The sequence below is a fragment of the Pseudomonas sp. MWU13-3659 genome (assembly GCF_023757525.1).
GTDB lineage: Bacteria > Pseudomonadota > Gammaproteobacteria > Pseudomonadales > Pseudomonadaceae > Aquipseudomonas > Aquipseudomonas entomophila_E.
This window is the reverse complement of the sequence record NZ_JAMSHW010000006.1, coordinates 113,488-170,763: the sequence shown is the minus strand read 5'-3', so window position 1 is coordinate 170,763 and position 57,276 is coordinate 113,488. Positions and strand designations below refer to the sequence as shown.

The following is a 57,276-nucleotide window of genomic DNA, read 5'->3' as shown; positions in this document are numbered from 1 at the left end:
CAGCTCGCCCTTGTCGCTCAGCGACACGCGCTCCAGCGCCGAATCCACGCGCTTGGCGATCTCGGCCTTGGATAGCCCGAGGATCTGCAGAGGCAGGGCGATGTTGTTGAACACGGTGCGGTCGAACAGCAACTGGTGGTTCTGGAACACCACGCCGATCTGCCGACGCAGGAATGGGATCTGCGCGTTGCTGATCTGCCCCAGGTCCTGCCCGGCCAGCAACAGCTTGCCGCTGGTCGGGCGCTCCATTGCCAGCAGCAGGCGCAGCAGGGTGCTCTTGCCGGCGCCGGAGTGGCCGGTGACGAACAGGAACTCGCCACGGCGCGCCCGAAAGCTCAGCTCGTGCAGGCCGACGTGGCCATTGGGGTAGCGCTTGGCAACCTGTTCGAATCGGATCATGAAGGTTCCCGCTCGGCGAACAGCGCCTTGACGAAGGGTTCGGCCTCGAAGGTGCGCAGGTCGTCGATACCTTCGCCCACACCGATGAAGCGGATCGGAATGTTGAACTGCTTGGCCAGGGCGAAGATGACGCCGCCCTTGGCGGTGCCGTCGAGCTTGGTCAGGGCCAGGCCGGTCAGCTCGACGCTCTGGTTGAAGTACTTGGCCTGGCTGATGGCGTTCTGGCCGGTGCCGGCGTCGAGCACCAGCAGCACTTCGTGCGGCGCGTCGGCGTCGAGCTTGCCGATCACCCGACGGACCTTCTTCAGCTCTTCCATCAGGTTGTCCTTGGTGTGCAGGCGACCGGCGGTATCGGCGATCAGCACATCGACGCCACGGGCCTTGGCGGCCTGCACGGCGTCGAAGATCACCGAGGCCGAGTCGGCGCCGGTGTGCTGGGCGATGACCGGGATCTGGTTACGCTCGCCCCACACCTGCAACTGCTCCACCGCCGCGGCGCGGAAGGTGTCGCCGGCGGCGAGCATGACCTTCTTGCCTTCGAGCTGGAGCTTTTTCGCCAGCTTGCCGATGGTGGTGGTCTTGCCGGCGCCGTTCACGCCCACGACCAGGATCACGTAAGGCTTGTTCTGCGCTTCGATCTTCAGCGGCTGCTCGACCGGACGCAGCAGGGCGGCCAGTTCTTCCTGCAGCGATTTGTACAGCGCGTCGGCGTCGGCCAACTGCTTGCGGGCGACCTTCTGCGTCAGGTTCTGGACGATGGTCGAGGTGGCCTCGACGCCGACGTCGGCGGTCAGCAGGCGGGTTTCGATTTCGTCGAGCAGGTCGTCGTCGATGACCTTCTTGCCCAGGAACAGGCTGGCCATGCCTTCGCCGATACTGGCGCTGGTCTTCGACAGGCCCTGCTTGAGGCGGGCGAAAAAGCCTGGTTTGGCGGGTTCGGCGGCGGCAGACGCGGGCTCTGCGGCAACCGGAGTGGACGCGACAGGCGCGACCGGCTCAGGCTCGACCACAGGAACGACAACCACGGGGGCGGGTTCGGCAACCACCACCTCAGGCACCTCTGGGGCCGGGCGCTCTGGGATGGCAGGCGGGGCCTTGGGTTCGAGATCAGGCACCAGCGCAACCGGTTCCTCGGCGACCGGCAGTACCAGGTTGCTCACTGGCGCAGGGGGCTGTGGCACCGGGGCCGGATCGAACGCAACGTGCACCGGCTCGGGCCGGGGTGCTTCGACCTGCTCAACAGGCTGCGATGCCTGAGGAACAGCAGGCTCAGGCGCGACCGGCGTGGCTACCGGTGCCGGTTGGGGCACCTCGGCCACCGGCACGGGTTGCGCCACCTCAGGGGCGACGGCAGGCTCAGGCTCGACCGGCGCGATTACCGGTACCGGCTGGGGCGCCTCGGCCACCGGAGCAGGCTGCTCGACGGGTGGCTGCTCGAGCGCTGCCTCGACCGGCGGTTGTGGGGCGTGCGGCTGTTCGGCGACAGGTTGCTCCGGCTTCTTGCGGAACCAGCTGAACAGGCCTTTCTTCTCGCCGGCCGCGGCCGGCGCTTTTTTGTCGTCGTTGGAACCAAACATGGAAGACGGCTATCTCAGGGTAGCGATGGGCCATCAATGGCGCATCGGGAATTCTTACTCACGCAGAACAGACTACTGTGAAGCCAGCGGGTTCATGCGCAACGTTTTGTCGTAAGGGCCTGCGGGCCAGAACGGCGACAGGCATGGTCGCCAGGCAACCGGATCAGTATCCTAGCACCTCCTGGCCCGCCGACGCTAAACCCAAGCGGGCCGCCGAACAGGTTGAACACCGTATGAATGCTCTAGCCCGCCGCGCCGCTGGCCTGTTGCTCGGCACGCTGTGCCTGCCGCTGGTGGCCTTCGCCGCCGATGTGCAACCCACTCACGAATTCATCCTCGACAACGGCCTGAAGGTCGTCGTGCGCGAGGACCACCGCGCGCCGGTGGTGGTTTCGCAGATCTGGTACAAGGTCGGCTCCAGCTATGAGACGCCGGGCCAGACCGGCCTTTCACATGCCCTGGAACACATGATGTTCAAGGGCAGCGCCAAGGTTGGCCCCGGCGAAGCCTCGCGCATCCTGCGTGACATCGGCGCCGAGGAAAACGCCTTCACCAGCGACGACTACACCGCCTACTATCAAGAACTGGCCCGCGACCGCCTGCCGGTGGCCTTCGAGCTGGAGGCCGACCGCCTGGCCAGCCTGCGCCTGCCGGCCGACGAGTTCAGCCGCGAGATCGAGGTGATCAAGGAAGAGCGCCGCCTGCGCACCGACGACCAGCCCAACGCGAAAGCCTTCGAGCTGTTCCGCGCCATGGCCTACCCAGCCAGCGGCTACCACACCCCGACCATCGGCTGGATGGCCGACCTCGAACGCATGAAGGTCGAGGAGCTGCGCCATTGGTACGAGTCCTGGTACGCACCGAACAACGCAACCCTGGTGGTGGTCGGTGATGTCACCCCTGACGAGGTGAAGAGCCTCGCGCAGAAGTACTTCGGCCCGATCCCCAAGCGCGCCGTGCCACCGAGCAAACTGCCGTTGGAGCTGGCCGAACCGGGCCAGCGCCAGCTGACCCTGCATGTGCGCACGCAACTGCCCAGCCTGATCTACGGGTTCAACGTCCCGAGCCTGGCCACAACCAAGGAACCACGCACCGTCAACGCCCTGCGCCTGATTTCCGCCCTGCTCGACGGCGGCTACAGCGCGCGCATGCCGGCACGCCTGGAGCGCGGCCAGGAGCTGGTGGCTGGCGCTTCGTCCAGCTACAACGCCTTCACCCGGGGCGACAGCCTGTTCCTGGTTTCGGCCACGCCCAACGTGCAAAAGCACAAGACCCTCGCCGACGTCGAGAAAGGCGTCTGGCAACTGCTCGACGAGCTCAAGACCACCCCACCGACCACTGAAGAGCTCGAGCGCGTGCGCGCCCAGGTGATCGCCGGCCTGGTCTACGACCGCGACTCGATCAGCAGCCAGGCCACTACCATCGGCATGCTGGAGACCGTCGGCCTGTCGTGGAAGCTGATCGACAGCGAGTTGGACGACCTCAAGCGCGTGACGCCGCAGGACATCCAGGACGCCGCCCGCACCTACTTCACCCGCGAACGCCTGAGCGTTGCCCACGTACTGCCCGAGGAGCCCGCACATGAGTGATCGCAGCGCACCCCGCTACACCCTGTTCGGCCTGGCGATCATCGTGCTGGTGGTGGCCATCGCCCTGCTGCTGGCGCGCCCGGCCCAGTCAGAGAATACCGGCAAGCCCGCCACCGCCGCCCGCCCGGCCAATGCATTGCAGTCGCTGGCCGAGCTGGACGGCAAGGCCCCGAGCCGCCGTCAGTTGAACATCCAGAACTGGACCACCGCCGAAGGCGCCCGCGTGCTGTTCGTCGAGGCCCGCGAGCTGCCGATGTTCGACCTGCGCGTCACCTTCGCCGCCGGCAGCAGCCAGGACGGCGGCACCCCCGGCCTGGCCGCGCTGACCAACGCCATGCTCAACGAGGGCGTGGCCGGCAAGGACGTCACTGCCATCGCCGAGGGCTTCGAAGGCCTCGGCGCGGACTTCGGCAATGGCTCCTACCGCGACATGGCCGTGGCCTCGCTGCGCAGCCTGAGCGCCGTGGACAAACGTGAGCCGGCACTGAAGCTGTTTACCGAAGTAGCCGGCAAACCGACCTTCCCCGAGGACGCCCTCAAACGCATCAAGAACCAGATACTTGCCGGTTTCGAGTATGAGAAACAGAATCCCGGCAAGCTCGCGGGCAAGGCGCTGTTCGCCAACCTCTACGGCGATCACCCCTACGCTCACCCCAGCGACGGCACCGCCGAAACCATCACCGGCATTACCTTGGAGCAGTTGCGCGACTTCCACAAGAAGGCCTACAGCGCCGGCAACGCAGTGATCGCCCTGGTCGGCAACCTCGACCGCGGCGAAGCCGAGGCCATCGCCGCCCAGGTGTCCGCTGGTCTGCCCAAAGGGCCGGCACTGGCCAAACCCGAGCAACCGAACGCACCCAAGCCGGGCATGACCCACATCGACTTCCCGTCCAAGCAGACCCACCTGATGCTGGCCGAACTCGGCATCGACCGTAACGACCCGGACTGGCCCGCCCTGTCGCTGGGCAACCAGATCCTCGGCGGTGGCGCATTCGGTACCCGCCTGATGAGCGAAGTCCGCGAAAAGCGCGGCCTCACCTATGGCGTGTACTCGGTGTTCAGCCCGATGCAGGTGCGCGGCCCGTTCATGATCAACCTGCAAACCCGCGCCGAGCTGAGCGAAGGTACTCTCAAGCTGGTCCAGGACATCCTCGCCGACTACTTGAAGAATGGCCCGACCCAGCAAGAGTTGGACGACGCCAAGCGTGAACTGGCCGGCAGCTTCCCGCTGTCCAACGCCAGCAACGCGAGCATCGTCGGCCAACTGGGCGCGATCGGTTTCTACAACCTGCCGCTGAGCTGGCTGGAGGACTTCATGCAGCAGTCCCAGGCACTGACAGTCGAGCAGGTCAAGGCCGCCATGGCCAAGCACCTGGCCGCCGACCAGTTGGTGATCGTCACCGCTGGCCCGACCGTGCCGCAGAAGCCACTGCCGGCCCCCACTGACAAACCCGTCGAGCAACCGCTCGGCGTACCGGAGCATTAATGGCAAGACCCACCTCCCCAGCGCGCCCGGCACCGGGCGCCAGCAAGGGCCCCGGCCAGCTGCGCATCATCGCCGGCGAGTGGCGCAGCCGCCGCCTGGCAGTGCCGGAAGGCGAAGGCCTGCGCCCCACGCCTGACCGCGTGCGCGAAACCCTGTTCAACTGGCTGGCGCCCTACATCGAAGGCGCCCATGTGCTTGACGCTTTCACCGGCAGCGGCGCCCTGGTGCTCGAGGCGCTGTCCCGTGGTGCCGACAACGCAGTGGCGCTGGACAGCAACCCGGCCGCCATCGCCAACCTCAAGCACAACCTCGAACTGTTGCGCTGCCCCCGCGGGCAGATCTTGCAGACGGACGCCCTGCGTTACCTGCAAGGCCCGACCAAGCAGCAGTTCGACCTGGTATTCCTCGACCCGCCTTTCCACCAGGACCTGCTGGCCAACACCTGCAACCTGCTGGAGCAAGGCCAGTGGCTGCGCGAGCAGGCGTGGATCTACACCGAGAGCGAGGCGGCTCCGTCCACGCTACCGATGCCAGGCAACTGGCGCCTGCACCGCGAGAAGAAGACCGGCCAGGTGCACTATGCGCTGTGGCAGCGCGTGGCAGCCGACCAATAGCGCAGATACAGTGGCGGTGTTTCATGGCACTCTAGACGGGCACATCACGAGTCGCCCAGCATGCCCAGCCTCACCGCCACGTTCCGCCCGGCCACCGGCCTGTCCAACCCGCACCTGCAGACACTGTGGGGTCCCCTCTGGCGCAAGCTGCCCGATCTGTCACGCAACCGCGAACGCCTGTGGCTGGCCGACGGCGACTTCCTCGACCTCGACTGGCATGGTCCGCACCAGCCCGATGCCCCCTTGGTGCTGGTGCTGCACGGGCTGACCGGCTCTTCCAACTCCCCGTACGTCAAAGGTTTGCAGCAAGCGCTGCAGGCCCGAGGCTGGGCCAGTGTCGCGGTGAACTGGCGCGGTTGCTCGGGCGAGCCCAACCTGCTGGCGCGCAGCTACCACTCCGGGGCAAGCGAAGACCTGGCCGAGACCATCCGCCACCTGCGCGCCCAACGGCCGCTGGCGCCGCTGTACGCCGTGGGCTATTCGCTCGGGGGCAACGTGTTGCTCAAGTACCTGGGTGAGAGTGGTTCGGCCAGCCAACTGGAAGCGGCGGTAGCGGTGTCGGTGCCGTTTCGCCTGGACCAGTGCGCCGATCGCATCGGGCTGGGCTTCTCGAAGCTGTACCAGGCGCATTTCATGCGCGAGATGCTGGCCTATGTGCAGGACAAGCAGCGGCATTTTCGCGACAAAGGGCATCAACAAGGGCTGGACGAGATCGAGCGCCTGGGGCCTTTGCGCAACCTGCGCACCTTCTGGGATTTCGATGGCCGGGTAACCGCGCCGCTCAACGGTTTCAGCGATGCCCACGACTATTACCGGCGTGCTTCAAGCCGCTACTACCTGGGCGAGAACCGTACACCGACACTGATCATCCACTCCAGCGACGATCCGTTCGTGTTCGACCACAGCCTGCCAAGCGCCAGCGAGCTGGCAGCGCAAACGCATTTCGAACTGCACAGCCGGGGTGGGCACGTGGGGTTTGTCGACGGCAGCCTGCGTAATCCGGGGTATTACCTGGAGCGGCGGATTCCGCAGTGGCTGCTGGAAGGTCGTTAGCGTTAAGTTCTGTAGGAGCCAGCCTTGCTGGCGAAAGGGCGTTCAGGCAAGGTGCGCCTTGCATCGCCAGCAAGGCCGGCTCCTACGGTAAAAATCAGTCGCCGGTTGCCACCGCATGTTGCGGGTCGTTGATCCACTCGCTCCAGGAACCTGCGTACAACCGCCCCAGTGGATATCCCGCCAGCGCCAGGGCGAACAGGTTGTGGCAGGCCGTCACGCCCGATCCGCAGTAGGCCACCAGGTGCTCAGGCGAGCGGTCGCCCAATTTCTCGGCAAAACGCTGCTTGAGCTGCGCCGCCGGCAGGAACCGCCCGTCGGCACCTAGGTTGTCGGTAAACGCCGCACATTGTGCGCCCGGGATGTGCCCGGCCACCGGGTCGATCGGCTCGACCTCGCCTCGGAAGCGCGGCAACGCACGGGCATCGATCAGGGTCAGGTCCGCTTCGCCCAGGCGCTTGGCCAAGTGCCCGGCATCGATCAGCAGCTTCATGTCCGGCTCGCCGCTGAAGATGCCCTCGCGCCGCGCAGGTGGGTCCAGGCTCAGGGGCAGGTGTGCCGCGTGCCAGGCCTTGAGGCCACCGTCGAGGATAGACACCCCGTCGCGCTTGCCCAGCCAGGCCAGCAGCCACCAGGCTCGGGCAGCAAACGCGCCGGGGCCGTCGTCGTAGAGCACCACCTCGCTGTCGTCGTCCAGACCCCATTCGCGCAGGCGCTCGACCAGGCGCTGCGCATCGGGCAACGGATGCCGCCCGGTGCGCCCCTTGACCACCGGCCCGCTCAGGTCACGCTCCAGGTCGGCGAAATGCGCCCCGGCGATATGCCCCTGGGCGTAGCTGCGCTGGCCGTAGTCGACATCTTCCAGGGCGAAACGACAGTCGAGGATCACCAGCCCGGGCGAGTCCAGGCGCTCGGCCAGTTGCTGCGGGGTGATCAGTTGCGCAAGGGGCATGACAATCTCCTGTTGAATGGCTCGAAAACCCCGGTTCAATGCTCCAGGGCCTGGTTGAACGGAACGTGATACTCATCGCACAAGGCCTGCACGGCAGCCCGCGAGGCCGGGGTGACATAGCCCAGTTCCAGCACCACCACCTGATAGACGCCGCGCTTGAAGGCTTCTTCACCCAGATGGGCGGTGTGCTCGCGGGTGGTGCTGAGGAAACGGACCCAGGACGTCAGGACGATCCAGGCATTGATGGTCAGCGACTCGATCTGCGTCGCATCCATGGCCAGGATCCCGGCGTCGACAAAACCACGGTAGATGGCCTGGCCATGCTGCAGGCAGCGCCGGGAAAACCGCCGGTAGCGCGCGGCCAGCTCCGGGTCGCTGTCGAGCAGGTGCTCCAGGTCGCGGTGGAGGAAGCGGTAGTTCCACATCGCCTCCAGCAAGGCCTTGAGGTAGAAGCGTTTGTCCTCGACCGTGGCGGCCCGCCCCTGGGGCGCGCGCAGGAAGCTGTCGACCAGTTCTTCGTACTGGTTGAACAGCACGGCGATGATCGCCTGCTTGTTGGGGAAGTGGTAGTACAGGTTGCCGGGCGAGATTTCCATGTGCGCGGCAATGTGGTTGGTGCTGACGCTACGCTCGCCCTGCTGGTTGAACAGCTCCAGGCTGTTCTGCACGATGCGCTCTCGGGTCTTCATGCGCGGGGCCATGCTCAGCTCCGGTCTCCAGGGTGAATGATCAGGGCCATCTTACGGCCTCCAGCCGGTCGGGTGCACCGCCAAGGTCATGAAAAAAGATGCACCATCGTACCAATTAGAGTATATGCTCTAGCCATTCGCCACCCCCTCGGAGCCGCCATGACCTCGCCTGCCGTTCTCCCTCCCGTGCAATCCGACCTCGACCTGCAAGCGACGTTCGACGCCCAGCGCCAGGCATTCGCCAGCAACCCCATGCCCCCGGCCGCCCAGCGCAGGCAGTGGCTCAAGAGCCTGCGCGAGGCGCTGCTGGCGGACCAGGAAACCCTGATTGCCAGCATCGATGCCGACTTCAGCGGGCGCAGCCGCGATGAAACCCTGATCGCTGAGTTGATGCCCTCGGTGCTGGGGCTGCGCGATGCCGAGCGCCATCTGCAACGCTGGATGCGCGCGTCACGGCGCAAGGTCGGCCTGGCCTTCCAGCCCGCCAGTGCGCGGGTGCAGTACCAGCCACTGGGGGTGGTGGGGATCATCGTGCCATGGAACTACCCGCTGTTCCTCGCCATCGGCCCGCTGACCGGCGCCCTGGCCGCCGGCAACCGGGTGATGCTCAAGCTCAGCGAGTCCACCCCCGCCAGCGGCCAGGCACTCAAGGCCCTGCTGGAGCGGGTGTTCCCCAGTGACCTGGTCAGCGTCGTGCTGGGTGAAGTGGAAGTCGGCCAGGCCTTTGCCCGCCTGCCGTTCGACCACCTGCTGTTCACCGGCGCCACCAGTGTCGGCCGCCACGTGATGCTGGCGGCCGCGCAGAACCTGACCCCCGTGACCCTCGAGCTGGGCGGTAAATCGCCGGCCATCGTCTCGGCGGATGTGCCGCTGGACACCGCCGCCGAGCGCATTGCCTTCGGCAAGACCCTCAATGCCGGGCAAACCTGCGTCGCCCCGGACTATGTGCTGGTGCCCCGCGAGCGCCTGGGCGCCTTCGCCGAGGCCTACCAGCGCGCAGTGCGCCGTGCCTACCCACGCATCATTGACAACCCCGATTACAGCGCGATCATCAACGAGCGCCAGCTCGGCCGCCTGAATCACTTGCTGGACGACGCCCGCGCCAAGGGCGCCAAGGTACTCGACGTCTATTCGGATGAACCCCGCCAGGGTCGGCGCCTGCCGCCCCACCTGTTGCTGGAAGTGAACGACGGCATGCAGGTGATGCAGGACGAGATCTTCGGCCCGCTGCTGCCGCTGGTGCCCTACGACCGGCTCGATGACGCCCTGGCCTACATCAATCAGCGGCCACGGCCCCTGGCGCTCTACTACTTCGGCTACGACCGCAGCGAGCAGGCACGGGTGCTGCGCGACACCCACTCCGGTGGCGTGTGCCTTAACGACACCCTGCTGCACGTGGCCCAGGACGACTTGCCCTTCGGTGGCATCGGCCCGTCCGGCATGGGGCACTACCACGGCCACGAAGGTTTCCTCACCTTCAGCAAGGCCAAGGCCGTGCTGGCCAAGCAGCGCATCAACGCCGCCAAGGTGATCTACCCACCTTATGGCAAAGCTTTGCAGCGCCTGGTTTACAAGCTGTTCATCCGCTGAGCGGGGGCAGGCCATGCAGCGTCGTGATCTACTCAGGTTCAGCCTGGGCGCCAGCCTGTTCCTCGGTACCGCGAGCCTGGTCGGCTGCTCGAAAGAGACACCCTCCTCTGGCTACCAGGTGCTGCGCGAGGATGATCTGCCGCTGTTGCAGGCCTTGATCCCGATCGTGCTGGCGGGAACCCAGGCCTCCAGCAACATCGTGCTCGCGAGCCTCGACCAAAAGCTGGCGGCGCTTTCCCCGGCCATGCTCAAGCTGACCCGGCAGTTGTTCGATGTACTTAGCCTGCCCCTGACCCGTGGGCCGTTGACTGGCGTCTGGGGCAGCTGGGACAACGCGACAGGGGCGGATGTGGAACGGTTCCTGGATCGTTGGCGCCTTAGCGCGTTGAACCTGTTGCGCCAAGGGCATGCCTCGCTGCTACAACTGTTGCAGATGGCCTGGTACGAGCGTCCGGAGGCCTGGGCGGCCTGTGGTTATCCGGGGCCGCCGAAGATCTGAACGACCAAACATGCACCGCCTGATGCAGGAACCCAGAATGTGCGTTGGCTGTACCGGCCCTTTCGCCGGCAACGCCGGCTCCTACAGGGTTCGCCGCTGCCTTGTTCGGAAGGAATCACTCCATGCCCGTCCCTGACCCGTTTCGCCAAGGCCTTGAACGAGGCTGGACCACCCACGATGGCTCACGCCTGGACCAGGACCTGGCGCTCGACGCCGATGTCGCCGTGATCGGCAGCGGTGCCGGTGGCGCCACCACGGCCGAGCTGCTCAGCGCCGCCGGCCTGAAGGTGCTGCTGATCGAAGAAGGCCCACTCAAGACCAGCAGCGATTTCCATTTGCTGGAACACGAAGCCTACGCCGACCTCTACCAGGAGGGGCTGGGGCGCCTGAGCAAGGAGGGCGCCATCACCATCCTCCAAGGCCGCGCGGTGGGCGGCACCACGCTGGTCAACTGGACATCGAGCTTCCGCACCCCGCCGCAGACACTGGAGCACTGGGCCCGCGAGAATGGGGTGAAGGGCCTGGACGGCGAAACCCTGCGGCCCTGGTTCGAACGCATGGAGCAGCGCCTGGGCATCGCCCCGTGGGCAATGCCACCGAACGCCAACAACGACGTGCTGCGCCGGGGCTGCGAGGCCCTGGGCCATCGCTGGGCGGTCATCCCGCGCAACGTGCGCGGTTGCTGGAACCTGGGCTACTGCGGCATGGGCTGCCCGGTCAACGCCAAGCAATCGATGCTGGTCACCAGCATCCCCGCCACCTTGGAAAAGGGCGGCGAACTGCTCTACCTGGCCCGGGCCGAGCGTTTCAACCACGACGGCCAGCGCATCGACCACCTGCAGTGCCAGGCCTTGGACGCCAAAGGTATCCAACCGACAGGGCGACAGGTCCGCGTGCGTGCCCGTCACTACGTGCTGGCGGGGGGCGGCATCAACAGCCCGGCCCTGTTGCTGCGCTCGCAGGCGCCCGACCCGCACCAGCGCCTGGGCAAGCGTACTTTCCTGCACCTGGTCAACTTCAGCGCCGCGCAGTTCGCCGACAGGATCGACCCGTACTACGGCGCGCCGCAGTCGATCTACAGTGATCAGTTCCAGTGGCAGGACGGCGTTGCCGGCCCGATCGGCTTCAAGCTCGAGGTCCCGCCGCTGCACCCGGCCCTGGCCAGCACCCTGCTGGGCGGGCACGGCCAGGACAATGCCCTGCGCATGGCCGAACTGCCCCACACCCATGTGATGTTGGCGCTGCTGCGCGATGGTTTCCACCCGGAAAGCCCGGGCGGGCAGGTGGAACTGCGCGGCGATGGCTCGCCGGTGCTCGACTACCCCGTTACCGACTACCTGCGCGATGGCCTGCGCCGGGCCTGGCACAGCATGGCGCAGATCCAGTTTGCCGCCGGTGCCCGCCAGGTGCTGCCGGTGCATGGCGATGCCCGCTACGTCGAGACGCCGGACCAGGCCAAGGCACTGGTCGACAGCCTGCCCCTGGAGCTGTTCCGCATGCGCCTGGGCAGCGCCCATGTCATGGGCGGCTGCGCCCTGGGCGAAGACCCGCGCCAGGCGGTGTGCGACAGCCTGGGCCGGCATCACCAGCTGGAGAACCTGTCGATCCACGACGGCTCGCTGTTCCCCACCAGCATCGGCGCCAACCCGCAGTTGTCGGTCTATGCCCTGGCCGCGCGGCTCAGCGATGCGCTGATCGGCCGCCTGGCAAACGGCGCATGACAGCCAATACACGCCCTGTCTATAGTGCCATCAGCCAGCCACGCGACTTGGCCGAGCGCAATCGCTGCGCTACCATCCGACTCCCCAACGCACTCCAGCCAGGATGACGCGATGAACCGAGTGTTGTACCCGGGTACTTTCGACCCCATTACCAAAGGCCATGGCGACTTGGTCGAGCGCGCCTCCCGGCTGTTCGACCACGTGATCATCGCCGTGGCGGCCAGCCCCAAGAAAAACCCCCTGTTCCCGCTGGAACAACGGGTCGAGCTGGCCCGCGAGGTCACCAAGCACCTGCCCAATGTCGAAGTCATCGGCTTCTCCTCGCTGCTGGCGCATTTCGCCAAGGAACAGGGCGCCAACGTGTTCCTGCGCGGCCTGCGCGCGGTCTCCGACTTCGAATACGAGTTCCAGCTGGCCAACATGAACCGCCAGTTGGCGCCGGACGTCGAGAGCCTGTTCCTCACCCCGTCCGAGCGCTATTCGTTCATTTCCTCGACGCTGGTCCGGGAAATCGCCGCGCTGGGCGGTGATATCAGCAAGTTCGTCCACCCCACCGTGGCCGACGCGTTGACCGAGCGCTTCCGCAAGTAACCCTCGCGGTCAGGATGTCGCGCCCGCGTGCACTGCGGGCGCGAATCCGGCACAATTGCGCTTGTCGCTTTGAAACATGCCCGGGCCCGACGCCCCGGCCGGAGTCTCCATGTCCCTGATCATCACCGACGATTGCATCAACTGCGACGTCTGCGAACCCGAGTGCCCGAACGCCGCCATCTCGCAAGGCGAGGAGATCTACGTGATCGACCCGAACCTGTGCACCCAGTGCGTGGGCCACTACGACGAGCCACAGTGCCAGCAAGTCTGCCCGGTCGACTGCATCCCCCTGGATGAAGCCCACCCGGAAACCGAAGACGAACTGATGGCCAAGTACCGCCGGATCACCGGCAAGGCCTGATGCCGTTCGTCGCCGCAGTCCGACGCTCACTCCTCGGCGCCGCCCTGGCGCTGCTGGCCACCGCCGCCCAGGCTGATGGCCCGGGCCGTGCGGCCATCGCCAGCCCGCACGGCGAAGCCACTGCGGCGGCCCAGCAGATTCTCGCCCAGGGCGGCAACGCCTTCGACGCCGCCGTGGCCATCAGCGCCGCGCTGGCGGTGGTCGAGCCCTATGGCTCGGGCCTGGGCGGTGGCGGTTTCTTCCTGCTGCGCGAAAGCGGCGACACGCCACGCTATGCCTTCCTCGATGCCCGTGAGCGTGCGCCGGCCGCCGCCCGGGCGGACATGTACCTGAAAGACGGCAAGGTGCAGCCGGGGCTGTCAATCAACGGCCCGTTGGCCGCCGCCATCCCCGGCCTGCCCCAGGCCCTGGCCGACCTGGCCGCGACCCACGGCAAGCTGCCCTTGAAGGACACCCTGGCCCCGGCCATCCGCCTGGCCAACCAGGGCTTTGCCGTCGACCGCATCTACCGCGACAGGGCGACCATGCGCCTGAGTGCCCTGCGCGACGACGCCGAGAGCGCCCGCCTGTTCCTCAGCGCCAACGACGTGCCAGCGCTGGGTGCGCAGATCCGCCAGCCGGAGCTGGCCGCCACCCTGCAGCGCATGGCCGACCACGGCCGCGACGGGTTTTACCGGGGCCCGATGGCCCAACGCCTGGTCGACGGTGTGCGCCAGGCCGGTGGCGTCTGGACCCTCGACGACCTCGCCAGCTACCACTCCGCCTGGCGCGAGCCCCTGCGCTACCCGTTGGCCGACCAGCGCGAGCTGATCAGCAGCCCGCCGCCGTCGGCCGGTGGCGTGGCCCTGGCCCAGAGCCTGGCCATGCTCCAGCGTCTGCCCTGGCAGAGCGCCGAGCCGGTGCAGCGCAGCCACTACGTGATCGAAGTGTTGCGCCGGGCCTACCGCGACCGCGGCCTGCTCGGCGACCCGGACTACGTCGCCAACCCGATCAATCGCCTGCTGGGGCGCCAATACCTCACCGGGCTGGCCGACGGCATCGATGTGCATCAAGCCACGCCCAGCAGCGCCCTGCCGCCCTCGCCGGCCTGGCGCGAGGGCGACCACACCACCCACTTCACGGTGATCGACGCCGACGGCAACGCGGTGTCCGCCACGCTGTCGGTCAACCTGCCGTTCGGCGCGGCGTTCAGCGTGCCGGGCACCGGCGTGGTGCTGAACAACGAGATGGACGATTTTGCCGCCGACCCCAGCGGCAGCAACAGCTACGGCCTGGCGGGCAGCCAGGCCAACGCGGTGGCGGCGGGCAAGCGGCCGCTGTCGAGCATGAGCCCGACGTTCATCGAGAGCCCCAGCCAGTTCGCCAGCTTCGGCACGCCGGGCGGCAGCCGGATCCCAAGCATGGTGCTGCTGTCGGTGATGGGCTTCCTGGAAGGTCGGCCAGTGGCCGAATGGCCGGCGACGGCGCGCTATCACCATCAGTACCTGCCAGATGTGGTCGAGCATGAGCCGGGAGCGTTCAGCGACGTACAAGAAGCCGAGCTGAAGGCGCGCGGGTATCGGCTGAAGGATGTGGGGCGTAACTACGGCAACCAACAGGTGCTGTATTGGGACAAGGCTGGCGGGACTGTCGAGGCGGCCAGTGATCCGCGGGGTGTGGGCGAGGCGGTGGTTCTCGGCAAGGCAACACGGCCCTGAGGGCTGCTACGCAGCCCATCGCGGCGCAAGGCCGCTCCTACAGGGGATCGCGTTCCGTTTGTAGGAGCGGCCTTGTGCCGCGAAAGGGCCGCAAAGCGGCCCCAGTGGATCAGCGCTGGCATTTCGGGCAGAACACGCTTGCCCGCTGCCCCAGCTTCACCTCACGCAACTCGGTGCCACACACCTTGCACGGCTGCCCACCCCGCCCATAGACGAACAGCTCCTGCTGAAAATACCCCGGCTGGCCGTCGCCACCGATGAAGTCTCGCAGCGTGGTCCCGCCCTGCTCGATGGCCGCCGCCAGCACCCGCTTGATCTCGATTGCCAGCTTCAGGTAACGCGCCCGGGAGATTCCCCCCGCCTCGCGCCGTGGGTCGATACCCGCGGCGAACAATGCCTCGGTGGCGTAGATATTGCCCACACCCACCACCACGGCGTTGTCCATGATGAACGGTTTTACCGCCATCGAGCGGCCACGGGACAGCTGGAACAGCCGCTCGCCATCGAACAGGTCGGTCAACGGCTCCGGCCCGAGGCGTATAAGCAATTCGTGGTTGAGCGGGTCGAGGCTCCAGAGCATGGCCCCGAAGCGCCGCGGGTCGGTGTAACGCAGCATCAACCCTGATTCCAGCTCGATATCCACATGCTCGTGCTTGGCCGCCGGCAACCCCAGCTCGACCAGGCGCAGGTTGCCGGACATGCCCAGGTGGCTGATCAAGGTGCCGACCTCGGCGTTGATCAGCAGGTACTTGGCGCGGCGCTCGACGCTGACGATGCGCTGCCCCGACAGGCGCACGTCGAGGTCTTCCGGGATCGGCCAGCGCAGCCGCCGGTCACGCACCACCACGCGGCTGACCCGCCGGCCCACCAGATGCGGGGCGATACCGCGCCGCGTCGTCTCGACCTCTGGCAATTCCGGCATGGCTCAGTGCCCGCCCAGTTCGCGGATGTTCTGCTTGAGCTGCTCGAAGTCGTACTCGGTCAGGCCGATGTAGTCCAGCACCAGCGGCCCGACCATCTCCCACTCGTGGTCCACGCTCTGGTTGCCCAGCACGCGGTAGGACGCGCAGATGTGCTCGGACATCTTCAGCACCGCCAGCAGGTTCTTCAGCTGGGTCTGCGTGTTGCGCGAGGATTCGTCGCGGAACACCGCCAGGGCGTTGTGGTGGTTGGCGATGGCGGCGCTGATGTGCTCCGGCAGGCGCCAGGACTTGGCGGTGAAGTAGCCGACCACCGAATGGTTGGTGTTGAACACGCGGTTCTCGGTGTCCACCACGCGGATTTCGTCATTGGCCTTGGCGTAGGACTCTTCCAGCACTTCCATGTAGTTGGGGAAGCGCTTGTGCATCAGCGGCACGCCGCAGTCGTGGAACAGGCCCAGCGTGTAGGCCTCGTCGACCGCCTGGATGCCAGTGCGCTTGGCCAGGGTGAGGCAGGTCATGGCCACGTCCTGGGCGGTGTCCCAGAACGGGTTGAGGGTGACGATGGTCTCGTCGCTCATCTCGCCCTTGATCGACTGGGCGTTGATCAGGTTGATGATCGAACGGCTGCCCAGCAGGTTCACCGCGCGCTGGATCGAGCCGATCTTGTTCGCCAGGCCGAACTGCGCCGAGTTGACCAGCTTGAGCAGGGCGCCGGACAGGCCCGGGTCCTGGCTGATCAGCTTGGCGATGGTCTCAAGATCAGGGTCGGGCATGTACTGCTCGAACTGCAGGTCGACCATGATCTGCGGCTGTGGCGGGATGGTGATGCCTTGCAAGGCTTGCTGGATCTGTTCGGCGGAAAGTTCCTGGGACATAAGTACACACTCGCGGGGGACGGGGGATTCTAACCCTGTACGCCGGCAGGGCAACCTATCAGTGAATCGTTGGATCCAGGAATTTCTTTAGCGGGGGGTGCCCTGTAGGAGCCAGCCTTGCTGGCGAACACCGGCGTAGCCGGTGCCATGCACCACGACGGGTGATTCGCCAGCAAGGATGAAGCGACAAACCCACGCTTGGTCGCGCCCCACAGCGAATCCGGGGCCAACACGGTATACTCCCGCTCTTTTTTTCCGGAGCGACGTCATGTCCCTGCCCAGCCTTCGCCTCAAAGCCAATGCCGACCGCCGCCTGCGCGCCGGCCACCTGTGGGTCTACAGCAACGAAGTCGACGTCGCCGCGACCCCGCTGCAGGGCCTGAAGGCCGGTCAGCAGGCCATCCTCGAAGCCGCCAACGGCAAGCCCCTGGGCGTGGTGGCCATGAGCCCGAACAACCTGATCTGCGCCCGCCTGCTGTCACGCGACGCCAAGCTGCCGCTGGACAAGTCGCTGCTGGTGCACCGCCTGAACGTGGCCCTGTCGCTGCGCGAGCGCCTGTTCGACAAGCCGTGCTACCGCCTGGTCTACGGTGACTCCGACCTGCTCCCGGGGCTGGTGGTCGACCGCTTCTTCGACATCCTGGTGGTGCAACTGGCCTCGGCCACCATGGAAGCCCACAAGGACGACGTGATCGCCGCCCTGGTCCAGGTGCTCAAACCCAGCGGCATCCTGTTCAAGAACGACTCCGCCGCCCGCGACGCCGAAGGCCTCGAGCGCTATGTCGACACCGTCTACGGCGAAGTGCCGGACTGGGTGGCGCTGGAAGAGAACGGCGTGAAGTTCGAAGCCCCGGTGCGTGAAGGGCAGAAGACCGGCTGGTTCTACGACCACCGCATGAACCGCGCGCGCCTGGCCCCCTACGTCAAGGGCAAGCGTGTGCTCGACCTGTTCAGCTACATCGGTGGCTGGGGCGTGCAGGCCGGCGCGTTCGGCGCCAGCGAAGTGTTCTGCGTGGACGCGTCCGGCTTCGCCCTCGATGGTGTGGAGCGCAACGCCGCACTGAACGGCATCAGCGAGAAGCTGACCTGCATCGAAGGCGACGTGTTCGAGGCCCTGCGTGAACTCAAGGCCGCCGAAGAGCGCTTCGACGTGATCATCGCCGACCCGCCCGCCTTCATCAAACGCAAGAAGGACCTGAAGAACGGCGAGGCCGCCTATCGCCGCCTCAACGAACAAGCCATGCGTATGCTGAACAAGGACGGCATCCTGGTCAGCGCCTCGTGCTCGATGCACCTGCCAGAGGATGACCTGAACAACATCCTGTTGACCAGCGCCCGCCACCTGGACCGCAACCTGCAGCTGCTCGAGCGCGGCGGCCAGGGCCCGGACCACCCAGTGCACCCGGCGATCGCCGAGACCCGCTACATCAAGAGCATCACCTGCCGGTTGCTGCCCAACAGCTAAGGCGTCCGCAACAAGAAAATCCCGGCCAGGCGCCGGGATTTTTCATGCCTGTGAATGGCTACTTCTCCAACCGCAGGGACAACTCCTCGCCATTGAGGCTCAGGGTCTTGTATTTCGGCGTGACCGGTTTCATCGCCCCTTGGCGTATCTGCCTGACCAGTTCCTCGGTGTTCTCGAAATCACCGTACAGGGTGCCAATCTGGTGCCACCCGCCTTCACTGGCGAAGACGAACACGTTGGACGCGTAGACATGGCGCGGGATCATCAACACTTCGTCGCGCCCATCGCCGTCCATGTCCACCGCCCACAGGAAACAACCTTTTCCGCCGCACTGGCTCTCGGTCAAGACCTGTGTGTCGAATGCCTGGCTGTTGCGCACCGCGGCGCCCAGCCATTCGAGCTGCGGGCCACGGGGTTCTTCGACAGGCGGCTCATGCACCTTGGCCATGTTGAGCAAAAGCCGTTCGCGGCCGGCCTGGTCGAACAACTCCGGCCCTTGCAGCTGCGCCTGCAATTCATTGAATGCCGCACGCCCCGGGTCGCCCAGGCGGTAGTACAAGTGGCTGGCATCGAACTCGTCGATTGGCGTGCGTCCGCTGACCAGACGTTCGACCTGATTCTTCGCGCTCAGCGTCATCGGGTCCAGCACCGGTGTATAGAACAGCACCACCAGCAGCGCGCTGAGCAAGGCAATCCACGGGTTGCTCAGCCGCAGGCTGTTCAGCCAGGCCTGCCGTGAGCTCACCACCGCCCACACCGCCGCCAGGCTGTGCGCCACCATCACGCCCACCAACAGCATGGCCATGATGCGCGACGGGGTCAGCCCGTACTGGTCGATGCGCAACCAGCTGGCATAGGCCGCCAGGCCCACCAGCACCGGCAGGCACAACAGGCTGGCCTCGACCAGGCGCTTGAGCGGCGCAGGGTAGACATTGCCTTGATGGCCATCCTGGAACACACCATTGGTCAGGAACAGGTTGATGCCTGCCAGCACCAACAGCAGAGCGGTGGAATAGCCAGTGTCCCACACGGGTTGCAGGCCGCTGAAAGGCAGCGTCAGGGTGAACACCACGGCGATCACCGCACTCAATGGCAACAGGAAGCGGCACAGTGTCAGCAGGATACCGCGCAGCAGCCCGATGACCTTTTCGTTTTCCCGGCCCATGCGCATCCCCAGGGAGAACACCACCGGCAACAGCAGGCAGAGGAACTCGGGGGCCTCCACCACATGCTTGACCTGCGGGATGCCCAGCATGGCGAACAACAGCGCGCACAGCCAAAGCAGCTGCCAGAACAGGCCCATCAGCAACTGCGCCAGGAACAGGATGAACACGTTGTTCCAGGCATGCTTGAACAGGTCCTCATAGCGTGGCCGCAGCCCTTCGCGGGTTGGCCAGGCGAGGATGAATGCAGTGCCGATGTAGCCCAGCACGATGGCGGCCAGGCACCAGGTCTGCTGCAGCCACCCCAGGTGCTCGAAGCGGGCGAGCCAGCCACTGATACCGCTGATCAGCACGGTCAGGCCCAGTACCAGCCAGCCTGTGCCACGTTGCAGCACCGCGCGGCCCAACAATTGCAGGTTCAGGCCCGCCACGGCCACCGCGACGCACAGGGCCACCGACAGGCTGAACCCCAGCAGTTCACCCTCCCCTTTCACGGTGGTGAGCACCACCAAGCCCTGGATCAGACCGATGACGATGTAGAACAGTAAAGAGCGACTTGGCGCTGGCATTGCAAATCCTTTTGGCCAGTGAGGTAGAAGGCGCGCAAGTCTACCGAAACCTGCCCGAATCACGCCAAGGCCTTTACCTTGCGGGCTGGCGACAGCCAATTATCACAACGCCATTCCCTCGCGGGCGCGGCGGTGTAGAATCGAGCCATTCATCGCCAGACATCCCCGGCGGGTTTATGAGCTCTGGTCGAGCCTGCGGCGATCCCGCGCGGTCCTTCGACCCCCATCCGTGCCAGTGGCAACCGGCCTTCGGCGTATTTAGGACAAGAGAAGCTCACTCCCTCATTAGTGACCTGATTAAGCCGCCAGGAGTGCTTTATGCCTGATTATCGTTCCAAGACTTCCACCCAAGGCCGCAACATGGCCGGCGCCCGTGCCCTGTGGCGCGCCACCGGGATGAAGGACGAAGATTTCAAGAAACCGATCATCGCCATCGCCAACTCGTTCACCCAGTTCGTCCCGGGGCACGTGCACCTGAAGGACCTGGGCCAGCTGGTCGCCCGCGAGATCGAACGCGCCGGTGGCGTGGCGAAAGAGTTCAACACCATCGCCGTGGACGACGGCATCGCCATGGGCCATGACGGCATGCTGTACTCGCTGCCCAGCCGCGAGATCATCGCCGACGCCGTCGAGTACATGGTCAACGCCCACTGCGCCGATGCCATCGTCTGCATCTCCAACTGCGACAAGATCACCCCCGGCATGCTGATGGCCGCCCTGCGCCTGAACATCCCGGTGATCTTCGTTTCCGGCGGCCCGATGGAAGCCGGCAAGACCAAGCTGGCCAGCCATGGCCTGGACCTGGTCGACGCCATGGTCATCGCCGCCGACTCCAGCGCCTCCGACGAGAAGGTCGCCGAGTACGAGCGCAGCGCCTGCCCGACCTGCGGTTCGTGCTCCGGCATGTTCACCGCCAACTCGATGAACTGCCTGACCGAGGCCTTAGGTCTCGCCCTGCCGGGCAACGGCTCGACCCTGGCCACCCACTCGGACCGCGAGCAGCTGTTCCTCACCGCCGGCCGCACCATCGTCGAGCTGTGCAAGCGCTACTATGGCGAAAACGACGCGTCGGTACTGCCGCGCAGCATCGCCAACTTCAAGGCGTTCGAGAACGCCATGATGCTCGACATCGCCATGGGCGGCTCGACCAACACCATCCTGCACCTGCTGGCCGCGGCCCAGGAAGCGGAAGTGGACTTCGACCTGCGCGACATCGATCGCCTGTCGCGCAAGGTGCCGCAGCTGTGCAAGGTGGCGCCGAACATCCAGAAGTACCACATGGAAGACGTGCACCGCGCCGGCGGCATCTTCAGCATCCTCGGCTCGCTGGCCCGTGGCGGCCTGCTGCACACCGACCTCCCCACCGTGCACAGCCGCAGCATGGAAGAAGCCATCGCCAAGTGGGACATTACCCAGACCGATGACGAAGCCGTGCACACCTTCTTCAAGGCAGGCCCGGCCGGTATCCCGACGCAGACCGCGTTCAGCCAGTCGACCCGCTGGGACACACTGGACGATGACCGCGCCGAAGGCTGCATCCGCAGCGTCGAGCACGCTTATTCGCAGGAAGGCGGCCTGGCCGTGCTGTACGGCAACATCGCGCAAGATGGTTGCGTGGTGAAGACCGCCGGCGTGGATGACTCGATCCTGGTGTTCGAAGGCAACGCGAAGATCTTCGAGAGCCAGGACAGCGCCGTGCGCGGCATCCTCGCCGACGAAGTGAAGGCCGGCGATATCGTCATCATCCGCTACGAAGGCCCGAAAGGCGGCCCGGGCATGCAGGAAATGCTCTACCCGACCTCGTACCTGAAGTCGAAAGGCTTGGGCAAGGCCTGCGCCCTGCTCACCGACGGCCGCTTCTCCGGCGGCACCTCGGGCCTGTCCATCGGCCACGCTTCGCCGGAAGCGGCGGCGGGCGGCGCGATCGGCCTGGTGCGCGATGGCGACAAGGTGCTGATCGACATCCCCAACCGTTCGATCAACCTGCTGGTCAGCGATGACGAACTGGCCGCGCGTCGCATCGAGCAGGACAAGAAGGGCTGGAAGCCGGTTGAAGTGCGGCCACGTAAAGTGACCACCGCGCTGAAGGCCTACGCCCTGCTGGCCACCAGCGCCGACAAGGGCGCGGTGCGCAACAAGGCGATGCTCGACGGGCTCTGAAGCTCCGAAGGCAATAAAAAACCGGCGCCCTGTGCGCCGGTTTTTTATTGCCTGCTTTGCGCAACACACACCCCTCCTGTAGGAGCGGCCTTGTGCCGCGAAAGGGCTGCGTAGCGGCCCCAAGAATTCAGCCAAGATGCAAAATTGCCGGGGCCGCTCTGCGGCCCTTTCGCGGCACAAGTCCGCTCCTACAGGTGAACGCGGTGTCAGTTACTGGATCTGCTCCGGCGTCACGATCACCCAGTTCTTGTCCGCCGTCACCGGCAACCCTTCCTTGGCCTGGGCCGTCGCATGCTTGGCGATCATGCCGTTCAACTGGTCCATGTACTTGGCCTTGCGGTTTATCCACAGGTGGATGCCGCCCTTGCCCACATCGACGCTGTGGAACTGCATGTAGCCATCGCTGGTCGGGGTGTCGCCGCCCACCAGTACCGGTTTCTTCCACTCATCGATATAGGTCAGGATCGCCGCTTGCTTGCCGGCCATCCAGGTTGCAGGTGTCCACAGGTAAGGGGTCAACTCCAGGCCTTCGTTGGCCTTGGGGTCATAATGCCCGGCGGTAATCTGCTTGCGCGCGGTGGTCAGCTGGCCATTGGCGCGGTCCTTGAGCAACAGGCTCACACCGATCACGTTCTCGGGCTTGACGTTGTAGCCGTACTTCGGATCGGCGGCGACCATGCGCACCAGTTCTTCCGAGGCGGCGGAAATCACGTACACCTCGATGCCGTTCTCCATCAGCTTGTTGTAGAGCTCGGCCTGGCCGGTGAACACCTTGGGCGGCTGCACCTCGATGGTCTTGACCTGGTCACCCTCGAAATAGGTGCTGGGGATCGGCTTGCCCGAGGCCATCAGCTCGTCGACCTGCTGCTTCAGCTCCTTGAGGGTGAACCCCGAGAACACCTGGGCCACCCAGGGGTAGCAGACCATGTCGTCGATCTCGCACAGGCGGTAGTAGTAGCTGAACAGGCTCTCCTTGTGCTCGGCGGTATCCTTGAACGGGATCAGCTTGAGCGAGGGGTCGAGCTTGTCGCGGGTCAGCAGGCCCTTGTTCTCCATGAACGGCAGCAGCGCCTCCTCGAGGTCGAAGCGGTAGCTGGTGTTGTCCATGTCGAACACCGCGTAGTTACCCTTGTTGGCATTGGCGGCAATCATCGCGTCGAGCTTCTGGGCGGCCTCGGCCGGCCAGTGCTTGAGCTCGGTGGCCGCCCAGCTGCTGGCACTCAGCAACAGGGCCAGGCCGCCGGCAAGGATTCTCGGAGCAGACATCATGTGCGGTTCTCCCAAAGACGTGGCCGCTCAACCCTATGCCTGATTTGTGACAGGCAGGCACTCGCGACCGACGTCGAGGCAACCGCAAACGCCATGTTCATTGCCAATTGCGACAAGGCGTTATTCCATAAACGACTATGCAAATTACTTTTAGGTATAAATTCGTTTGTTTTCAGGCTGTTAGCATTTCCGTTCGTAATCGCTCACAGAGGCGATGCCTCTTCCGCCTTTTCCTGGAGCTTCAATGAACCTGCCGCTGTCACTCAACCTGCTGGCATTCCTGGCCCTGTTGCTGGGCCTGGCGCAAACCCGCCGCACCGACTGGAGCCTGGCCAAGAAAGTGCTGCTGGGCCTGGTGCTGGGCGTGGTGTTCGGCCTGGCCCTGCACACGATCTATGGCGCCGGCCACCCGGTGTTGAAAGCCACCCTGGCCTGGCTCGACCTGGTCGGCAACGGCTATGTCGGCTTGCTGCAGATGATCGTCATGCCGCTGATCTTCGCCTCGATCCTCAGCGCCGTGGCACGCCTGCACAACGCCTCCTCGCTGGGCCGCATCAGCGTGCTGAGCATCGGCACCTTGCTGCTGACCACCGCCATCGCCGCGCTGATCGGCATCGCCCTGACCAACCTGTTCGGCCTGAGCGCCGAGGGGCTGGTGGCCGGCGCCCAGGAAAGCGCCCGCCTGCAAGCCATCAACAGCGACTACGCAGGCAAGGTCGCCGACCTCAACATCCCGCAACTGCTGCTGTCGTTCGTGCCGACCAACCCTGTGGGCGACCTGGCCCGGGCCAAGCCGACCTCGATCATCAGCGTGGTGATCTTCGCCGTGTTCCTGGGCCTGGCGGCCTTGCAACTGATCAAGGACGACAAGGACAAGGGCGCGCGTGCGCTGTCGGCCATCGACGTGCTGCAGGCCTGGGTGATGCGCCTGGTGCGCCTGGTGATGAAGCTCACCCCCTATGGCGTGCTGGCATTGATGACCAAGGTGGTCGCCAGCTCCAACCTCGAGGACATCCTCAAGCTGGGCAGCTTCGTGGTGGTGTCGTATATCGGCCTGGGCCTGATGTTCGTGGTCCACGGGGTGATCCTGGCGCTGACCGGCGTCAGCCCGCTGCGCTTCTTCCGCAAGGTGTGGCCGGTGCTGACCTTCGCCTTCACCAGCCGCTCCAGCGCTGCCAGCATCCCGCTGAACATCGAGGCGCAGACCCTGCGCCTGGGCGTGCCGCAGTCGATCGCCAGCTTCAGCGCCTCGTTCGGCGCGACCATCGGCCAGAACGGCTGCGCCGGCCTGTACCCGGCGATGCTTGCGGTGATGGTCGCTCCGGCGGTGGGCATCGATACCTTCGACCCGCTGTGGATCGCCACCCTGGTAGCCATTGTCACCCTGAGTTCGGCCGGGGTGGCCGGGGTGGGCGGTGGCGCGACCTTCGCCGCGTTGATCGTGCTGCCGGCCATGGGCTTGCCGGTCGAGCTGGTGGCCTTGCTGATCTCGGTGGAGCCGCTGATCGACATGGGCCGCACGGCGTTGAACGTGAACGGCTCGATGACTGCGGGCGTGGTCACCAGCCAGTTGCTCAAGCAGACCGACCAGCAGGTGCTGGGCGGGGATGAGCATGCCGAGTTGAGTCATTCCTGATAAATCGCCGGGGGCGCCTTGCGCCCCTTTCGCGGCACAAGGCCGCTCCTACAAAAGAATCGCGACCCTCTGTAGGAGCGGCCTTGTGCCGCGAAAGGGCTGCAAAGCAGCCCCAGCGATCCCGCCTCAGTACGTCGCCCGCAACGACAACGTCAGGTTGCGCGGCTCGCCATAGAAGTTCGACCCCCAGGCACTGTCCACCCGCTCGTAGTACGTGCGATCGAACAGATTGTTGGCCGTGAGCGTGGTCGACAGGTGCTTGTTGAAGCGATAGCCCACCTGCGCCGTGGCCACGCTGTAGCCACCCTGCACGAAGTCCACTTCGTTGCGCGTGTAGTAGGTGGCACTGACCACCCGCACACCCCCACCCACACTGAACCCTTCCAACGGACCATCAGCGAACGCATAGCGCGTCCACACGTTGAAGTTGTGCTTGGGCGTGATGCTGATGCCCTGGTAGTCACCTTGGCGCCCCGACTCCAGCCGGGTGAAGGCATAACCGGTGCTGATGCTCCAGTTGTCGGTCAGGTTGCCGGACAGCTCGGTCTCCCAACCTTGGCTGCGCACCTTGGCCTGGGCCTCGTAGTACGGCGTCTGGCCGATCTGCTGGGCGCGATTCTCATCGTAGATGCGGAACACCGACACGCTGCCGTTCAGCCGGCCATCGAAGAACTCGCGCTTGAGCCCCAGCTCGTACTGCTTGCCCTCACGCGGCGCGACCGTGCTGTTGCCACCCGCCATCTGCGTCTGCGGCTTGTACACGGTGGTGTAGCTGGCGTAGGCCGACAGCTCGGGCGTCAGCTTGGCGACCAGCGCGCCATAGGGGATGACCTTGCGGCGGACGCTGGTGTGGGGGTCGGAGAACTCGTTGAAGAACGGGTTGGCGTTATGACCGTCGCTGTCGAACCAGATCACCCGGCTGCCGAGGATCACGTCCAGCCGGTCGGTGGCGCTGACCTTGGTGCGCGCGTACAGCCCGTACTGGTTCGACTTGGACGAATTGCCGTTGTCCATCGCGTAGTCGATCTTGGGGATGTTGATGCTGCCCGGGTCGAACACGTTGATGTCGAACCACTCCCGGCCGCCGTAGCGGAAATCCTTGTCCACGTGCTGGTAGTCGGCGCCCACGGTGAGCTCGTGGGTGCGCCCGAAGGCCTCGAACGGCCGCGTGACGAAGCTGTCCAGGCCGAGGGTCTTGATGTGGGTGTAGTAGTTGTAGGCCACGGCGGAACTGGCGCCGGTGGCCGGGTCCACGGCGCCGTCGGTCCAGGTGAAGTTGCGGGTCGGGGCTTCTGCGTCGCGGTAGGTCAGCGAAGTCTTGAACTGGCCGCCGTCGTCCAGCGCGTGATCGACCTCGAAGAAGCTTTCCCAGACGCGTTCGTCCAGTTCGTTCCACTTGGCGTCGACGAAGGTCGAGCGCTTGATGTCGAGCAACTTGCCGCTGTCATAGGCCGGCAGGCCGAAGGCAGGCACGGACTTGTTGCGCTGGTAGGCGCCACCCAGGGTCAGCGTGGTGGCCGGCGACAGGTCGTACTCGAGGCGGCCGTACATCATCGGGCGCTCGTTCTGCGCGTAGTCGACGAAGGCCTGGTTGTTCTCGTAGGCGGTTACAAAACGGCCACGCAGGCTGCCATCGCTGTTCAGCGGCCCGGTGACATCCACCGTGGAGTGGTAGCGGTCATAGCTGCCGGCCGACAGTTCGCCTGACAGGGCGAATTGCCCGAGGGCGCGCTTGCGCACCAGGTTGATGGTGCCGCCCGGTTCCCCTGCGCCCTGGTAAAGGCCCGAGGGGCCACGCAGCACTTCGACGCGGTCGTACATGGCCAGGTCGAACGCCGTGGCCATGTCGCCCTGCCCGGTCGGCTGGGTGACGCCATCGACCTGCACCAGGTCGACCGGGAAGCCGCGCATGTATACGTCGTTGAGGTTGGAGCCGGTGTTGTAGCTCTTGATCGTGGTGCCGGTCACCTGGCGCATGGCGTCTTGCAGGCTGTTCATGTTCTGGTCGTCCAGCCGTTGGCGGGTGACCACCGAGACCGACTGGGGGATATCCTTGAGCTTCTGCTCACCCTTGCCAATGGTCAGCGCGCCGGTGGTGTAGGAGCCGCTGCCTTCGGTGGTGGCGCCAAGCTGGGTGCTGCCGATGGTTACCGCGCCCAACTGCACCGATTGGTCGCCCGCCGCGCGCTGGCGCTCCAGGGTGACGCTGTCGCCATCGATGTAGGTGGCGCTCAGGCCGGTCCCCTGCAGCAGGCGGGCCAGCGCCTGGTCCTGTGTATAACTGCCGCTAAGGCCCGGCGAGCGCAGCCCCTGGGTGAACTCGCCCGGCACCAGCACCTGGACCCGGGTCACGGCGCTGAACGCGGCCAGTGCCGAATCCAGCGACTGCGCCGGTATCTCGAAACGGTAAACCTGCGCCTGCGCGGCGGCGGTGGCGTGCAGTGGCGCGGCCAGGCTCGCACAGCCAAGCGCGATAGCCAGGCCGAGTGCGGTCCGGGTGGCGGTCATCTTCATCGGTGGAGCTCCCCAAAATCGTCCAAGTCGTCGACTGGCGCCGCACTATCTGAGAGTGCTTATTATTTGCGCCTTCCCACACAAGGACGTCGGCTCCGCGAAAATCCCCGAAACTTTTTCTGCTTCAACTTTCGCGAAGGATCCGCAGGTAGGGGGTGTACTGCTCGGCGCGCACGCCCAGGGTGTGGGTCAGGGCCTTGAGCACGGCCTCCGGCTTGTCGATCTCGAACACCCCGGAGACTTTGCGCCCGCGCAGCGCATCGCCCAGCACCAGGGTCTGGCCGGGCCAGTAGCGGTTCAACTCCTCGACCACTTCAGCCAGAGGCTGCTGGCTGAACACCAGTTGGCGCTGGCGCCAGGCAAAGGCGCGAGTCGGCTCGAACGGGTGGACGGCACCGACGCCGCTGGCCGTGTACTCCAGCGCCTGCCCGGGCTGCAGGAACACGCTCGGCGCCTGGCCAGCACGCACCTCCACCTTGCCTCGGTCCAACTGGACACGGGTCTGGCGATCGTCCCGGGCGACGCTGAACTGGGTGCCGAGCACCCGCACCCAACCGTCGCCCGAGCGCACCAGGAACGGCCGGGCGCTATCGTGCGTCACCTCGAACCAGGCTTCGCCCCGCAGCAGCCGAACGCGTCGCTCGCCTTCGCTCAGCTCGACCTGCAGGGCGCTGTCGGTGTTCAGCTGGATGCGCGAACCATCCTCGAGCTGGATGCTGCGCGACTCCCCGGTGGCGGTGGCGTAGTCGGCGCGCCAGCGGTCGGGCCAGGAGGTCTGGCCGACCAGCAAGCCCAACAACAGCATGGCCGCCGCGGCGCCCGCCACTTTGAGCCAGGCCCGCCGCGCAGGCCGGCGCCACTGCTGGCGCTGCTGTTCACGCAGGTGCCTGGCCGGTGCCTGCAACGCGCCCAGCAAGGCGAGCACCTCGTCCCAGGCCTGCGCCTGCTCCGGCCCCTGCCCCCGCCAAGCGGCGAACGCCTGCTGCTCGGCCGATGTGACATCGTCGGCTTGCAGGCGGTAGTACCAGGCCGTGGCTTCGGCAAACAGATGCTCGCTGTCGGGCATTTCGCTCATCGGGTCGACCGCATTCTCAAGGCTCATGGACGTTGCCCCCGCGCCGCCAGGCGCGCCCTGATGAAGGCACGGCAGTCGAGCAGCGCCCGGCGCAGCTGGTATTCGACGCTGCGCGGCGTGACGCCCAGGCGCTCGCCGATCTCGCGGTAGGTGCAACCGTCGACATGATAGAGCAGGAAGATATTCCGGGTCGCCTCAGGCAGGGCCTGGATCGCCGCCTGCATCAGTGCCTGCTCCTGCTGCGAGGCAAGCTGCTCGTCGGCGCCGGGGGCCTCGCTGGCGATCTCCTCGCTTGGCTCACCCGCGTCCAGGCGCTCACGGCGGATGACCTGGCGCTGGTGATCGCGGACCAGGTTGCTGGCGATGGTGAAGAGGAAGGCTGGCAGGTTGTCGATCTGCTTGTCGGCCGGCAGCCGGGCCAGGCGCAGAAAGGATTCCTGGGTCAGGTCGGCGGCCACCTGGGCATTACCGGTGCGCCGGGCGACGAAGGCTTCGAGGGCCTTCTTGTGCTCGGTGAAAAGGCGGGCGATCTGCTTGTTCCACGAAGACACGGCACATCCTGGCTCAGAGTCTCAAGAGGTGCGCACGCTAGCAGAAGATGAGATAAATTCGCAATTGCTGCGACAAGCGCCGGCTGCCTTCTGTAGGAGCCGGCTTGCCGGCGAGCGGGCTGCAAAGCAGCCCCGCAACCTCAAGCCTTGTCCCAAACCTCGAAGTGATAGACCGGCTTGCCCTCTTCAGCCTGAGGCGCGCTGGACGACAATTGCCACTGCCCCTTGTCGAACTCGGGGAACCAGGCATCCCCCTCCGGCGACAACTCAACCCGGGTCAGGTACATCCGGCTCACCAGCCCCTTCTCCAACGCCTGCCCATACAGCTGCGCACCCCCGATCAGCATCAGCTCATCGACACCCTGCTCCCGCGCCCACTGCTCGGCGCGCACCAGCGCCGCTTCCAGCGAAGCGAACACCTCGGCGCCGGCCAGCTCCAGGCCAGGCTGGCGGCTGACGACGATATTCAACCGCCCCGGCAGTGGCCGCCCCAGCGAGTCCCAGGTCTTGCGCCCCATGATGATCGGCTTGCCCAGGGTGGTGGCCTTGAAGTACTTGAAGTCCCCCGGCAGGTGCCAGGGCATGGTGTTGTCGATGCCTATCACACGGTTCTCGGCGAGCGCCGCGATCAGGCTGAGGGGGAGTGATGTATTCATGCCGGCGAGGATAGCACCGGGCACGTGGGTTATGCTTCTGCCCTGACCTGTGCAATGGAAGACCTCGTGACCGCACCGACTCCACTCGACAAACGCTGGCTCACCGAAGCGGTGCGCCTGCGCGAAGAGCACGCCGGCCCCCTGGAGGACCAGGAAGCCAACCGCCGCGCCCGCCAGCAGGGCGGCGACCTGGCGGTACGCATCGAAACCCGCGCCCTGTGGCTGGCCGAACGCGACGGCATGGCCACCGCGCTGCGCCACTGGAAACAGGGCGCGCGCCTGGCCCTGCTGGCGTTGATGTTGCTGGCCGTGTTCAGCGGCGCCGGGCTGGGCCTGGCAGCCCTGGGCGATGGCCAACGTCCGGTGAACGTGTTCTGGGCCTTGGGCAGCCTGCTCGGGCTCGACCTTGTGCTGCTGCTCGGCTGGGCCCTGGGTTTCTTCTTCGGCGGCGAACACGGTGCCGCCTTGGGGCGATTGTGGCTGTGGCTCAGCGAACGCTTGGCCCGCGACGCCCAGGCCGCGCAACTGGCCCCGGCACTGCTGGTGCTGTTGCAGCGCCAACGCCTGAACCGCTGGCTGCTCGGCCTGCTGGTGCATGGCCTGTGGCTGCTGGCGATGGTCGCGGCACTGGGAATGTTGCTGGCCCTGCTGGCGACCCGGCGCTATGGCTTCGTCTGGGAAACCACACTGCTCGCCGCCGAGCCCTTCATCACCCTCACCCAGGCCCTGGGTGCCCTGCCTTCGCTGCTCGGCTTCGCCGTGCCGGACGAGGCAATGATTCGCGCCAGCGGCGCCACCTTGCCGAGCCTGGACCTGGCTCGCCAAGCCTGGGCCAGCTGGCTGCTTGGCGTGGTGCTGGTCTACGGCCTGCTGCCGCGCCTGGCATTGGCTGCGCTATGCCTGTGGCGCTGGCGCCAGGGCCGCGAGCACCTGTCACTCGACCTCAACCTGCCCGGCTACGCCCATCTGCGCGACGCCCTGATGCCCCGCAGCGAACGCATCGGCGTGCAGGATGCCGCCCCCGATGCATTGCCGCGCTTCGAGGCCGGCCAACTGGAAAGCGGCAGCAGCGGCGCCTTGCTGGTTGGCCTGGAGCTGGACGACCAGCGCCCCTGGCCACCAGCCCTGCCGAAGGCGGTGACCGATGCCGGCGTGCTCGACAGCCGCGAGTCACGCCACAAGCTGCTCGAACAGCTCGGCCGCTTCCCCCCCGCCCGCCTAGCCATCGCCTGCGACCCGCGCCGCTCGCCGGACCGTGGCAGCCTGGCGCTGCTCGCCGAGCTGGCGCGCAATGCCGGCGCCACGCGCATCTGGCTGCTGCAGGCACAACCCGGCCAGGCGCTGGACGCCGCACGGCTGGGCGACTGGCACGAAGCGCTCGACCGCCTGGGCCTGCCCCACGCCGACACCTCGCCGCTGACCTGGCTGGAGCATGGCCATGACTGAGCCGCTGAAACTGGCCGTGGTCGGCCATACCAACGTCGGCAAGACCTCGCTGCTGCGCACCCTGACCCGCGACGTGGGCTTTGGCGAGGTCTCCCACCGGCCCAGCACCACCCGCCATGTCGAGGGTGCTCGGCTGTCGGTCGATGGCGAACCGTTGCTGGAGTTGTACGACACCCCTGGCCTGGAAGACGCCATCGCCCTGCTTGACTACCTGGAACGCCTGGAGCGCCCGGGCGAGCGCCTGGACGGCCCGGCCCGACTGGCGCGTTTCCTCCAGGGCAGCGAAGCGCGCCAGCGCTTCGAGCAGGAGGCCAAGGTGCTGCGCCAGTTGCTGACAAGCAATGCCGGGCTGTATGTAATCGACGCCCGCGAACCGGTGCTGGCCAAGTACCGCGACGAACTGGAAGTACTGGCCGGTTGCGGCAAGCCGCTGCTGCCGGTGCTCAACTTCGTCGCCAGCACCCAGCACCGCGAACCGGAATGGCGCGAAGCCCTTGCCCGGCTTGGGCTTCACGCGTTGGTGCGCTTCGACAGCGTCGCCCCACCCGAAGACGGCGAACGCCGCCTGTACGAAAGCCTCGCCCTGCTGCTGGAAGATGCCCGCCCGGCACTGCAACGGCTGATCGACGACCAGCAGGCCCAGCGCCTGGCACGCCAGCACAGCGGCAAGCGCCTGGTCGCCGAGCTGTTGCTCGACTGCGCCGCCTGCCGGCGCAGCGTCGAGACCGAGCCCGCCGCCGAGGCACGAGCCATCGAGGCCCTTCGCCAGGACGTGCGTCAGCGCGAACAACGCTGTGTCGAGGCGTTGCTCAAGCTCTACGCGTTTCGTCGGGAGGATGCCCAGGCCGGCGACCTGCCGCTGCTGGATGGGCGCTGGGGCGATGACCTGTTCAATCCCGAAACCTTGAAGCTGCTGGGCGTACGCCTGGGCAGCGGCGTGGCGGCCGGAGCGGCGGCCGGCGCCGGGGTGGACTTGCTGGTTGGCGGCTTGACCCTGGGTGCCGCGGCCCTGGCTGGCGCCATCGCCGGGGGCGCGCTGCAGACCGCGCGCAACTACGGTTCGCGCCTGATGGGCAAGCTCAAGGGGCAGCGTGAATTGACGGTGGACGATACGGTGCTGCGCCTGCTGGCACTGCGTCAGCAGCAGTTGATGGTGGCGCTGGAAAGTCGTGGGCATGCGGCGCAGGACAGCATTCGCCTGGCAGCGCCGGATGAGAAAGCCTGGCGCGAGGGTAAGCTGCCGGAAGCCTTGAACAAGGCCCGGGCGCATCCGCAATGGTCGACGCTCAATCCCGGAGCGCGAGTGAACCAAACCGAGCGACAGGAACAACTGGAGACGCTGGTAGCAGACCTGTAGGAGCCAGCCTTGCTGGCGAACCGTGCAATCAACTTCGGGGGGCGCTGTTCGCCAGCAAGGCTGGCTCCTACAGGAGTGTGCGGGCCTTGGTCTTGAGTACGTGCGAATCAATCAGCGGTACCCCGACCTCCTTGGCCATCTCGTCCCATTCACGCATGCGCAGGCTGACGGCAAACAGCGGATCTCCTTCGAACGCATCGGCCTCGGCGTCGCTCATCACCCCGCCCTGGTACGCCAGCGTACGCCGGCTCGCTTCGCTCAACCGCTCGAAGTACCCCGGCTGACGCAGGGTGAGGTAGCGCTTGGCCTCGACGTGGTACTGCACCAGCCGCGCCATGCGCTCGCCAAAACCGCATCGACGCAGGTACTCGGCGCCGATGCGTTCGTGGCTGACCACGCCATAGCCGCCCATGTCCTCGCCTTCGCAGAGGTGGCCGATGTCGTGGAAGAAGGCGGCGAGGACCACTTCATCGTCGTAGCCCTCGGCCATGGCCAGCTGCGCGGCCTGGGACATGTGCTCGAGCTGGGTGATGGCCTCGCCGATGTAGTCGGCGCTGCCGTGGCGCTGGTAGAGGTCGAAGGTGGCGTGGATGATCTGCTCGGGGGTAGGCACTGGCATGCTCCTGATGTGCACGGGATGTTCGCCTGTAGGAGCGGCTTCAGCCGCGATCACCCGCGAAGCGGGTGCCAACCGCATCGCGGCTGAAGCCGCTCCTACAGAGACCTCGCCGGTCTTACTGCTGCGCCACCTTCTCCGACTTGCCGTCATAGCGCTTGCGCCACTCGCTGAGGATCTCGTCACGGTTTTTCGAGGCCCAGGCAAAGTCGTTCTTGATCAGGCGTTGCTCATAATCGGCCGGCAGTTCGGTCTGCGGCTTGGCGATCCCCGGCGCGGCGAGCACGGCGAAGTTCTCCTTGTACAACTCCATGGCCGCGGGGCTGGCGGAGAAGTCGGCCAGGCGCTTGGCCGCATCGGCCTTCGGCGAGCCCTTGATCACGGCGGTGGCCTCGATCTCCCAGCCTAGCCCCTCCTTCGGCAGCACGATGTCCAGCGGCGCGCCCTGGCGCTTGAGCTGCACGGCCGGGTATTCGAACGAGATGCCGATCGGGAACTCGCCGGCCGCCGCCAGCTTGCAGGGTTTGGAACCGGAATGGACGTACTGCCCGATGTTCTGGTGCAGGGCGTCCATGTAGGCCCAGCCCTGGGGCTCGCCGAAGGTCTGCAGCCAGGCGCTTACGTCGAGGAAGCCGGTGCCGGAGGACGCCGGGTTGGGCATGACGATCTTGCCCTTGTACTCGGGCTTGGTCAGGTCCTGCCAGCTAAGCGGCTTGCTCAGGCCCTGCTTCTCGGCCTCGACGGTGTTGAAGCAGATGGTCGCGGCCCACACGTCCATGCCCACCCAGGCCGGCGGGTTGGCGGCGTCGCGGTAGTTGCTGGAAATCTTGCCCAGGTCCTTCGGTGCATAGGCTTCAAGCATGCCGTTCTGGTCGAGGATGGCCAGGCTGGAGGCCGCCAGGCCCCACACCGCATCGGCCTGCGGGCGCTCTTTCTCAGCCAGCAGCTTGGCGGTGATGATGCCGGTGGAGTCGCGCACCCACTTGATCTCGATGTCGGGGTTGGCCTTTTCGAAAGCCTGCTTGTAGCTCTTGAGCTGCTCGGCCTCCAGGGCGGTGTAGACGGTCAGCTGGGTCGCGGCCGAAGCCTGCAGGCTGAAGACGGCGGATACAGCAGCGGCAAGTGCGAGGGGCTTGAACATGATGCGGTTCCTATCAGTGTGGGCAGTCGGTCAATGGCCGGGGGCGCGTTGGCGCCAGGCCTGGGAGCGGCGCAGCAGGCCGCGTGAAGCGCCGGCCAGCAACAGCGAGGCGGCGGCACTGGTCAGCAGGATCAAGGTGGACATGGCAGCGGCGCCGCCGACGTTGCCGGCGTCGTCCATGTTCAGCACGGCGACGGCGGCGAGGATGGTGTCGGGGCTGTAGAGGAAGATTGCCGCCGACACGGTGGTCATCGCCGAAACGAACAGGTAGCGGATGATGTCCAGCAGCGCCGGCAGGCAGATGGGCACGGTGACCCGCATGAAATGCTTGTACAGCGGCGCCTTGAGCGACAGCGCGGCGGCCTCGAATTCGCCGTCGAGCTGGCGCAGGGCGGTGGTGGCGGTCATCTGCGCGGTGGTCAGGTAGTGGGCGATGGTGCACACCACCAGCAGCGTCATGCTGCCGTAGAACACGTGCAGCGGGTTGCCGTTGAGGTTGAAGAAGAACACGTAGCCCAGGCCCAGCACCAGGCCGGGGACCGCCATGGGAATGAAACTGAGCAAGCGCAGCAACTGGTTGAGCAGGCGCTGGCCCTGGGTCTTCTCCATCAGGTAGGCGCCGCTGAAGATCACCACGCTACCGATCAGCGCGGTGCCGATGGCCATGGTCACGCTGTTGCGGTAGGCCAGCCAGCCACCCCCGGCGGTGTCGTCGAACAGGTAGTGCTTGAACGACAGCGACAGATTGTAGGGCCAGAATTTGACCAGCGACGAGTACACCGCCATGCCGATCACCCCCAGCAACGCCGCGCACACCAGCAGCACGAGGGCCAGGTAGCAACCGTCGCGCAGCTTCGACGGCTTGGGCTCGAACACCTGGGCGCGGCCGCTCATGGCCTCGCCCTGGCGGCGGCGCAGCCAGGCATCGACGGCAAAGCTCAGCAGCGCTGGCACCAGCAGCACCATGCCGATCAACGCGCCACGGCCGAACTGCTGCTGGCCGACCACGGCCTTGTAGGCTTCCAGCGCCAGTACCTGGTAATCGCCACCGACCACCACGGGCACGCCGAAGTCGGTGATGGTCAGGGTGAACACCAGGCAGAACGCGGCGAACACCGCCTGGCGCGTGGCCGGCCAGGTGATGCTGAAGAAGGCCCGGGTGGGGCCGGCACCCATGCTCGATGCCGCGTCGAACAAACGAGCGTCAGCCAACGACAACGCCGAGAGCAGGATCATCAGCGCATGGGGGAAGGTGTAGATGGCCTCGCCGAGGACGATGCCCCAGTAGCCGTAGATATTGTCGCTGAGCAGCCCGCGCAACAGGCCCTGGTTGCCGAACAGGTACACCAGCGCGATGGCCGGCAGCATCGACGGCGCCAGCAGCGGCAGCAGCGAGATCCCCCGCCACAGGCCCTTGGCCGGGATCAGCGTGCGCTGCAGGGCGTAGGCGAACAGGTAGGCCAGCGGCACCACGATGGCGGCGACGGTGAAGGCCACCGACAGGCTGTTGCCCAGCAACCAGTGGAAGTTGGCGCTGGCGAACAGTTCACGGGCGGCTTCCAGGCCACCGCCCTGCCCGGCGTCGCCGCTCAGGCCACGCCAGAAGATCGCCAGCAACGGCATCAGCACCGCCAGCATCAACAGGATCAGCAGCAGGCTCTTGCCACCGACCACGAACAAACGGTCACCCAGGGCGACACCCTTTTGCGGCGCGGCCTTGGCGTGGGCGAGCGGCAGGGTCATGGGCGCGGCCATCTCAGGCGAACACCTGCAGACTCTGCGGCGGCAGGGCCACCCAGATATCCTGCGAACCCAGGCGCGGCATGGCTTCCGGCGTCAGCTCGGCGAGCAGCGCGTGGCCCGGCAAGGCCTTGAACTCGAAGCTCATGCGGCAGCGGTTGCCGAGGAAGGTGATCTCGCGAACCTTGGCCGGGAACAGGTTCTCTTCGTGCACCACCGGGTTGACGGTGATCGCTTCCGGGCGGCAGAACAGCCGGCCACTGCTGGCGTTGCCGGCGTTCGGCGCCAGGCGCATGTTCATGCCGCCGACCTGGGCGAGGCTGTCGCCACGGCGCTGGAACGGCAGCCAGTTGCCCTGGCCGACGAACTCGGCGACGAATGGCGTGGCCGGCTGGTCGTAGATTTCCTGGGGCGTGGCGTACTGCTCGACCTGGCCGTTGTTCATCACGGCGATGCGGTCGGCCATCAGCATGGCCTCGTCCTGGTTGTGGGTGACCATCAGGGTGGTGATGCCCAGCTGGCGTTGCAGCTGGCGCAGCTCGGTGCACAGGTGCTCGCGGACCCGGGCATCGAGCGCCGACATCGGTTCGTCCAGCAGCAGCAGCGAGGGCGACGGTGCCAGGGCACGGGCCAGGGCCACGCGCTGTTGCTGGCCGCCGGAGAGTTGGCCGGGGTATTTCTTCTCGCTGCCCGCCAGGCCCACCAACTCAAGCATCTCGGCGACCCGCTGGCGCGACGCCTCGCGGCGGCTACCGGTCAGGCCGTAGGCGATGTTGGCTTCGACCGTGAGGTTGGGGAACAGCGCGTAGGACTGGAACAGGATGCCGTAGTCACGTGCCTGGGGCGGCAGTTCGGAGATGTCGCGCTCGCCGATGTACAGCGCGCCGCGGTCCTGGCGCTCGAGACCGGCGATGCAGCGCAGCAGGGTGGTCTTGCCGCAGCCTGACGGGCCGAGCAGGCACACCAGCTCGCCGGCGGCGATGTCCAGGGACACATCGTTGAGCGCAGTGAAGGCACCGAAGCGCTTGTGGATGCCGCGCACTTTCATCTGCGCGCCCGGGGTGACGTTGTTCATGGCAGGTCCTCATCGAAGCGATGGGGCCATGCTAGGAAGGGTATGCGAAGGTTCTGTGGCGTTGAGGCAAAAGCGGGTGATAGTGGTATAGGCAGATTTTGTAGTGGCGCGCCCGCGATCGAGCGCCGCCGCGCGGCGCACCGCGGATAAATCCGCTCCTACAGGCAGCCCGACGAACTACCTCATGGTCACGTTGCAACGCGTGTAGGAGCAGATTTATCCGCGATGCGCCGCACAGGCGGCGCTCGGTGTCCCAGGCACTTCACCTCTCCCGCCCAACCCGTAATAGTCTTTTACCGATTCCCCAGGTTTTCCGGCCCATGGCTTTACCTATCCTACGCAGGTCATCCCGCCTGCGATGGACCCATGAAAGACTCGCTCCCCAGCCGCTACGCCTGCCTGGCCGCATGCCTCATTTTCACCGCCGCCAGCGCCCCTTTCCTGCCCGTACACCCCTGGCTCTGGCCATTCGCCCTGATCAGCGCCCTGCTCAGCCTGGTCGGCCTCAACGACCTGCGCCAAAGCCACCACGCGGTGCGGCGCAACTACCCGATCCTGGGCAATATCCGCTACCTGATCGAGACCATCCGCCCGGAAATCCGCCAGTACCTGATCGAAGGCGACGACGACAAACTGCCGTTCTCTCGCGCCCAACGTTCGCTGGTCTATGCCCGGGCCAAGAACGAAAGTGCCGAGAAAGCCTTTGGCACACTCAACGACGCCTACAAGCCCGGTTTCGAGTTCATCAGCCATTCCATGCTGCCAGTACCAATGGCCAACCCCGCCTCGTTCCGCATCCGTATCGGCGGGCCGCAGTGCACCCAGCCGTATTCGGCGTCGATCTTCAATATCTCGGCCATGAGCTTCGGCGCCCTCAGCGCCAACGCCATCAGCGCGCTGAACAAAGGCGCGCGCCTGGGCCGCTTTGCCCACGACACCGGCGAGGGCAGCATCAGCCCCTATCACCGCGAACACGGCGGCGACCTGATCTGGGAAATCGGCAGCGGCTACTTCGGCTGCCGCACCGAGCATGGCCACTTCGACCCCGAGCGCTTCGCCGTGCAGGCGCGCGACGGCCAGGTGAAGATGATCGAGATCAAGCTCAGCCAAGGCGCCAAGCCCGGCCATGGCGGCATCCTGCCGGGGCACAAGGTCAGCGCAGAGATCGCCACCACCCGGGGCGTGCGCGCGGGCGAGGACTGCATCTCGCCAGCCGCCCACAGTGCCTTCCGCACCCCCGTGGAGCTGCTGCGTTTCGTTGCCCGGCTGCGCGAGCTGTCCGGCGGCAAGCCGGTGGGCTTCAAGTTCTGCCTGGGCCACCCATGGGAGTTCATGGGCATCGCCAAGGCCATGCTGGCCACCGGCATCACCCCGGACTTCATCGTCGTCGACGGCAAGGAAGGCGGCACCGGCGCGGCACCCCGGGAGTTCTCCGACAACATGGGCGTGCCGCTGCGCGACGGGCTGATGTTCGTGCACAACACCCTGGTGGGCCTGAACCTGCGCGAACGCATCCGCATCGGCGCGGCGGGCAAGCTGGTCAGCGCCTTCGACATCGCCAGCGTGCTGGCCATCGGCGCCGACTGGGTCAACTCGGCGCGCGGCTTCATGTTCGCCATCGGCTGCATCCAGTCGCAGAGTTGCCACACCAACAAGTGCCCGACCGGCGTGGCCACCCAGGACCCGTTGCGCCAGCGAGCGCTGGTGGTGCCGGAGAAGGCAGAGCGGGTCGCCAGCTTCCATCGCAACACCCTGCATGCCCTGGCCGAAATGCTCGCCGCCGCTGGCCTGGCACAACCGTCCGAGCTCAAGCCCAAGCACCTGGCGCGGCGCATCAGTGCCAGCGAGATCGGCCTGTTCTCGCAGCTGCATACCTTCCTCAAGCCAGGGGAATTGCTCAGCGGGACGATCGACAGCGAGTTTTATGCACGGATGTGGCGAATGGCGCGCAGTGACAGCTTTGCGCCAGAGACGGGGGAGATCGAGGTGGCATCGGCAGCGCTTGCCAAGCCACGGAAAGCAACAACCCCGGCATAGGCCGGGGTTGTCGATGACGCGGGATCAGGATCAGAAGATGCTGATCGGGTACTCGACGAATACACGGACTTCGTTGCCGTCGTCGGTGTAGTTGCCGTTTTGCTGGACAGCGTTGTTGGTGCGCAGGAAGGAGCTACGCAGCTTGATCGACAGGTCTTTGGCCGGGCCTTCCTGAACGACATAGCGGATCTGGTTGAAGATCTCGCGCTCTTTACCTTCACCGTAGCCTTCCGGCTTGCCGACGGTACGGGTGTTGATGTTGTCACCCACCACGTAGGCCAGCTTGTAGGTCAGGCCCGGGATACCGAAGGCACCGAAGTCCAGGCCGTAGCCCAGCTGCCAGGAGCGCTCATCCTCGGCGTTGAAGTCGGACCAGTAGCTGTTGGCCAGGTAGATGGTCGAACCACCGTCACCCGTGCCGCCTGCGTTCTGGTACCAGCCGTACTGGTAGCCGGTGCTGCCAGTGCTGCGCTGGTGCGCCAGGGTGAACGAGTGAGGGCCGTAGGCGTAGGTGGCTGCCAGGCTCCAGATGGTGTTGGAGTCGCCAGTCAGATCGGCCTTGTTGACGTACTTGTGGTCGATGTCCGACTTGTAGCCGTTGAAGTCCAAGGTCAGGGACTGGTCGCTGGCGATCGGGAAGACGTAGTTCAGGCCCAGGTAGTGCTTCTTCTGCACATCTTCGTTGTCAGCGGTGTACAGCGACGCGGTGAAGTTGTCGGTGAACTTGTAGCTGCCGCCGAACACATTGATCGACTTCAGGCCACCGCCATCACGACGCTCGGCACTCTTGCGCGCTTCCTGGGTGAAACGACCGGCGTTCAGTTCCAGGCCCTTGATCTCCTTCGAGGTGATCAGGGTGCCGGTGAAACTCTCTGGCAGCAGGCGGCCATCGTCGTACTGCAGCACAGGCAGGGTCGGCATCTGGTCACCATACTTCAGCACGGTGTTGGAGATGCGGAACTTGACGGCTGCGCCAGCACGGGCCAGGTCATGCGGACCGCTGGCGTTGCCGTCGGCATTCTTGGTGTTGTGCGGCTTGAAGAAATCGACACCGGCGCCACCGTTGTGGCCTTTGCCGCCATCGAGGCGCACGGCGTACAGGCCGAAGGCGTCGACGCCGACACCGACGGTGCCCTGGGTGAAGCCGGAGGAGAAGTTGGCGATGGCGCCTTGGCCCCATTCGATCTGGTCATCAGTGCCGTGCTTCTTGTCACGGTTGATGTAGGCGTTGCGCAGAAGGACGTTGGCGTGGCTGTCCTCGATGAAGCCCTTGCTGTCGGCCTGATCGTTGGCCTGTGCCTGGGTCGCGGCGATCATCGCCAGAGCGACCAGGCTGATCCTGGTTTTCAACATCTTATTTTCCTTATTTCGTATTCAAAAACGCGCTGCATTAGAACGCCCAGAACCAACGCCCCTTCGTAGGTTCGACGCTATGCGGATCCCGGCCTAAAGGCCTGCAGAAGGTCTGCAACGGCCCTTACGACCCCATGGCCATGTCATGGCCAGCAGGCGTAGAGGCCGAATCCTAGCCCTGCCTGCTCATACATGTCAAAAAAACGTGAATTGCAGGTTGATATAACCAAAAACAAGGTCGGCGGCGGTGCATTTCCATGCATATCTGCCGTGTGTCAGCGCAAATTTGTCTCTTTTATGCAAACGCGGTGACAACCGCACAATTGTCATTTATCACCCGTACGCGCATGGGCATTGCCCTTATATATCCAAAGGGATAGTAACAAATTGATACAAATGTAAAGACAAGTCTTTACGAATAGACATGCAACAGCAAATAGCAAGCATTATCATTCGCGCCCAATTTCTCACCTCCCCTTACCGGACGCCCGCGATGCTTGCTCCCTGCCGCCTTTCGCCCCTGACCCTGGGCCTGTCGCTGATGTTCAGCGCAGGGCTGGTCAATGCCGCCACCACCACCCTGCCGGAAACCTCGATCACCGCCGACAACGAGCGCGAAGAGGACAACCCACGGGTCAGGGACGTGACCACCGCGACCCGTACCTCGACGCCGGCACGCTATGTGCCCCAGGCCATCGATTCGGTGAAGACCAGCAACGTGCTGGACTACGGTAGCAGCAACCTGGGCAAGGCACTGGAAGGCATCCCCAACGTCAGCGCCGGTGGCGACACCCGCTTCGACAGCCTGCGTATCCGTGGCTTCGACGCCAGCAACGACTTCTACCTGGACGGCATCCGCGACGACAGCCAGTACACCCGCGACTTGCACAACATCGAGCGGGTCGAGGTGCTCAAGGGCCCCGCGGCGGTGCTGTATGGCCGTGGCAGCCAGGGCGGTATCGTCAACCGGGTGAGCAAGGCGCCGGAGCATGGCCGCCGCTCGACCATCGAAGCCCAGGGCGGCAGCCAGGACTTGCGCAGCCTGTACGCCGACCTCAGCGCCGACCCGAGCGAGAACATCAGCCTGCGCCTGAACATGGGCAACGAGGACAGCAACAGCTTCCGCAAAGGCATCGACGGCAATCGTCAGTTGTTCGCGCCGTCGATGAGCTGGCAGCTGACCCCCGACCTCAACTGGCTGGTGCAGTACGAATACAGCCGCTACAACCGCACCCCGGACCGCGGCATCCCCGGCGCCAACGGCCGCCCGGCGGACGTCAGCCGCAGCACCACCTACGGCGACACCCAGCGCGACTACATCGACGACAAGGCGCAGTCGCTGCGCTCGCGCCTGAACTACCAGCTCAGCGACAACTGGCAGCTGCGCCATACCCTGGGCCTGTTCAAGCTCGACAGCGACTTCGACAACACCTACCAGACCGGCTACGACCCGCGCACCAACCTGGTCAGCCGCCAGCGCTGGCAGCAGGACCTGAGCACCCGCAACCTGTTCAACAACCTCGAGGCCGAAGGCGATGTCAGCACCTGGGGCCTGGAGCACAAGGTGCTGGTGGGCATGGAGTTCGGCAACCAGCGCCGCGACCCACTGCTGTATACCGCCAAGGCAGTCAGCGCCGGCGGCACGGCGGTGCCGTCCCTGGACCTGAACAACCCCAACCGTGCGCTGCAACACAACGGCCCGATGGTGGTGTCGAGCAACAACCACACCGTGGTCGACAGCCGTGGCGTCTACCTGCAGGACCAGATCCGCCTCAACGACCAGTGGCAGATCCTCGCCGGCGTGCGCTTCGACCAGTTCGAGGTGGAAACCACCAACAAGCTGCGCAATATCGCCGAGAAGCAGAAGGACAACAGCTTCAGCCCACGCCTGGGCGTGGTCTACACGCCATGGCGCGAGCATTCGTTCTACGCCTCCTGGAGCAAGACCTACTCGCCGGTCGGCGGCGGCCTGATCGGCATCACCCCGGGCGCGGCGGGCAACACCAACGAAACCGAACCGGAGCTGACCCGGCAGAAGGAGATCGGGGTCAAGAGCGAGTGGTTCGACGAACGCCTGAGCACCACCCTGGCGGTGTACGAGCTCGAGCTGTACAACCGCCGCACCCGCGACCCGCTCGACCCGAACATCACCCTGATGACCGGCCTGCAGCGCTCGCGCGGCATCGAGCTGACTGCCACCGGCAACGTCGTCGGCAACTGGTATGTGCGCGGCGGCATCGGCCTGCAGGACGCGACCATCGTCAAGGACAACAACGGCCAGGAAGGCAACCGCATCAATGACGTGGCCAAGCGCAACGCCAGCCTGTTCGTGACCTGGAAACCGGAGCTGGGCTGGTACGCCGAGACCGGCCTGACCCTGGTCGGCGACCGCTACGCCGACAACCAGAACACCGTGGTGCTGCCGGGCTACGGCCGCTGGGACGCGCTGGCCGGCTACCGCACCCACGACTGGGACGTGCGCGCGGCGCTGAGCAACATCACCGACAAGACCTACTACAGCTCGGCCACCAGCGCCGCGCAGATCCAGGTCGGCGACCCGCGCAGCCTGGTGGTGACCGGCAGCTACAGCTTCTGAGCCCGAACCTTGCGCCCCCCCTGTAGGAGCGGCCTTGTGCCGCGAAAGGGCCGCAAAGCGGCCCCGGCGTTTTTTGCGTCAACGCTGAAATCATGGGGCCGCTACGCAGCCCTTTCGCGGCACAAGGCCGCTCCTACAGGTATCCGCACCGAATCATGACCGCGAAAACGAAAACGCCACCGCAGTGCGGTGGCGTTTTTTCATTGCAACGGGATCCCTCCCGGTCAGTGCCAGACCGCCATCAGAGCCTCGAGCTCCGCATCGCTGATCAGTCCCTGAGGGTATCGCCCGTCCAGCAGACGTCGTGGGTCGGTCTTCCTGACCCGGATGCTTCCATGGTGTTTCAACCACTGCGCCAACAGCTTGAGCGATTCGTGATTCACGGCCGATGGGGGCAAAGCCGACTCACTTGCTGCATTCATTTCCACACGCACTCCTGGGCCCGTGAGCGGCTAACTTACGTAAGGTTTGTTACAGAACGGCGTAGCCCTATCTGTCTGAAACACAATGGAAAAACAATACAAGAGGTGTGCCATCTGCGCGCCCCGACCGTCGTCGCCCACAAAAAAGCCCGTCATGAGACGGGCTTTTTCGTTGGCCTGGGGATCAGCGCTTGGCCGGCGCCGGCTGCTGTTGGGTCAGGCAATGGATGTTGCCGCCCCCGAGCAGCAACTCACGGCCCGGGATCATCACCACTTCGTGGTCCGGGAAGACCTTGGCCAGGATCGCTCTGGCCTGCGCATCGGCCGGATCGTCGAAGCTTGGGGCGATGATGCCGCCGTTGACGATCAGGAAGTTCACGTAGGAGCCGGCCAGGCGTACCGACGGGTCGCGCTCCTGGCTGCCAGCCACGTGATCGACGCCGTCGCACTCTGCTTGAGTGGCGTACAGTGGCCCCGGAATCGGCATCTTGTGCACCACGAACTCGCGGCCTTTGGCATCACGGGTGTTTTTCAGCACCTCATAGGCGGCGTGGCAGCGTGCGTAGTTGGGGTCATTGGAATCATCGGTCCAAGCCAGTAACACTTCGCCCGGGCTGACGTAACAGCAGAAGTTGTCGACGTGGCCGTCGGTCTCGTCGTTGTACAGGCCGTCCGGCAGCCAGACGATGGTGTCCACCGCCAGGTGCTCGCGCAGGATATCCTCGATCTGCTCGCGGTTCAGGTGCGGGTTGCGATTGCGGTTGAGCAGGCATTCTTCGGTGGTGATCAGGGTGCCTTCGCCGTCGACGTGGATCGAACCGCCCTCGAGCACGAAACCTTCGGTGTGGTAGCGCTGCACGCGCTCCATCTCCATGACCTTGGCGGCCAGTTCCTCGTCACGCTTCCACGGTGCGTACAGGCCGCCGTCGAAACCACCCCAGGCATTGAAGCCCCAGTCCACGCCACGCACCTCGCCATGGTCGTTGATGACGAAGGTCGGGCCGGTGTCGCGCACCCAGGCGTCGTCGTTGCTGATCTCGACCACCCGGATGTTGGGCAGGTCAAGCTGGCGGCGGGCGTTCTCGTACTGAGCGGCGGATACGGCCACGGTTACCGGCTCGAAGCGGGCGATGGCCTTGGCCAGGGTCACGTGCGCGGCCTGCGCCGGCTTGCCACCCAGGCGCCAGTTGTCCGGGCGCTCCGGCCAGACCATCCATACCTGGGTCTGCGGGGCCCATTCGGCGGGCATGTGGAAGCCGTCGGCGCGGGGGGTCGAGTTGAGCGTTTTCATCGATGACCTCTAGATAGCAACTGTCGGTGGACCGGGGCCCGCTGCGCACGCCTTTCGCGGCACAAGGCCGCTCCTACAGGTCGAACGCTATCCCTGTAGGAGCGGCCTTGTGCCGCGAAAGGACCGCAAAGCGGTCCCGACTGCTTTATGACGAACACTTATATCCGATAAATATCGACTTTTAAAGCAAGCCAAGAGACCGTTTTTGCATAAGCCGTCATTTCAAATCGATAAGAATCGATTTTATAAGCCCTCACCCAAAATCCGCTCCACACTGTCGACAAAGTAGTCCACGCTCGCCCGCGTGGTGCACATCGGCGGCTTGATCTTGAGAATGTTCAGGTAGTCGCCAGTCGGCTGCATGAAGATCCCCAGCTCACGCAGGCGGTCGCACAGGATCATGGTCTCCTCGGTGGCCGGCTCCAGGGTCTGGCGATCACGCACCAGCTCCAGCCCCAGGTAGAAGCCCGAGCCATGGGCGGCACCGGCAAGCGGATAGTTGTCGACCAACGCCTCGAGGCGCGCCTTGAAGTGGCGCCCCACGTCACGGGCGTTGTCCCACAGCCCTTCGTCGCGCATCACATCCAGCACCGCCATGCCGATTCGGCAGCTGACCGGGCTGCCCCCTGCGGACGAGAAGAAGTAGCCCTCGGCCTCCAGCGCCTCGGCGATCTCCCGCCGGGTGATCACCGCACCCAGCGGCTGGCCGTTGCCCATGCCCTTGGCCATGGTGATGATGTCCGGCACCACGCCCTGCTCCTCGAAGCCCCAGAAGTACTCGCCCAGGCGCCCATAGCCGACCTGCACCTCGTCGGCGATGCACACCCCGCCGCGCTGACGAACCTTGGCGTAGGCCTCGCGCAGGTAGCCCGCTGGCAGCGAGATGCCCCCGGCGTTGCCATACACCGGCTCGCAGATCATGCCCGCCAGCTGGCGGCCACGGGCATCCAGGTCGGCCAGCTTCGCGTCGACATCGCGCAGGTAGTCGGCGGCACTGTCGGCCCCCCGGAAGCGACCGCGGAAGGTGTTCGGCGCCTCCACCGGGTGCACCCAGTCCGGCCGGGTCTCCAGGGCTTGTGGGTTGTCGGCGATGGACGTGGAGATGGCGTCGGTGGCCACCGACCAACCGTGATAGGCCTCGAGCACGCTGAGCAGGTCGCGCCCGCCGCTGTAGGCCCAGGCCAGGCGGATCGCCAGGTCGTTGGCCTCTGTGCCACTGTTGACCAGGAACACCCGGTCGAAACCTTCCGGCGCCACGTCCAGCAAGCGCTCGGAGAACTCGGCAATGGCGGCGTAGTGGAAGCGCGAGTTGGTGTTGACCAGCGACCACTGGCGCGCCGACTCGGCGACCATGCGCGGGTGGCCATGGCCCAGTACGGCGACGTTGTTGAGCATGTCCAGGTACGAGCGGCCCTGCATGTCGATCAGGTAGTTGCGCCAGCCACGTTCGATATGCGGCGGCTGGGCGTAGTAGTGCTTCTGCGAACGGGCGAAGCTGGCGTCACGCCGGGCCAGCAATGCCTGCGGGTCGGCCAGCGGCTCGGCGTCGCAGTCGAAGCCCAGCAACGCGCGCGGCGAGGGGCACAGGACCAGCCAGGCCTCGGCGTGGGAGGGTTTGGCGAAGAACGGCGGTTGCGCCTCACCCGCCAGGCACAACTGCACGCTGAGGAATCCACAGGTGGCACCCAGCACCTGGCCTTTCTCCAACACCTGGCCATCCGCCGGCGCCTCCTCCAGGCCGTTGAGCCACAGTTGCCACTGCGCGGTTCGCAGGCAGCCTCGGTTATCGCCGCTGCGCTGCCAGACACCCGCCTCGGGGGCCTGCAGCACGGTGCCAGGGAACAGGTTGAGCTCCACCCCCAATGCACAGGTGGCAGGCTCATCTGGTCGGTCAATATGGGTCTGCGACAGTCGGTACTGGCCGTGCAAGCTGCTGGAAGGCACCGGCTGCGCGGCCAGCACACGCGGGTCGAACCCCGGCAGCTCCCAATTGCCGAACTCGCAGTGCGGGCTGAGGACGCCGAGGTCGACACGGTTGACCACCTGCCCCGCCAACGCGGGCACCAGTGCCAGGCTCGCGCTGAAGTCGGGCACCTGCGGCCTTCTGCCTGCCGCTTGCAGGATCGCGGCTTCCATCAACGCCATGGGGAGCGCGCAGGCGGTCTCGAAGATTTCCCACTCATGGGCGATGTTGTCGAGCACGTACTGGTTGCCCGGGTCGACGGCCAGTTGCTGCTCGCTGCTGAGCACCAGCACCGCCGCGCGATTGAGCACCAGGGGCCACAGCGCACGCAGTTCGGCATCCTCGAGCGGATTCACTGCCTGATAGGCGGCAATCGCCGGGAGGATGCGCAACGGGTCGCCTTCGGCGTGATGCAGCAGTGCCGCGCAGGTAACCGACAGGTCGGCGATGCGCCAGGTGCGGCAGAGGTCGCCGAAGTCGATGACCCCTTGCAGTTGCCATTGCCGCGCATCGTCACGACGCCAGACCGTGTTGTCATCGGTGATGTCCAGGTGCACAGCCTGGCTCGGCAAAAGACCGACCAGCGGTTGCAACCGCTCGGCCGCTTGACGGGTGACCCGCTCGACCTGCTGGCGCCGCCCGCCTGACTCAAGGGTCGGCAACAGGTGTTCGATCAGGGCCTGGGCATGCCGAGGATCCCACTGCAAGGTGCGCTCCAGCCCTGGATGGTCAAAGTTGACCAGGGCCTGGTCGACCCGGGCACAGAGCGCGCCCAATTCAGCCACCAGCCGTGCTGGCAGGTGCTTGAAGCGGGTCAGCGGCTGGCCTTCGATGTAGTCGAGCAGCCGGGCGCGCAATGGCTGGCCCTGGATTTCCAGCGCCAGCAGGGTGTCGCCGGAAACTGCCGGCCGCACGGTCGGGACGGGGATGCCTTCGTTGCGCAGGAACGCCAACGCCGCGTGCTGCGCCTGCAACTCCGCCTCGGCGTAACTGCCATGGCAGACCTTGAACACGAAGCGGCCCTGGTCACTGTCCAGCCAGAAGTTCACGTCCTGCTGGCTACCGAGGGGCACCAACGCGCCATGCAGGCCGTAATAGGCCTGCACAGCCTGTAGGGCCTGCGCTTCGCAAACCACGGGACGGGACTGGCTGGAGCGGTGGAGCAGGGTGTGCAACGGCATGCTGTAAACCTCGGCCTCTTTTTTGCTTATATCGCCATTACCACTGCCCGGAAGCAAGAGGGACGATCCGGCCCGCCAGGCGACCAGACTCCGGTATCGCCCAGCAAAACCACGGCGCAGAGCGCCCCGCATCGCCCCCAGGCCAACAGGAAGCAACCCAATATGTCCGACGATCAGCTGGCTATTCCCCGGCGCCTTGACGCCGACTCCAGGCCAAACGCCCCATTCGCGTCAGAAGTACGTCGCGCCTGCATGGGAGTGCGCCCATGAAACGGGTCGCCATCCTGCAGTCGAACTACATCCCCTGGAAGGGCTATTTCGACCTGATCGCCGCCGTGGACGAATTCATCCTCTACGACGACATGCAGTACACCAAGAATGACTGGCGCAACCGCAACCAGATCAAGACCCCCAAGGGCGTCGAGTGGCTGACGGTGCCTGCCGGCCAGGATATCGACCGGCGTATTCGCGATGTCGAGCTGCGCGACAGCCGTTGGCAGGTCAAGCACTGGAAAACCCTGGAAGCCAACTACGCCAAGGCCCCTTGCTTTGCCGAAATCACCCGCTGGCTCAAGCCCCTGTACCTGGAACAGGTGCATGACAACCTCAGCGCGCTCAACCATGCCTTGCTGCAGGCGGTCTGCGACTATCTTGGCATCACCACGCGCATCAGCCGCTCCTGGGACTACCAGCTCGGCGAAGGCAAGACCGAACGCCTGGTCGACCTGTGCCGGCAGGCCGGCGCCAGCGAATACCTGTCCGGCCCGGCAGCGCGTGACTACCTCGATGAACGCCTGTTCGACGCCGAAGGTATCGCCGTCACCTGGTTCGACTACCGCGGCTACCCCGAGTACCCGCAGCTGTGGGGCGCATTCGCCCACGGCGTGACCATCCTCGACCTGCTGTTCAACTGCGGCCGGGAAGCCCCGCGCTTCATGCGGCACGTGCTCCCGCCCGCTTCCGCATCCACCGCGCCAGAGCGCGCCGAAACCGACCTGCGAGCCCACCATGACCAACACGCTTGATAGCTACATCGGCGCCTACAGCGATCGCTTCGGCTACGCCTTCGACAACGACATCATCCTCAACTGGTACCCCCAGCGGATCATGCAGCTGTGCCAGGCGCAGGACTCGATCCTCGAGCTGGGCGTCGGCCATGGCTTCTCCACCAACCGCTTCTCGCAGTTCTTCGCCTCGCACACCGTTATCGACGGCTCGGCCTCGGTCATCGCGCAGTTCCGCGAGCAGTTCCCCGACAGCCCCGTGGACATCGTCGAGGGCTATTTCGAGCACTTCGACAGCTCGCGCACCTTCGACCTGATCGTCATGGGCTTCGTCCTCGAGCACGTGGACGATCCGCAGACCGTGCTGCAGCGCTTCCGCCGCTTCCTGGCACCGGGTGGGCGCCTGTTCGTGCTGGTGCCCAACGGCGAGTCGCTGCACCGCCGCTTCGGCCATGCCGCCGGCCTGCTGGGGAACATGATGAGCCTCGGCCAGGGTGACCTGGAACTGGGCCACCAGCGTGTCTATTCGCTGGACAGCCTGACCCGCGAGCTGACCGACGCCGGCTACCAGGTCACCCGCAAGGAGGGCGTGTTCCTCAAGCCGTTCATGACCTCGCAACTGCTCAAGCTCGAACTGAGCGAGCAGATCACCGGCGCCATGTGCACCGTCGGTATCGACTACCCGGAGCTCAGCTGCGCGCTGATGCTCGAAGCGACGGCCAACTGATGCGCAGCCTGGTGATCGGCAGCACCTCGACCCTTGGCCAGGCCCTGGGCCAGGCTTTGACGCAGTTGGGCGAGGTGCGCTTCGCCGGGCGCCGCGAGGCGGACATACCGTTCGACCTGAGCGATTGGCAGGCACCTGCGCACGTCAGCGAACGCTTCGACCTGGTCGTGCTGGCCGCCGCCGATTTTGGCGGCCCCGGCGCGGACGACCTGGTGCGCGCCGAGCTGGTCAACAGCGTCGGCACCCTCGCCGCCTGCCGCCTGGCCCAACACTGTGGGGCGCGCCAGGTGATCCTGCTGTCGTCGTTGTCGGCGCTGTACCAGCCAGGCGATCGCTACTACGGCGCCTACAGCCTGTCCAAGCGCCACGCCGAGGAGGTCGCGGCGCTGTTCTGCACTCAACAGGGCCTGGAGCTGACCGTGCTGCGGCTGTCACAGGTGTATGACAGCCAAGCCCGTTGCCGACGCCACCAACCGCTGCTGTACGCCATCGCCGACAACGCCCGCGCGGGCCAGGTCCAACCGTTCTACGGCACGCTCGACGCCCGGCGCAACTACCTGCACCTCGACGACCTGGGTGAAATCTGCACCCGCGTCGCGGCACAGCACGCCAGCGGCACCTTCACCTGCGCCCACCCCGAGGACCTGCGCCTGTCGCAGATCGCCCAAACGGCTTTCGAGGTGTACGCCACACCTGAGCGGATCAGCTTCGACGCCAGCAAGCCGGACCTGCCGGACCTGCCCATGGCCAATGGCTGCGAAGCGCTCTTCCAACGCATCGGCTACTGGCCGACCATCGATCTGCACACCGGCCTTACCCGGTTCAAGGAACATCAGGAGAAACACCGATGAGCACCATCCTGGTCACCGGCGTCGGCGCGATCATGGGCTACGGGCTGCTCAAGTCGCTGCGTGCCGCCGCCCCCGACGCCATATTGGTGGGCACCGACATCTACGCCGACGCGGTCGGCCAGGCCTGGTGCGATCACTTCCTGCAAGCACCGCTGACCGCCGCGCCGGAGTACGCAACCTGGCTGCTGGATGTGATCGAACGCTTTCAGGTCGATCTGCTGATCCCAGGCATCGAACAGGATGTGCACTGGCTCGACGCGCACCGTGTCCTGCTCGCCGACAGCCGCTGCCGCGTCGCACTCAACGACGCCCAGTTGATCGAACTGACCCGCGACAAATACGCCATGGACCAGGCCCTGCTGGCGGTCGAGGACAACAGCCGCATCCCCAGCCACCTGGCCGGCGACTTTGCCTCGCTGAGCGCCGAGCTCGGCCTGCCGTTCCTGCTCAAGCCCCGCCGCAGCTACGCCTCCAAAGGCCTGGTGTGGGTGCGCGAGGAGCGTGACTTCACACCCTGGGCGCCCTTGCTGGGCGAGGTGCTGATGGCCCAGCCGATCATCGGCAGCGCCAACCAGGAATACACCGTGGCCGTGTTCGGCGATGGCAAAGGCGCAGCCTGCGCCTCGATCACCTTCCAGCGCAGCCTGGCTTCGGACGGTTCCACCGCCAAGGCCTGGGTACGCCACGAACCGACCCTGGACACCGTGGTAGCCCGCCTGTGCCGCCACTTCAAGCCGGTCGGCCCGACCAACCTGCAGTTCCGTCGCGCGGTGGACGGTACCTGGAAACTGCTGGAGATCAACCCTCGCATCTCCTCCACCAGTTCCATCCGCACCGCGTTCGGCTACAACGAGGCGGCCATGTGCCTGGCTTGGTACCTGGAGGGCGAAACGCCCACGCAACCGGCCATTCGCCCGGGCTTCGCCGTGCGCTACATCGAGGACTACGTGGTTCATGATCGGGATCATTTCTGATATCCACGGCAACCATGCAGCGTTGTCCGCCGTACTCGCCGAGCTCGACCGGCTGGGCGTGGACGAAATCATCTGCCTGGGCGACACCGCCGGCTACTACAGCGAGATCAACGCCTGCTGCGACGCCCTGCGCGCCCGTGGCATCTTCTCGCTGCTGGGCAACCACGATGCCTACATCGCCCGCCGTGAGCCCTGCCCGCGCTCGAACAGCGCCAACGCTTGCCTCGACTACCAGCACAGGGTGATCAGCGCGGCGAACCGCGCCTGGCTCGAAAGCCTGCCCGAACGCGCCAGCCTGCATGGCCTGGAGCTGATCCACGGCGGCTGGAACGACCCGCTCGATGAATACCTCGAGCCCTCGGACGCCTATTTCGCCGATCGCCCGGGGCGCTTCTTCGCCTCCGGGCACAGCCATGTGCAGTACCTCTGGCACGGCAACGGCAAGACCTGGTGCAACCCCGGCTCCGTGGGCCAACCGCGCGACGGCGACCCGCGCGCGGCGTTCGCCACCTGGGACGGCCAGGCCTTCACCCTGCATCGCATTGCCTACGACATCGAAGCCGCCCAGCGCGCCATGGCCCAGGCCGGCTTCACCGACTACTTCTACGACAACCTTGCCAAGGGCACCCAGATCGGCGGCCGCATCAGTGCGATCCGCAGCGACCAGGCGCCCCCCGCCCCCGCAGGAAACCACCCATGAGCCTCGACCAGATCCCCTTCAATCGCCCGCACATGACCGGCAAGGAGTTCCACTACATCGCCGAGGCCAACTTCGGCCACATGCTCGCCGGTGACGGCCCGTTCACCAAGCGTTGCCATACCTGGCTCGAAGAGCGCACCGGCTGCGGCAAGGCCCTGCTGACCCACTCCTGCACCGCGGCGCTGGAAATGTCCGCGCTGCTGCTCGACCTGCAGCCGGGCGATGAAGTGATCATGCCGTCCTACACCTTCGTCTCCACAGCCAACGCCTTTGTCCTGCGCGGTGCGATACCGGTGTTCGTCGATATTCGCGAGGACACCCTCAACCTCGACGAAACGCTGATCGAGGCAGCGATCACCCCGCGTACCAAGGCCATCGCCGTGGTCCACTACGCCGGCGTTGCGTGCGAGATGGACACCATCATGGCCATTGCCCGCAAGTATGGCCTGCGGGTCGTCGAGGACGCCGCCCAAGGCGTGATGTCGAGCTACAAGGGCCAAGCCCTGGGCGGCATCGGCGACCTAGGGGCGTTCAGCTTCCATGAAACCAAGAACGTGATTTCCGGCGAAGGTGGCGCGTTGCTGGTCAACGACCCGGAGCTGGTGCTGCGCGCCGAGATCATCCGCGAGAAAGGCACCGACCGCAGTCGCTTCTTCCGTGGCCAGGTGGACAAGTACACCTGGCAGGAGGTGGGTTCCTCGTTCCTGCCGGGCGAACTGATCGCCGCCTTCCTCTGGGCCCAGCTGCAGGAAGCCCGTACCATCACCGACCAGCGCCTGGCCAGCTGGTACCACTATCACGACACCCTGGCCGAGCTCGAGGCCCAAGGCCTGCTGCGACGCCCGATCGTGCCCGCCGACTGCCAGCACAACGCGCACATGTACCATGTGCTGCTGGCGCCGGGCGTGGACCGCCAGGCGGTGATCAAGGCCCTGCGCGCCGAAGAGATCTACGCCGTGTTCCACTACGTGCCGCTACACTCGTCGCCAGCAGGCGAGCGCTACGGCCGCGTGCACGGTGCGATGCAGCAGACCGACAGCCTGTCCGAGCGCTTGGTGCGCCTGCCCTTGTGGTGCGGGCTCAAGCCTGCCCAGCAGGACCGTGTGGTCGACAGCCTCGGCCGGGCGCTGAAGCGCCGTTGAGCCCGGCCGACGGCAGCACCACGCCACACCTCTTAAATCGACTAGCTGCAGGGACAAAACACATGCGCATTCTCGTCACTGGCGGCGCCGGCTTCATAGGGTCGGCACTGGTCCGCCACCTGATCGACAACACCGAGCACGAAGTACTCAACCTCGACAAGCTGACCTACGCAGGCAACCTGGAATCGCTGCAAGGCATCGCCAGCAACAGCCGCTATGAGTTCGTCCAGGCCGACATCGCCGACCAGCCCACGGTGAGCGCCCTGCTCGAGCGCTTCCAGCCGCAGGCCATCATGCACCTGGCCGCCGAGTCCCATGTCGACCGCTCCATCGACGGCCCGGCCGCGTTCATCCACACCAACATCGTCGGCACCTATGCCCTGCTGGAGGCCACCCGCGCCTGGTGGACCCGCCTGCCCGCCGACGCTCGCGCGGCGTTCCGCTTCCACCATATCTCCACCGACGAGGTGTACGGCGACCTGCACGGCGCCGACGACCTGTTCACCGAAACCACCCCGTATGCGCCGAGCTCGCCCTACTCGGCCAGCAAGGCCGCCTCGGACCACCTGGTGCGCGCCTGGCAGCGCACCTATGGCCTGCCGGTGCTGATCACCAACTGCTCGAACAACTACGGCCCGTACCACTTCCCCGAGAAGCTGATCCCGCTGATGATCCTCAACGCCCTGGCCGGCAAGCCGCTGCCCGTCTATGGCAACGGCCAGCAGGTACGCGACTGGCTGTATGTCGAGGACCACGCCCGCGCCCTGCTGACGGTGGTGACCACCGGCAAGGTCGGTGAAACCTACAACATCGGCGGCCACAACGAGCAGAAGAACCTCGACGTGGTGCACACCCTCTGCGACCTGCTCGAAGAGCTGGCGCCCGAGCGCCGCCCGGCCGGCGTGGCCCGCTACAAAGACCTGATTACCTTCGTCCAGGACCGCCCCGGCCACGACCTGCGCTACGCCATCGACGCCAGCAAGATCGAACACGAGCTAGGCTGGAAACCGGATGAAACTTTCTTCACAGGGCTGCGCAAGACCGTCCAGTGGTACCTCGCTAACCTAGACTGGTGCAAACACGTTCAGGATGGCAGCTACCAGGGCGAGCGTCTGGGCAACTCCGACTTCAAGGACCTGATCGCATGACTAAAGGTATTGTCCTGGCCGGTGGATCCGGCACCCGCCTGCACCCGATCACCCTCGGTGTGTCGAAGCAACTGTTGCCGATCTACGACAAACCGATGATCTACTACCCGATCTCGGTGCTGATGCTGGCCGGGATCCGCGACATCCTGCTGATCTCGACGCCCCGTGACCTGCCGCAGTACCGCCAGCTGTTCGGCGACGGCAGCCAGTTCGGCATCAACATCAGCTATGCCGAGCAGCCCTCGCCCGACGGCCTGGCCCAGGCGTTCCTGATCGGCGAGCAATTCATCGGCGACGATTCGGTGTGCCTGATCCTCGGTGACAATATCTTCCACGGCCAAGGCTTCAGCGAGCAGTTGCAGCGGGCGGTCAACCACGCCTCGGGGGCCACCGTGTTCGGCTATTGGGTCAAGGACCCGGAACGTTTCGGCGTGGTCGAGTACGACGCGCAAGGCCGTGCGCTGTCGATCGAAGAGAAGCCCGCGCAGCCGAAGTCCAGCTACGCCGTGACCGGCCTGTACTTCTACGACAACGACGTGGTGAAGATCGCCAAGGATATTCGCCCCTCCGCCCGTGGCGAACTGGAGATCACCGACGTCAACAATGCTTACCTCCAGCGTGGCGACCTGCGCGTCGAACGCTTCGGCCGCGGCTTTGCCTGGCTCGATACCGGGACCCACGAAAGCCTGCTGGAAGCGGCGCAGTACGTGCAGACCATCGAGAATCGCCAGGGCCTTAAAGTGGCCTGCCTCGAGGAAATCGCCTTCCAGAAGGGATGGATCGGCCGCGACAGCCTTCTGGCCAAGGCAGCGGAGTTGAAAAAGACAGGATACGGCCAGTATTTGCAAAAGTTGGCTGAAGAGACCCCATGAACATCGTCAAGACTGCGATACCTGAAGTCCTGATCATCGAGCCCAAAGTGTTCGGTGATGACCGTGGCTTCTTCTTCGAAAGCTTCAACGCCCGCGAATTCGCCGAAAAGGCCGGCTTCGAGGCGGGCTTCGTGCAAGACAACCACTCGCGCTCGCAACGTGGCGTGCTGCGCGGCCTGCATTACCAGATCGACAACCCTCAGGGGAAACTGGTACGGGTGGTGCAGGGCGAAGTGCTCGACGTGGCGGTGGATATCCGCCGCAGCTCGAAGACCTTCGGCAAATGGGTCGCCACGCGCCTGTGCGCCAAGGGCCACACGCAGTTCTGGATCCCGCCGGGGTTTGCCCATGGGTTTCTGGTACTGAGCGAAACGGCCGACTTCCTGTACAAGACGACCGACTACTACAACCCCAAGGCCGAGCGCTGCATCCGTTGGGATGACCCTGAGCTGGGGATCGAGTGGGGCCTCGAGGCGCCGCCCATCCTGTCGGCCAAGGACCAGGCCGGTGCCTTCCTGCACGAAGCCGAGCTGTTCCCATGAAGATCCTCGTCTGTGGCCACAATGGCCAGGTCGCCCAGGCCCTGCAGGGCGCGCTGGACGGCCGGGGCGAGGTGCTGTCGTTCGGCCGCGACCGGCTCGACCTCGCCCGGCCGGAGGCCTTGCGCGAACCGCTGCGCCAGCTCAAACCCGACCTGATCATCAACGCCGCCGCCCACACGGCGGTCGACCAGGCCGAAAGCGAAGCGCAGCTGGCCTTCGCCATCAACGCCGAAGCCCCGCGGGTGCTCGCCGAAGAGGCCACGCGCCTTGGCGTGCCGCTGATCCACTATTCCACCGACTATGTGTTCGATGGCACCAAGGCCACGCCTTACACGGAAGATGACGTGACCAACCCCCTGGGTGTCTACGGCAGCAGCAAACTGGCGGGCGAACAGGCGATTACCGAAGTGGCTGGCCAGCACCTGATCCTGCGCACCAGCTGGGTCTACTCACTGCATGGGCGCAACTTCCTGCTGACCATGCAAAAGCTGTTGCAAGAGCGGCCACAGTTGAAGGTGGTGGACGACCAGATCGGCGCGCCCACCTGGGCCGCCACCATCGCCGCCAGCACCCGTGCGCTGGTCGAGCGTTGGCAGCAAGGCCAGGCCGGTGCCTGGGGCGCCTACCACCTGACCGCCCAGGGCGAGACCTCCTGGTTCGGCTTCGCCCAGGCCATCGGCGAACAGCTCAAGGCACGGGGCCTGCCCTGCGCCGAGCTGCTGCCGATCCCCTCCAGCGAGTACCCGACGCCGGCCAAGCGTCCGCTCAACTCGCGCCTGGACTGCTCGCGTCTGGCCCGGGAATGGCAGGTCAGCCAGCCGCATTGGCATGAAGCGCTGATCGACTGCCTGAAGTAGCGCATAATTGCGCCAGACTTTTCTGGCGCAATGATCGCGATGATTCCAAGACCCACGCCTCCACGCCGCCCCCGCTGGCGCAGCCTGGCGCTGCTGGCCCTGTGCCTGGCGCCACTGCTGTGGCCGCTGCACCACCTCGCCGAACGCTACTACCAGGACGAACTGGCCTCGCAGAACCGCCAGACCCTCGACCTCTACGTGGCCAACCTGCTCGGCACCTTGCACCGCTACGAGACCCTGCCGCAGATCCTCGGCGACCTGCCGGCCCTGCGTGGCGTGCTGGCCGACCCGTTCAAGCTCGAGGCGGTGACCAACGCCAACCGCCTGCTCAAGGACATCACCCACCAGACCGGCGCCGAAGTGATGTACCTGATGGACGTCAGCGGCAACACCCTGGCCGCCTCCAACTGGGACAAACCGGACAGCTTCCTCGGCCGCAACTTCTCCTTCCGCCCCTACTTCATCGAGGCAATGGAAGGCCACCTCGGGCGCTTCTTCGGCCAGGGCACCACATCGGCCAAGCGCGGCTACTTCTTCGCCGCGGCGGTGCACGACCGCGAGCGGGTGATC

47 protein-coding genes (2 of these 47 cut by a window edge) are annotated in these 57,276 nt (G+C 65.7%); 28 read left to right on the top strand and 19 right to left on the bottom strand.

The window, feature by feature from the left end; genetic code table 11:
• Together ftsE and ftsY are read right to left on the bottom strand one after the other, a co-directional pair.
• Positions 1–399, bottom strand: partial view of a cell division ATP-binding protein FtsE gene (ftsE, locus tag NGM28_RS10460; RefSeq protein ID WP_011531723.1) — the 5' portion only. It extends 273 nt beyond the left edge of the window; the window shows 399 of its 672 coding nt (coding positions 1–399); the start codon lies at positions 397–399; its stop codon lies off the left edge, out of view.
• Positions 396–1,976, bottom strand: coding sequence for a signal recognition particle-docking protein FtsY (gene ftsY / locus NGM28_RS10455; RefSeq protein WP_252090054.1), 1,581 nt, complete (start codon positions 1,974–1,976; stop codon positions 396–398). The genes ftsE and ftsY overlap by 4 nt, the downstream gene beginning before the upstream one ends.
• Positions 1,977–2,209: 233 nt before the next feature.
• On the opposite strand from ftsY, the gene NGM28_RS10450 reads away from it, so the two are divergent.
• From NGM28_RS10450 to NGM28_RS10435, 4 genes are read left to right on the top strand one after another with little or no spacing between them, the layout of a single operon-like run.
• Positions 2,210–3,565, top strand: a complete 1,356-nt coding sequence (locus tag NGM28_RS10450) for a M16 family metallopeptidase (protein ID WP_240063963.1) — start codon at positions 2,210–2,212, stop codon at positions 3,563–3,565.
• Positions 3,558–5,051 (top strand): M16 family metallopeptidase, encoded by a 1,494-nt coding sequence (locus tag NGM28_RS10445; protein WP_252090052.1) that lies wholly within the window; start codon positions 3,558–3,560, stop codon positions 5,049–5,051. Before NGM28_RS10450 ends, NGM28_RS10445 begins: the two co-directional genes overlap by 8 nt.
• Positions 5,051–5,665: a 16S rRNA (guanine(966)-N(2))-methyltransferase RsmD gene (gene rsmD, locus NGM28_RS10440; RefSeq protein ID WP_240063965.1), complete on the top strand. Its 615-nt coding sequence runs from the start codon at positions 5,051–5,053 to the stop codon at positions 5,663–5,665. Before NGM28_RS10445 ends, rsmD begins: the two co-directional genes overlap by 1 nt.
• A 60-nt stretch (positions 5,666–5,725) precedes the next feature.
• A complete protein-coding gene (locus NGM28_RS10435; protein ID WP_240063966.1) occupies positions 5,726–6,718 on the top strand; it encodes a hydrolase in 993 nt (330 codons plus the stop codon).
• Between the two features lie 94 nt (positions 6,719–6,812).
• Here the strand turns inward: NGM28_RS10435 and NGM28_RS10430 are convergent, their stop codons facing one another.
• Entirely contained in the window at positions 6,813–7,667 is an 855-nt protein-coding gene (locus tag NGM28_RS10430; protein ID WP_252090050.1) for a sulfurtransferase, read from the bottom strand.
• 35 nt (positions 7,668–7,702) lie between these two features.
• On the bottom strand, positions 7,703–8,368 hold the full coding sequence (locus tag NGM28_RS10425; RefSeq protein WP_252090049.1) for a TetR/AcrR family transcriptional regulator: 666 nt from the start codon (positions 8,366–8,368) through the stop codon (positions 7,703–7,705).
• A gap of 147 nt (positions 8,369–8,515) precedes the next feature.
• Between NGM28_RS10425 and NGM28_RS10420 the strand changes: the two genes are divergently transcribed.
• The 6 genes from NGM28_RS10420 to ggt all read left to right on the top strand — a co-directional run bounded on the left by NGM28_RS10420 (position 8,516) and on the right by ggt (position 14,815).
• Positions 8,516–9,946, top strand: a complete 1,431-nt coding sequence (locus NGM28_RS10420) for a coniferyl aldehyde dehydrogenase (protein ID WP_252090047.1) — start codon at positions 8,516–8,518, stop codon at positions 9,944–9,946.
• 13 nt (positions 9,947–9,959) lie between these two features.
• Positions 9,960–10,445 (top strand): twin-arginine translocation pathway signal protein, encoded by a 486-nt coding sequence (locus NGM28_RS10415; protein WP_252090046.1) that lies wholly within the window; start codon positions 9,960–9,962, stop codon positions 10,443–10,445.
• A gap of 122 nt (positions 10,446–10,567) precedes the next feature.
• The gene (locus tag NGM28_RS10410) at positions 10,568–12,166 is read left to right on the top strand and encodes a GMC family oxidoreductase (protein WP_252090045.1); all 1,599 of its coding nucleotides are present in this window, start codon (positions 10,568–10,570) and stop codon (positions 12,164–12,166) included.
• A gap of 111 nt (positions 12,167–12,277) precedes the next feature.
• On the top strand, positions 12,278–12,757 hold the full coding sequence (gene coaD / locus NGM28_RS10405; protein WP_011531712.1) for a pantetheine-phosphate adenylyltransferase: 480 nt from the start codon (positions 12,278–12,280) through the stop codon (positions 12,755–12,757).
• 109 nt (positions 12,758–12,866) lie between these two features.
• Positions 12,867–13,118 carry a YfhL family 4Fe-4S dicluster ferredoxin gene (locus tag NGM28_RS10400; protein ID WP_011531711.1) on the top strand — a complete coding sequence of 84 codons (252 nt, stop codon included), beginning with the start codon at positions 12,867–12,869 and terminating at the stop codon, positions 13,116–13,118.
• A complete protein-coding gene (gene ggt, locus NGM28_RS10395) occupies positions 13,118–14,815 on the top strand; it encodes a gamma-glutamyltransferase (RefSeq protein ID WP_252090044.1) in 1,698 nt (565 codons plus the stop codon). Before NGM28_RS10400 ends, ggt begins: the two co-directional genes overlap by 1 nt.
• Before the next feature lie 109 nt (positions 14,816–14,924).
• Here the strand turns inward: ggt and mutM are convergent, their stop codons facing one another.
• Both mutM and NGM28_RS10385 read right to left on the bottom strand, forming a co-directional pair.
• Entirely contained in the window at positions 14,925–15,737 is an 813-nt protein-coding gene (gene mutM / locus NGM28_RS10390) for a bifunctional DNA-formamidopyrimidine glycosylase/DNA-(apurinic or apyrimidinic site) lyase (RefSeq protein WP_252090043.1), read from the bottom strand.
• Positions 15,738–15,740: 3 nt separating this feature from the next.
• Entirely contained in the window at positions 15,741–16,559 is an 819-nt protein-coding gene (locus tag NGM28_RS10385) for an HDOD domain-containing protein (RefSeq protein WP_240064085.1), read from the bottom strand.
• A gap of 322 nt (positions 16,560–16,881) precedes the next feature.
• Here NGM28_RS10385 and NGM28_RS10380 point away from each other — a divergent pair, with 322 nt between their 5' ends.
• On the top strand, positions 16,882–18,078 hold the full coding sequence (locus NGM28_RS10380; RefSeq protein ID WP_011531707.1) for a class I SAM-dependent rRNA methyltransferase: 1,197 nt from the start codon (positions 16,882–16,884) through the stop codon (positions 18,076–18,078).
• 58 nt (positions 18,079–18,136) lie between these two features.
• Here NGM28_RS10380 and NGM28_RS10375 read toward each other — a convergent pair whose 3' ends face one another.
• Positions 18,137–19,810: a DUF4153 domain-containing protein gene (locus tag NGM28_RS10375; protein ID WP_252090042.1), complete on the bottom strand. Its 1,674-nt coding sequence runs from the start codon at positions 19,808–19,810 to the stop codon at positions 18,137–18,139.
• A gap of 318 nt (positions 19,811–20,128) precedes the next feature.
• Here NGM28_RS10375 and ilvD point away from each other — a divergent pair, with 318 nt between their 5' ends.
• Entirely contained in the window at positions 20,129–21,970 is a 1,842-nt protein-coding gene (ilvD, locus tag NGM28_RS10370; RefSeq protein ID WP_240063974.1) for a dihydroxy-acid dehydratase, read from the top strand.
• Positions 21,971–22,180: 210 nt separating this feature from the next.
• Here the strand turns inward: ilvD and NGM28_RS10365 are convergent, their stop codons facing one another.
• Positions 22,181–23,236 (bottom strand): HAD family hydrolase, encoded by a 1,056-nt coding sequence (locus NGM28_RS10365; protein ID WP_240063975.1) that lies wholly within the window; start codon positions 23,234–23,236, stop codon positions 22,181–22,183.
• 247 nt (positions 23,237–23,483) lie between these two features.
• On the opposite strand from NGM28_RS10365, the gene NGM28_RS10360 reads away from it, so the two are divergent.
• A complete protein-coding gene (locus tag NGM28_RS10360) occupies positions 23,484–24,875 on the top strand; it encodes an L-cystine transporter (protein WP_240063976.1) in 1,392 nt (463 codons plus the stop codon).
• Between the two features lie 126 nt (positions 24,876–25,001).
• Here NGM28_RS10360 and NGM28_RS10355 read toward each other — a convergent pair whose 3' ends face one another.
• The 4 genes from NGM28_RS10355 to NGM28_RS10340 all read right to left on the bottom strand — a co-directional run bounded on the left by NGM28_RS10355 (position 25,002) and on the right by NGM28_RS10340 (position 29,671).
• Positions 25,002–27,389, bottom strand: coding sequence for a TonB-dependent siderophore receptor (locus NGM28_RS10355; RefSeq protein WP_252090041.1), 2,388 nt, complete (start codon positions 27,387–27,389; stop codon positions 25,002–25,004).
• Between the two features lie 124 nt (positions 27,390–27,513).
• On the bottom strand, positions 27,514–28,491 hold the full coding sequence (locus NGM28_RS10350) for a FecR family protein (protein ID WP_240063978.1): 978 nt from the start codon (positions 28,489–28,491) through the stop codon (positions 27,514–27,516).
• Entirely contained in the window at positions 28,488–29,015 is a 528-nt protein-coding gene (locus NGM28_RS10345; protein ID WP_240063979.1) for an RNA polymerase sigma factor, read from the bottom strand. Before NGM28_RS10345 ends, NGM28_RS10350 begins: the two co-directional genes overlap by 4 nt.
• A gap of 140 nt (positions 29,016–29,155) precedes the next feature.
• Positions 29,156–29,671, bottom strand: a complete 516-nt coding sequence (locus tag NGM28_RS10340; RefSeq protein WP_240063980.1) for a dihydrofolate reductase — start codon at positions 29,669–29,671, stop codon at positions 29,156–29,158.
• A 54-nt stretch (positions 29,672–29,725) separates the two neighbouring features.
• Here NGM28_RS10340 and NGM28_RS10335 point away from each other — a divergent pair, with 54 nt between their 5' ends.
• Positions 29,726–31,117 (top strand): DUF2868 domain-containing protein, encoded by a 1,392-nt coding sequence (locus NGM28_RS10335; RefSeq protein WP_252090040.1) that lies wholly within the window; start codon positions 29,726–29,728, stop codon positions 31,115–31,117.
• Positions 31,110–32,474, top strand: coding sequence for a GTPase/DUF3482 domain-containing protein (locus NGM28_RS10330; protein ID WP_240063982.1), 1,365 nt, complete (start codon positions 31,110–31,112; stop codon positions 32,472–32,474). The genes NGM28_RS10335 and NGM28_RS10330 overlap by 8 nt, the downstream gene beginning before the upstream one ends.
• Before the next feature lie 67 nt (positions 32,475–32,541).
• Here NGM28_RS10330 and NGM28_RS10325 read toward each other — a convergent pair whose 3' ends face one another.
• The 4 genes from NGM28_RS10325 to NGM28_RS10310 all read right to left on the bottom strand — a co-directional run bounded on the left by NGM28_RS10325 (position 32,542) and on the right by NGM28_RS10310 (position 37,046).
• Positions 32,542–33,087, bottom strand: coding sequence for a phosphonate degradation HD-domain oxygenase (locus NGM28_RS10325; protein ID WP_252090039.1), 546 nt, complete (start codon positions 33,085–33,087; stop codon positions 32,542–32,544).
• A gap of 121 nt (positions 33,088–33,208) precedes the next feature.
• Positions 33,209–34,231 (bottom strand): putative 2-aminoethylphosphonate ABC transporter substrate-binding protein, encoded by a 1,023-nt coding sequence (locus NGM28_RS10320; RefSeq protein ID WP_240063984.1) that lies wholly within the window; start codon positions 34,229–34,231, stop codon positions 33,209–33,211.
• A 30-nt stretch (positions 34,232–34,261) separates the two neighbouring features.
• Positions 34,262–35,986 (bottom strand): putative 2-aminoethylphosphonate ABC transporter permease subunit, encoded by a 1,725-nt coding sequence (locus tag NGM28_RS10315; protein ID WP_252090038.1) that lies wholly within the window; start codon positions 35,984–35,986, stop codon positions 34,262–34,264.
• A gap of 1 nt (position 35,987) precedes the next feature.
• Positions 35,988–37,046: a putative 2-aminoethylphosphonate ABC transporter ATP-binding protein gene (locus NGM28_RS10310; RefSeq protein WP_240063986.1), complete on the bottom strand. Its 1,059-nt coding sequence runs from the start codon at positions 37,044–37,046 to the stop codon at positions 35,988–35,990.
• 366 nt (positions 37,047–37,412) lie between these two features.
• Here NGM28_RS10310 and NGM28_RS10305 point away from each other — a divergent pair, with 366 nt between their 5' ends.
• Positions 37,413–39,083, top strand: a complete 1,671-nt coding sequence (locus NGM28_RS10305) for an FMN-binding glutamate synthase family protein (RefSeq protein ID WP_252090035.1) — start codon at positions 37,413–37,415, stop codon at positions 39,081–39,083.
• A gap of 30 nt (positions 39,084–39,113) precedes the next feature.
• Here the strand turns inward: NGM28_RS10305 and NGM28_RS10300 are convergent, their stop codons facing one another.
• Positions 39,114–40,436, bottom strand: coding sequence for an OprD family porin (locus tag NGM28_RS10300; protein WP_240063988.1), 1,323 nt, complete (start codon positions 40,434–40,436; stop codon positions 39,114–39,116).
• Positions 40,437–40,929: 493 nt separating this feature from the next.
• Between NGM28_RS10300 and NGM28_RS10295 the strand changes: the two genes are divergently transcribed.
• Positions 40,930–43,032 (top strand): TonB-dependent receptor, encoded by a 2,103-nt coding sequence (locus tag NGM28_RS10295; protein WP_252090033.1) that lies wholly within the window; start codon positions 40,930–40,932, stop codon positions 43,030–43,032.
• Between the two features lie 606 nt (positions 43,033–43,638).
• Here NGM28_RS10295 and aguA read toward each other — a convergent pair.
• On the bottom strand, positions 43,639–44,745 hold the full coding sequence (aguA, locus tag NGM28_RS10285; protein ID WP_240063990.1) for an agmatine deiminase: 1,107 nt from the start codon (positions 44,743–44,745) through the stop codon (positions 43,639–43,641).
• 243 nt (positions 44,746–44,988) lie between these two features.
• Entirely contained in the window at positions 44,989–47,889 is a 2,901-nt protein-coding gene (locus tag NGM28_RS10280) for an aminotransferase (RefSeq protein ID WP_252090031.1), read from the bottom strand.
• A 266-nt stretch (positions 47,890–48,155) separates the two neighbouring features.
• On the opposite strand from NGM28_RS10280, the gene NGM28_RS10275 reads away from it, so the two are divergent.
• The 11 genes from NGM28_RS10275 to NGM28_RS10225 all read left to right on the top strand — a co-directional run.
• Entirely contained in the window at positions 48,156–48,914 is a 759-nt protein-coding gene (locus tag NGM28_RS10275) for a WbqC family protein (protein ID WP_252090030.1), read from the top strand.
• Positions 48,898–49,620, top strand: coding sequence for a class I SAM-dependent methyltransferase (locus NGM28_RS10270; protein WP_252090028.1), 723 nt, complete (start codon positions 48,898–48,900; stop codon positions 49,618–49,620). The genes NGM28_RS10275 and NGM28_RS10270 overlap by 17 nt, the downstream gene beginning before the upstream one ends.
• Positions 49,620–50,471 (top strand): NAD-dependent epimerase/dehydratase family protein, encoded by an 852-nt coding sequence (locus NGM28_RS10265; RefSeq protein ID WP_252090026.1) that lies wholly within the window; start codon positions 49,620–49,622, stop codon positions 50,469–50,471. Before NGM28_RS10270 ends, NGM28_RS10265 begins: the two co-directional genes overlap by 1 nt.
• On the top strand, positions 50,468–51,445 hold the full coding sequence (locus tag NGM28_RS10260; protein WP_252090025.1) for an ATP-grasp domain-containing protein: 978 nt from the start codon (positions 50,468–50,470) through the stop codon (positions 51,443–51,445). Before NGM28_RS10265 ends, NGM28_RS10260 begins: the two co-directional genes overlap by 4 nt.
• Complete coding sequence (locus NGM28_RS10255) at positions 51,426–52,145, top strand: metallophosphoesterase family protein (protein WP_252090023.1); 720 nt, start codon at positions 51,426–51,428, stop codon at positions 52,143–52,145. Before NGM28_RS10260 ends, NGM28_RS10255 begins: the two co-directional genes overlap by 20 nt.
• Positions 52,142–53,287, top strand: coding sequence for a dTDP-4-amino-4,6-dideoxygalactose transaminase (gene rffA / locus NGM28_RS10250; protein ID WP_252090021.1), 1,146 nt, complete (start codon positions 52,142–52,144; stop codon positions 53,285–53,287). The genes NGM28_RS10255 and rffA overlap by 4 nt, the downstream gene beginning before the upstream one ends.
• Positions 53,288–53,349: 62 nt before the next feature.
• Entirely contained in the window at positions 53,350–54,435 is a 1,086-nt protein-coding gene (gene rfbB, locus NGM28_RS10245; protein WP_240063998.1) for a dTDP-glucose 4,6-dehydratase, read from the top strand.
• A complete protein-coding gene (rfbA, locus tag NGM28_RS10240) occupies positions 54,432–55,307 on the top strand; it encodes a glucose-1-phosphate thymidylyltransferase RfbA (RefSeq protein WP_240063999.1) in 876 nt (291 codons plus the stop codon). Before rfbB ends, rfbA begins: the two co-directional genes overlap by 4 nt.
• Positions 55,304–55,849 (top strand): dTDP-4-dehydrorhamnose 3,5-epimerase, encoded by a 546-nt coding sequence (gene rfbC / locus NGM28_RS10235; protein ID WP_240064000.1) that lies wholly within the window; start codon positions 55,304–55,306, stop codon positions 55,847–55,849. Before rfbA ends, rfbC begins: the two co-directional genes overlap by 4 nt.
• Entirely contained in the window at positions 55,846–56,706 is an 861-nt protein-coding gene (rfbD, locus tag NGM28_RS10230) for a dTDP-4-dehydrorhamnose reductase (RefSeq protein WP_252090019.1), read from the top strand. Before rfbC ends, rfbD begins: the two co-directional genes overlap by 4 nt.
• 39 nt (positions 56,707–56,745) lie before the next feature.
• Positions 56,746–57,276 carry the 5' portion of a sensor histidine kinase gene (locus NGM28_RS10225; protein ID WP_252090017.1) on the top strand. 1,284 nt of this gene lie beyond the right edge of the window, so 531 of the gene's 1,815 nt are visible here — the first part of the coding sequence; it begins with the start codon at positions 56,746–56,748; its stop codon lies off the right edge, out of view.

Bases quoted from the DNA above. Each gene is read 5' to 3' on its own strand.
- rsmD (WP_240063965.1), top strand. From the start codon at position 5,051: ATGGCAAGACCCACCTCCCCAGCGCGCCCGGCACCGGGCGCCAGCAAG.
- NGM28_RS10280 (WP_252090031.1), bottom strand. From the start codon at position 47,889: ATGCCGTTGCACACCCTGCTCCACCGCTCCAGCCAGTCCCGTCCCGTG.
- coaD (WP_011531712.1), top strand. From the start codon at position 12,278: ATGAACCGAGTGTTGTACCCGGGTACTTTCGACCCCATTACCAAAGGC.
- NGM28_RS10265 (WP_252090026.1), top strand. From the start codon at position 49,620: ATGCGCAGCCTGGTGATCGGCAGCACCTCGACCCTTGGCCAGGCCCTG.
- NGM28_RS10420 (WP_252090047.1), top strand. From the start codon at position 8,516: ATGACCTCGCCTGCCGTTCTCCCTCCCGTGCAATCCGACCTCGACCTG.
- rfbA (WP_240063999.1), top strand. From the start codon at position 54,432: ATGACTAAAGGTATTGTCCTGGCCGGTGGATCCGGCACCCGCCTGCAC.
- NGM28_RS10415 (WP_252090046.1), top strand. From the start codon at position 9,960: ATGCAGCGTCGTGATCTACTCAGGTTCAGCCTGGGCGCCAGCCTGTTC.
- NGM28_RS10355 (WP_252090041.1), bottom strand. From the start codon at position 27,389: ATGAAGATGACCGCCACCCGGACCGCACTCGGCCTGGCTATCGCGCTT.
- NGM28_RS10435 (WP_240063966.1), top strand. From the start codon at position 5,726: ATGCCCAGCCTCACCGCCACGTTCCGCCCGGCCACCGGCCTGTCCAAC.
- NGM28_RS10320 (WP_240063984.1), bottom strand. From the start codon at position 34,231: ATGTTCAAGCCCCTCGCACTTGCCGCTGCTGTATCCGCCGTCTTCAGC.
- NGM28_RS10300 (WP_240063988.1), bottom strand. From the start codon at position 40,436: ATGTTGAAAACCAGGATCAGCCTGGTCGCTCTGGCGATGATCGCCGCG.
- NGM28_RS10350 (WP_240063978.1), bottom strand. From the start codon at position 28,491: ATGAGCCTTGAGAATGCGGTCGACCCGATGAGCGAAATGCCCGACAGC.
- NGM28_RS10255 (WP_252090023.1), top strand. From the start codon at position 51,426: ATGATCGGGATCATTTCTGATATCCACGGCAACCATGCAGCGTTGTCC.
- NGM28_RS10380 (WP_011531707.1), top strand. From the start codon at position 16,882: ATGTCCCTGCCCAGCCTTCGCCTCAAAGCCAATGCCGACCGCCGCCTG.
- rfbB (WP_240063998.1), top strand. From the start codon at position 53,350: ATGCGCATTCTCGTCACTGGCGGCGCCGGCTTCATAGGGTCGGCACTG.
- NGM28_RS10410 (WP_252090045.1), top strand. From the start codon at position 10,568: ATGCCCGTCCCTGACCCGTTTCGCCAAGGCCTTGAACGAGGCTGGACC.
- ggt (WP_252090044.1), top strand. From the start codon at position 13,118: ATGCCGTTCGTCGCCGCAGTCCGACGCTCACTCCTCGGCGCCGCCCTG.
- NGM28_RS10270 (WP_252090028.1), top strand. From the start codon at position 48,898: ATGACCAACACGCTTGATAGCTACATCGGCGCCTACAGCGATCGCTTC.
- NGM28_RS10335 (WP_252090040.1), top strand. From the start codon at position 29,726: ATGGAAGACCTCGTGACCGCACCGACTCCACTCGACAAACGCTGGCTC.
- NGM28_RS10360 (WP_240063976.1), top strand. From the start codon at position 23,484: ATGAACCTGCCGCTGTCACTCAACCTGCTGGCATTCCTGGCCCTGTTG.
- NGM28_RS10275 (WP_252090030.1), top strand. From the start codon at position 48,156: ATGAAACGGGTCGCCATCCTGCAGTCGAACTACATCCCCTGGAAGGGC.
- rffA (WP_252090021.1), top strand. From the start codon at position 52,142: ATGAGCCTCGACCAGATCCCCTTCAATCGCCCGCACATGACCGGCAAG.
- NGM28_RS10430 (WP_252090050.1), bottom strand. From the start codon at position 7,667: ATGCCCCTTGCGCAACTGATCACCCCGCAGCAACTGGCCGAGCGCCTG.
- NGM28_RS10305 (WP_252090035.1), top strand. From the start codon at position 37,413: ATGAAAGACTCGCTCCCCAGCCGCTACGCCTGCCTGGCCGCATGCCTC.
- rfbD (WP_252090019.1), top strand. From the start codon at position 55,846: ATGAAGATCCTCGTCTGTGGCCACAATGGCCAGGTCGCCCAGGCCCTG.
- NGM28_RS10340 (WP_240063980.1), bottom strand. From the start codon at position 29,671: ATGAATACATCACTCCCCCTCAGCCTGATCGCGGCGCTCGCCGAGAAC.
- aguA (WP_240063990.1), bottom strand. From the start codon at position 44,745: ATGAAAACGCTCAACTCGACCCCCCGCGCCGACGGCTTCCACATGCCC.
- rfbC (WP_240064000.1), top strand. From the start codon at position 55,304: ATGAACATCGTCAAGACTGCGATACCTGAAGTCCTGATCATCGAGCCC.
- NGM28_RS10400 (WP_011531711.1), top strand. From the start codon at position 12,867: ATGTCCCTGATCATCACCGACGATTGCATCAACTGCGACGTCTGCGAA.
- NGM28_RS10365 (WP_240063975.1), bottom strand. From the start codon at position 23,236: ATGTCTGCTCCGAGAATCCTTGCCGGCGGCCTGGCCCTGTTGCTGAGT.
- NGM28_RS10310 (WP_240063986.1), bottom strand. From the start codon at position 37,046: ATGAACAACGTCACCCCGGGCGCGCAGATGAAAGTGCGCGGCATCCAC.
- ftsY (WP_252090054.1), bottom strand. From the start codon at position 1,976: ATGTTTGGTTCCAACGACGACAAAAAAGCGCCGGCCGCGGCCGGCGAG.
- NGM28_RS10295 (WP_252090033.1), top strand. From the start codon at position 40,930: ATGCTTGCTCCCTGCCGCCTTTCGCCCCTGACCCTGGGCCTGTCGCTG.
- NGM28_RS10445 (WP_252090052.1), top strand. From the start codon at position 3,558: ATGAGTGATCGCAGCGCACCCCGCTACACCCTGTTCGGCCTGGCGATC.
- NGM28_RS10425 (WP_252090049.1), bottom strand. From the start codon at position 8,368: ATGGCCCCGCGCATGAAGACCCGAGAGCGCATCGTGCAGAACAGCCTG.
- NGM28_RS10315 (WP_252090038.1), bottom strand. From the start codon at position 35,986: ATGGCCGCGCCCATGACCCTGCCGCTCGCCCACGCCAAGGCCGCGCCG.
- mutM (WP_252090043.1), bottom strand. From the start codon at position 15,737: ATGCCGGAATTGCCAGAGGTCGAGACGACGCGGCGCGGTATCGCCCCG.
- NGM28_RS10450 (WP_240063963.1), top strand. From the start codon at position 2,210: ATGAATGCTCTAGCCCGCCGCGCCGCTGGCCTGTTGCTCGGCACGCTG.
- NGM28_RS10375 (WP_252090042.1), bottom strand. From the start codon at position 19,810: ATGCCAGCGCCAAGTCGCTCTTTACTGTTCTACATCGTCATCGGTCTG.
- ilvD (WP_240063974.1), top strand. From the start codon at position 20,129: ATGCCTGATTATCGTTCCAAGACTTCCACCCAAGGCCGCAACATGGCC.
- NGM28_RS10330 (WP_240063982.1), top strand. From the start codon at position 31,110: ATGACTGAGCCGCTGAAACTGGCCGTGGTCGGCCATACCAACGTCGGC.
- NGM28_RS10260 (WP_252090025.1), top strand. From the start codon at position 50,468: ATGAGCACCATCCTGGTCACCGGCGTCGGCGCGATCATGGGCTACGGG.